Here is a 56,444-nt window from a genome sequence, read left to right as displayed (position 1 = left end):
GCACCACCATTCCACCAACTATGAGTGTGTATGCCCCAATGCGATCTGGGAGACGGCCAGCCAGCGGGGCGACAAAAATGATGGTTAGCGTCAGAGGCAGCAAGGCGACGCCTGACTCGAGCGCAGAAAGACCCACCACCGTTTGAAGGTAAAGAGCGAGAAAGAAGAACAGGCTGCACATGACCGCTGTGGAAAGCAAAGCGACAATATTTGCGCCAGTGAAGAAACGATTTCTGAACAGCGCCAAGTCCACTAACGGGTTGGATACTCTGCGTTCATGAAAGACAAATAGGCCGAAGCTCAAAGCACTCAATCCGAAAAGCGCGATCACGGCGGGCGCGGTCCAAGCCGACATATTGGCTTGACTCAGTGCGAGGAGGAGGCTGACCAAGCCCAATCCGGACAAGCTGGCTCCGAGCAGGTCTATCCTGTGAGCCGCTTTCTTTCGGGGAGATCGAGGGAGCACCGCTCGGGCTATCAACCATGCCACCGCACCGAGCGGTACGTTCAGGAGAAAGATCCAATTCCACCCGAGCGTATCGGTGATGTACGCACCAATCAGTGGCCCAAGGCCCAGCGCGCTTGCCGACACGCCAGCCCAGACTCCTAATGCCACGCCTCGTCGTCGGTCCGAAAACGCTGTCGCTATCAGAGAAAGTGATGAGGGACCCACCAGCGCCGCACCGAACCCTTGAATAGCTCGAGAAGCTACAAGAATGGCGACGTTTGATGCCAGACCGGCCACAAGCGAGCCGACGACGAAGATTGCAACGCCGAGGAGGAAAATTCTGGATGCCCCCCTGCGGTCAGCGAGATGTCCCCCTAGAAGCGTAAAGACAGCGATTGTTAGCGTGTAGGCGTTGACTACCCACTCAAGAGTTCCCAACCCAAATCCCAGCTGTCGCTGGATGGAGGGAAGAGCCACCGACACGGCCGTGTCGTCCAGAAGTAGCAGCATGGTTACCAGGCTGAGTCCGCCCACAACAGCCCAAGCAGACCAAGACTCGCGATTCAGGGACACTAATTCCGACGAGTCCGTCTTATGCTGCATCGACTTACGATTCACGTTTTTCATCCTCGGCTCAGACCGATTGCGAACGATGTACAGCTCCGCGCAGGGATTGGAACTTCGCGCTGCGCTTCAGGTGAAGGATGCTCTTGTCGGTGAAAGCCGCATTCGTCCCTGTGAGTCTTCGCTGCGTGAGTTCTTCCGCGCTCGGATAGCGCCTGGCGAGTAACGCACAAACCACACTACGAATCATGGGGTGTCCTCGACCTTGGTATCTGCTCAAAACACGGCGCCAGGTTCTTGCTGGAGTGACGGGAGCATGCGTCCAAGTTATACCCCCTATGGGTATCGGTCAAGGTAGCGCGAATTGTAGGAATCAGACTGAGGGTGGTTAATCGAGAACGTTCGGTCTAACCTCGTCAGCGAGGCGCGAGGCGGCGACTTGCTGTTTCGTCATCCCAGCGGAGGAACGTCATGGCTGTCATTGAACAGATGCTCGACACATACCCAAAAGACCTTGGCGGAATCGATCAGGTCAAACTCGTAGAGTGCATTTCAGCGTGCATTGAATGCGCCCAGGCTTGTACCGCCTGCGCCGATGCATGCTTGAGCGAGGAGATGGTGTCCGAGCTCACGAAATGCATCCGCACCAATCTCGACTGTGCGGACGTTTGCGCCACGACCGGGAACGTGCTTTCTCGTCGCACCGGTTACGACGCCACCCTCACTCAAGCCGTCCTCGAAGCGTGCCAGGTAGCATGCAAGGCATGTGGCGACGAGTGCGAGCAGCATGCTGAGATGCACGCACATTGCAAAGTTTGTGCGGAGTCGTGCCGCCGCTGCGAGCGAGCGTGCTCAGAATTGCTATCTTCGCTAATTTAACGCAGTTCACGTTTCTACCTTGTAATGGCAAGGCCGGGGCGCAAGGGGCTTTTAGCAATCGGTTGGTCGATGTGCCGGAGGCGCGCGCAGGACGGCGTCCTCATTGGATCGGTGTCGAGACCAACGGCGCTACCCCCAAGCCGGGGTCGGCGTAGGGCGCTGCCAAGGCGCGGTTCGGAATCAGCGCCCGCGAGCTTCGCGAAATGCAAACCCGGTGCACTGCGCCCCGGAGGGAACCAGCGGAAAATGCAGCACCAATGAGCTTGCCGCCGGATAGACCTCAGGGGCAGTCCTTTCCGGCATTTCTGCAATAGATGCAGTTCTTGTTGACGCATAAGCCGAGACCGGAATAGAATGCGCAGGTCAGAGTCTATTTCTGGCGCGCTGCGGTCAGTCTTCGACTGCGCTCGTCGAGCCGCGGAACGAGAGAACACCGAGATCGACAACGAATGACTCCTCGGGATTTTCACTTTGAACCCGGGGAGTGCCTGCGCTCTTAGGGCTGATTCCGGTCCAGTGCTCTGTTGTAACTAGCGAGTAACTACGTTAGAAGCCCTAATGCCAGCTCTCTCATCGCGACGAACGACGATTCTGGTCATCACGGCTGCGGTCCTGACTGTTGGTATCGGTGTCGGCACGACTTCGCTCCTCGCCACGCTCGACCCGGCTGGTCAACCTACAAGCGTTGCTGAAAAGCCCGGAGCTCCCATAGAAACTCCGCCGACCCGCATTGCTATAGCGGGGGACACGGGAACCGGCACTCCAGCCCAATTTGCAACAGCAGAACAGATGCGCTTGCAGAGTAAGCACGACCCCTACGACGGACTCCTTCTGCTCGGGGACCTCATCTACGACACTGGCGACGCTGCATTAGTCGAAGAGCGAATCACTACTCCGTTTGCGCCAATCACCAGTGCCGGAGCCCGGCTCCTCCCTGCCCTCGGCAACCATGACTACCAGGACGGGGAGCAGAAGCAGATCCTCGAAGCACTGAAGCGTGACAAGTCGTGGTACGCCGAAATGGTTGGATCGGTGAAAGTCATCGTCCTTGACTCGAATCAGGTCGAGAACAACGAACAGCGGCAATGGTTGCGTAAAGTCCTCAGTCAGCCGACCCCACCAGGAACGTGGACGATCGTCGCCATGCACCACCCCGCCTACTCCGCAGGAGCTCACGGGTCCGACCTGGCCGTTCGAAAGACATGGAGCCCACTCTTCGCCGAGTTCGAGGTTCCACTCGTCCTCGCTGGACATGACCACGACTACCAACGCTCCCTGCCGCAAGACGGTGTGACCTACATCGTCTCCGGTGGCGGCGCGACACTCCGCCCAACCGGAAAAGAGGACTTCACCGCGGTGAGCACCTCCACTTTGCACTATCTCGATCTACATGCCGACGACGAGAAGCTCGTCGGACGAGCAATCGACCCCGAAGGCGCCATTGTTGACACCTTCACGATCAACCGCTGAAAACCCTTGCGATGTTCTTCGACCGCAAGTAGTCTGCCGCCGCGAGGCATCGCCCTGCAGGGGGTCGATCTCCGCCTCCGGGATTCTTGTTTGCGGCTTGATCATCTGGGCTTCGGGGTGCTCAACTAGGTGACCATCACCCAGTCGTCCGCGGTGGGAGGTGCGCGACCGCGACCTGGCGCCCAAGTCCAGCGCCCGACGCCTTGCAGGTGGGGCGGATCACATCGCCTCGACCGTGTGCACCATCGTGTTCGCCTACGCGGGCGCAGCACTTCCCCTGCTCATCCTGTTCTCGCTGCAGGAATGTCCGTTCGTCGAGACGATCAGCAGCGGTGATTTATCTGACGGAGGAGATCGTGCGCGCCCTCGTCGGGTCAATCGGGCTAGTGCTGGCCATCCCAGTCACCACCGGGATCGCCGTGCTCGTCATGGAGGCAGTGGGAACCCGCGGTGGAGCCTCGCCCGCAAGGTCGGGCACCAGGGGCCTTTGGCAATCGGTTGGTCGAGCCGGAGGCGCGCGCAGGACGGCGTCTTCATCCGAGGATCCGTGTCGAGACGAACAGCACTACCCCCCCCGAACCGGGGTCCGCGCAGGGCGCTGCCAAGGCGCGGTTTTGGATCAGTGCCCGCGAGGCGTACCGCTCCCCAGGGAACTAGCGGAAGTGCCTGACCCACTGGCGAGTAGCGCTTGGTGGTAGCGGCCCCGGGCCGCTGGATGTCATTCCCGGTAGCCGTCCTGGGCGCGGGCGCTGTCGTCGCGGTGTCGGCACATGTCGATCTAGCCCAGGTTGATGGTTCGGGCGTTGTTGGCCATGATGTGATTCAGCATCGTCTATGTGGGATGAGCTCGCCGGTTGAGTAGCTCCTGGCAGGCCGCGTCCAACCGCTCCCGATTGTTCTTCCCGACCCCGTCCAGGATGTTCTGACAGGCCAGATGCCCCTGTGCCTCGATCACCGTGACGTAGGCGAACCGCTGCCTCGGCCACAGCCCGTCGATGTTGCAGTGCTGCGGCGGGACGTGCTCCGGCAGAGTCGAGTACTGGCCCTTCCGGCCGGTCATTCGTGGGTGTTCGCAAAGCATCTCGTGCCCATCGAAGACCGTCACCCGAAATCGCACTAACGCCGTGAACCTACTGGACTCACGGCACCGACTGCGGTCAATCGAACGATGGCGGCCCACTGGGGCGGGCGAGGACAGTGTTTGCATCGTTTGGGTGAGAGTAAGCAGAAATATACCCTTGGGGGGTATGCTGGTTGTATTCCCGCGGCGAGGCCTTGCGGACTGTAGAGAGGATTTCTCGTGACCGTGCTCGTTATAGCTGCTGCCGTCGTGCTGACTGGGCTGTTGGCCTGGTATTTTTTTGCGCCGAGGGCGTCGAAGCGCGCCGCTGTCGATGGCGGCGTGCAAACCCAGACCGTTGTTGTTAGAGGTGGGTACTCCCCGAGCGTTGTCGAGGTTGTTCAGGGCGTTCCGACGCGGCTGCTGTTCGATCGTCAGGAAACGGGCGACTGCTCATCCCGCGTGGTCTTCCCGGACTTTAAGGTCAATCAGGGCCTGCCGGCGTTCGCGACCACGGCGGTTGAGTTCGTGCCGGAGAAAGTTGGTGAGTTCGGGTTCGCGTGCGGCATGAACATGCTGCACGGGACCGTTAGGGTCGTAGCCGGAGCGGGTACAGACTCGACGTCGACGACCGCGCTGATGGAAGCCTCCTCTATGCCCAGCGCGTCGAGCTCCGCCCCAGCTGCCGCGGCGGCAGAGGAGGAGGATGAGGGCGACCAGGAGGCGGCCGAGCACGCCGGCGAGATTGGTGATCTGCGCCGCCGCGTGATCGTGGGCGTGGTGCTGACTGCGCCGGTCTTCGTCGCCGTGATGCTGCACGATGTTTTCGGTGCTATGTGGGTGCCGTCGCTGCTGCTCGCGCCGTGGTTCCAGTTCCTCCTCGTGACCCCGGTGATGCTGTACACGGGGTGGCCGATTCACCGAACCGGGTGGTTGGCGCTGGTTCACCGCGCTGCGGAGATGAACTCCCTCATCACCCTCGGCACGATCGCCGCCTACGGATTTAGCCTGTTTGCTACCTTCGCCCCAGGGCTGCTGCCCGAAGAGGCACGTGGCGTCTACTACGAGGCCGTCGGCGTCATCCTTACCCTCATCCTTCTAGGACGGCTTCTGGAGACGAGGGCCAAGGCTGGCACGGGTGCGGCGATCCGCACGCTGATTGGCCTGCAGCCGCGAACCGCCCGCGTGGTTCGCGGCGACTCGGAGCTGGAGATCCCGATCGGCGAGGTCGCCGCCGGAGACATCGTGGTGATCCGACCCGGTGAGAAGCTGCCCGTCGACGGGCAGGTCACCGAGGGCACCTCTTCGGTCGACGAGGCGATGATCACCGGTGAGCCGATCCCAGTGGTGAAAGCTATCGGTGACAACGTGATCGGTGCGACCATCAACCAGACCGGGTCCTTCCGCTACGTCGCCACCAAGGTTGGCGCTGACACGATGCTGGCGCAGATCATCCGGCTGGTGCGTGAGGCACAGGGATCTAAGGCGCCCATTCAACGGCTCGCCGACCAAGTCTCCAGCTACTTCGTGCCCGTTGTCATCGCCATCGCGATCTGGACCTTCGCCATCTGGTGGCTCGTAGGCCCGCCACCCGCGGGGGTGTTCGGCCTCGTCGCCGCTGTCGCCGTGCTCATCATCGCCTGCCCCTGCGCGTTGGGACTGGCAACCCCGCTATCGATCACCGTCGCCACCGGGAAGGCAGCCAGCAACGGGATCCTAATCCGCTCGGCTGAGGCGCTTGAGGTCGCTCACAAGATGAACACGGTGGTGCTCGATAAGACGGGGACGATCACCAACGGCACCCCCGTGCTCACCGATGTGCTTCCCGCCAGCGGGTTCGATGCGAACGAACTGCTTGCACTGATCGCGGCGGCTGAGCGCGACTCGGAGCACCCCCTGGCGGCCGCGATCGTTACCGGCGCGCAGGACCGCGGTCTTGATGTTCCACGAGCGAGCACCTTCGAATCGATCACCGGCCAGGGTGTGCGCGCTACGGTCAAGGGCGCGGTCGTGCTGGTGGGTAACAGCCGACTGCTGACCGCCGCTGGGATTGAGACGTCGGATCTTGAATCGGGGATGCATGGCCTCGCTTTGGACGGCAAGACACCCATGCTCGCGGCAGTAGATGGTCGCCCCGCCGGGGTGGTCGGTGTTGCCGACACGATCAAGGACGGCTCTATCGCTGCGATCGCCGATCTGGCCGCCCGCGGGATCGACGTGATCATGATGACCGGCGACAACCGGACCGCCGCTGCCGCCATCGCCCGCCAGGTCGGCATCACCCGGGTCGTGGCGGAGGTCATGCCAGAGCACAAAGCCACCGAGGTTAAACGGCTTCAGGCAGAAGGCCGCGTTGTGGGCATGGTCGGAGACGGCATCAACGACGCACCGGCGCTCGCGCAGGCCCATGTGGGTTCGGCGATCGGCACAGGCACTGACGTCGCGATCGAAGCGTCGGATATCACCTTGATCTCCGGCAACCTCAGCGGGCTCGTCATCGCAATCGACCTGTCGCGAGCCACTATGCGCAACATTCGCCAGAACCTTGGGTTCGCCTTCGGATACAACATCATCGGGATCCCCATCGCTGCCGGGGTTCTATACCCGAGTTTTGGACTGCTGTTGAGCCCGATGATCGCCGCCCTTGCGATGGCGCTGTCGTCGCTATCCGTTGTCACCAACTCGAGCCGGCTGCGCCGGTTCGCCCCCAAACCTGCAGCCATCCCGGCTGTGGTCTCGACCGCCGAACCGGTGGTCGAGGTCGGACATCAGGAAACCAGTGAGGAAAATCCCATGACACACACAACCGAGCACACCGACAGCGCCCTCGTCACCGACCCGGTCTGCGGCATGAAAATCGACCCGAAGTCCGCTGCGGCCACTCGCGAGCACGAAGGCGCCACATTCTCGTTCTGCTCCACTGGCTGCGCTGGCGCCTTCGATGCCGACCCCCACCGCTACGGCCACCCGCACGGCCACTAGGCCGTGTCTCCTAACGCCGTAACCCAGATTTAGATGGCACGGACTCCGCCGGGGTAGGAGAGGGCGAGCTCGCCGAAGCGATTCGCGATGCCCCGCCATTGCTTGGGAGCTTCGAAGCATCCTCGATCACGTTTCGGTGTTTGTATGCTTCTTTGTCAAGCCGTGGTGGTCGTCCACCGGTGGCAGTGAATCCTTTTGGTAGGCGATCTGGTCTGAGCGTTTCGGAATCACTGCCAGATTCCACGATCGCGCAGCAACTTCCGGTTCGCCCCCTGCGGTAGCGCTGCCGGCGGAGTACTGCTTTGCGGAAGAGCAACGCATGAGGCGCTGTCGTTCAGCGGGTTCAGGGCGGACTATCAAAAATCACTGGGACCGTTGCTGGACGGGCGTTGTACGGCCGCGAAGTCGAAGAGATCCTGGGTGCTCGGTTCGCGTCGTGGCCCGGGGTTCGGCTGGAGATCCAGGACGGGAGTTTGGCCGCGTTCTCCGCCCTGGACCGCAGGTGCCGAGACGTCCTCTATGCCATGCTCCGTGACGGCAACCTCTACCGAGCCGACCAACCAATCGCCGCTTGACAAAGACATAGGGCACCCCCTCAGCTGCGAGTGACCACAACCTTGAGCGCCTTGGTCTCAGCGGCCCGGCCGAACGTTTCGTAAGCGTCGAGCATTTGGTTGAAGGTGAAATGATGGGTAGCCAACTTTTCAGCCGGAATCTTCTTCTGCGCCACAAGTTTGAGCAGCATCGGAGTGGTGTTGGTATTGACCAGTCCCATGCTGACATTGATGTTCTGAATCCACAGCTCCTCCAAGTGCAGTTCCACCGGTTTGCCGTGTACGCCAACGTTGGCGACGTGCCCTCCGGGCCGCACGATCTCAGTGGCCATGCTGAACGTGATTGGGATCCCCACCGCCTCGATCGCCACATCTACTCCCGCTCCGTCGGTGAGCGCAAGCACCTGTTGCTTCCAGTCGGCGGCTCCGGAGAGCACCGTTTCGGTGCCTCCGAATTCGCGTGCCTGTTGGAGTCGGTTCTCGTCGAGGTCGATCGCGATCACCGTGGCGGCGCCATAGAGGCCGGCCGTCGCTATCGCGGACAAGCCGACCGGCCCAGCACCGATAACGGCGACGACGTCTCCTGGCTTGACCTGCCCGTACTGCACGCCAATCTCGAAGCCCGTAGGAAGGATGTCAGACAGCATGACGGCTTCAGCATCTGGCACGCCCTCCGGTAGCTTGTGCAGGCTGTTGTCCGCGTACGGCACGCGCACATACTCGGCCTGAGTTCCGTCGATAAGGTGTCCGAAGATCCAGCCGATTCCGGACTGTCCCTCGTCGCCCAGGCAGTGTGAATACAGGCTGACGGCGCAGTTCGTGCAGTGCCCGCACGACTTGATGCAGGAAATTATCACCCGGTCCCCGACAGCAAAGTTTGTAACCGAGGCACCCACTTCGGTGATAGTTCCGACGCCTTCATGGCCGAGAATCCGGCCGACCTGGACCGCGGGCACATCGCCCTTGAGGATGTGTAGGTCTGTGCCGCATATGGTGGTCGTGTCAACCTGCACGATGGCATCCGTCGGATTGAGGATTACGGGGTCGGGGGCATCCGTCCAGGACTTCAATCCGGGTCCGCCGTACACGAGTGCCTTCATGATGCGCCCAATTCTTCTTTGCCGTGCCTGCCGCGAACTTATCGCGCTGTAACCGCCACGCTATGACGGGTTCGCTGTCGCCAATAGGGGCCTCATGTTCGACTATGCGCGCAAGCCCAGCATGGATTCGCTAACACAGGTGGCCGATGCCGCTACTACATTGCACCGTCTGATGGAGGCGCCGCAGAACGAACGTGTGGGAACGCCAGTTGGCTTTGACGAGGTGAGACCCAAGACTCTCGCGACCGCGAACGTTGACCGGCTCATGCTCCGACTGCCTAACTTCACGAGGATGAATTAGACCACCGACGACTGCGCATGGCCAACGTCACCAACGACCAGGTGGGCAGATCTGTTGGCCATGAGTAGGCAGTTTCCGTGGCCACCAGCGGGCCACTCTGCTAGGCGCCCACAGTCAGGACGTATTGGGGATTGGCAGTTGTTACTGGCTAGCGGGTGAGTGATGTGAGCAGGCGCTCCAGCGGACCCTTGCCCAAAAAGCGGTGCCAAAGGGCAGCGAAGAGCAGCGATGCGACCGTCATTCCGATTAACAGCGGCCACCCCGGGTACTCGTTCACGCCGTCGGTACTTTCCCGCAGCGCCGCAAAAACTGTGAGAGAGACGATCTGGAGCGTGTAAACGGTGAGCGCCATCGCCCCTATAGAGCTGATAGGCGCGAATGCCGTGCGAAGGGCAGGACCGATGCCTGTGCGTTCCGGGGACGTACACCACAGCAACGCACCGATGATCGCGATCGCCACGCCGCCAGAACCCAGCACTTCAGCGGTCGAGCCGGAATGTGCTGCGGCAGTAATTCCAAGCAGAACCGGGGCGGCTCCGTAACCCAGCACCGAAAAGATGACGCCGGTGACCATCATCCATAGTTGAGTTCTCGCCCGTCCGAGCCCCGACCGAGCCGCGATGAGGCCAACCAATAAGAAAGGCAACCAGACCAAGGCCGGGTAGGAGCCGATAAGAAGGTAATACTGCAAGAAATAGGCCAAAGAATCAACGGGGAGACTGACGTCCTCCGTGGCTGCCGCCAGGGCCGGCGCAATCACCGCGAGACCGGCAGCGACCAGGCCGAGAGCCCACCGCGCAAGAAACAGTGCAGGGGTCAACAACAGGAACATGAATGCGTAGTACTCCAGGATGATTGCAATGCCGCTGTCCAGGGCGCCCAGAGCTATCCCTAGTAGGAACAAAATCATCGCACGCGCCACGATGCTCATGACCCTATGGGCTCGTCGCCCAGATTGTATCGGCCGTTCCAACCCGGTCATGATGCCCAATGAGATCCCTGCCAGGGTCGCGAAGAGAATTGAAGACCTGCCGTCGACGACCAGCTCTGCCTCGTTTGCACGCGGGATTGCATGCGCGACGAACATCCCCAGGATGGCCAAACCTCGAGCGACGTCTACACCGGTGATGCGCCCCGCCGGGCACGGCATCGATTGACTGGCGCCACCGTTGGCGTTGCTCGTGAGGCCGAGACCGGAACCCGGACGTGCATATGCCATAGTGAACCTTTTCTCGTTTTCATCTAACCCGATGGTGGTCGCGATATCTCGGGATGGGGCTGGTTAAGACAAGAGCCGTTCTGTCTCTGTTGTCGCGGGCGAGGTGTATGAAAGTCTCGGCTTAGTCGGCGGGCGCAGCCGATTCCGCCAGATAGGCGACAGAGCGACAAACAAGTCGATGCGCTCGGCGATAAGGATATGTCAATGTCGCACCCGGTACATCTTTACTTGGCGGCGGATCGCTTGCAGGGACGTGAACCCACCGCGCCCAGCGGCCAGAGAGTCCTGTTCGACCAGAAGGGCGATGGCAGGAACACCAGCCAAGGCCGGACCCTCGGGCTTTCCTGGGTGCAAACGAGTGTTCCGGGTATCAAGCTGGCTTGGCTCCCTACGGCGGGTCAGAGCTCTCGGACCTCGCCCATCGCAGATGTAGCGCCTCGCATTCCAAAGAAATCACGGAAGCACTCGACTCGGTTGAGGCTTCGCCGGACAACTACCGGGGGGAGTCCCATACAGCATTCCTGCAATAGATCCAGTCCAAGCTGACATAATCATTAGTATCGGCACGAGGTGTCATGGGTTGAACCCGCCAAGCGGGGCCAAGTGCCAGGACAAAGCTCATCAAGCCGTCATTCGCGTGGGCCGGTATCGCACAGCGACTGCCCCTGACCGAAACTCGTGGCGGTCCACGAGTTCGAGCTGGATGCGCTCATGCAGACCGGCCAGCAGCGTCGGCCCGTGTCCGGCAAGGACCGGCTGCACCAGGAACTCGTACTCGTCGATCAGTCCTAGATCTGCCAACGCCAGGGGGAGTGTCACGCCACCGACCCAGAGGCCCTCGCCTGACTCCTGCTTGAGATGCTGAACCGCTTGCGCCAGGTCGCCGCGCACCAGCTCGGAGTTCCAATCCACCTCGTTCAGCGTGCTCGACACGACGTACTTCTTCGCCCGGTTGATGGTCTCTGCGAACGGTTTCTGCCAGTCCTTCATCCAGTCGGGCCACGTGCCCGTGGCCGGCTTCTGCCACGCCGACGCCATCATCTCGTAGGTCACCCGGCCGAAGAGCAGGGCATCGGCTCGCTCCAGCTGAGCGGTCCAGAAGCGCATCGACTCCTCGTCCGGGGGGAGTCCTGCCTCGTGGTGGCAGCAGCCATCGAGCGTGACGTTGATCGAGTACCGGAGTGGTCTCATCTCGTTGCTCTCCTTCGATGAACACCCCGCGTTTGTCAAACCGGTCTCGATCGAGTGCCGGGGCTGTCTGATCGACCTACTAATCGCGCCCAGTGTATAGCGCCGTCAGTGATGCGAGACAGACCGCGGACCGAGCGCACAACCGATCGCCATCTCCGGCGATGACCCGTCCCATGCAGCGGCACATGGGGGGATGTTGCGAGGGGTCATGGACCACTCAATGAGGCCTCCAGAATCCATCATTTACCCATCTAATTCATCTCTATTTGACCCAAAACGATGGGCTACAATCGGAGGCAGCGAACCGCCCGGTTCCCTGTAAACACAAGGGAATCCGCCAGTTTTCGGAGATTTTCGGCCAAACCCGAGTTAAGGCTAGAACCTTCAGGGGGTCGCAGGTTCAAATCCTGTCAGCCCGTGCAGATGTCTCGGAAACTCAAGGGCATGCGGGACCTTAGGTACCGTGCCAGTCGGAATTTTGCCGGTCCGAAGTGGGTCAGTCGCCCGAGCGCCCCAGTCCTTCTGGCTCGCTGAGGGCAGTTCATGCCCCTAGAGCTGGTCCTGCAAGTCCCATCCGTACTCCGCGAAAGTGGATGCCTCTGCGTAGGTCATGTCGCTGGGGGCCGTGAGTGCGAGTATGCGGCCGCGAAGGTACGCGACTGCGTTGATAGTGTCAGGTTCCGCCGCCGCGCACGCTTCCGGAATGCTGATGAGTTCGCTGGACGGTCCGACGACGACTTGGACGACCATTTCGTCGCCGTCGCTGTTGACCGCGGGTAATTCGAGCAACTCGGAGTCGTGGCCGCCCGGAAACGCGACGACTAACTCCAAGAGCGCATCCGCGGTGCAGTTGGTAGTCAGAAACGATTCTCCGCAATACGAGATTCTCTTCATGGACTTACCGGTTCCCTTGCGTTGTCGACCCAAACCCGCCAAGAAGCGGCGGCAACCTGCCGCGGACGCTACAGATGGCGTGGGTTCGGCAGGAGGTGTTTCATCGGTCACAGCCGTTCTAAACGGATGCGGTTCCTCTCGGGGACCGACTGTCGATGCCACAAGGTAACACGGCGTGGTTGTCGGCCGCTGTCCGCTCAACGGGGGACACCCTCAGTGAAACTTGCACGAGCCTTGACCCGGATTATGTGGGATGGAGACTACGTTCTTCGGGTGGCGGGCGACCGACGATTGGTGCCCGACGGGTTCAAAAAGCGAGCGATTCTTCCTAGTCGACGGTATCTACCACCGATCGCGCCGCGACTGTTGGCCTGGGATTTCGGTATGACCAGATTGTTCAAACCGACATGGGATTGGCCGATCAACTCGTTCACCACGCCCACGCTCACGGACGGCAGCAGGACATGATCGAGCGCCTCCTTCGCGCATATTTCATCGAAGGCCGAAACCTTGGGGACGTCGAAACGCTCGCCGACCTAGCAAATGAGCTCCAACTCGACCGCAAAGACACCATCAACGCCCTCACGACCGAACGCCACGCGGCCGCGATCATGTCCGATCAATCCGATGCCGCTACCAAGAACACCACTTCGGTGCCGTTCTACGTCATTGACAACAGATATTCGCTCTCGGAGCCCAAAAACCATCCGCCTTCACAGATGCCCTCAACTTGGCAGAAAGCACACGAGCATGACTCTCACAAATCTGGGCGATCCCGACGCCGTTGCCTGCGTCGGCGACAGCTGCATCATCCCCTCTGTCCCGGCGTTGCAGGAATCGCAGGAAGAACAATCAACGAACTAGTCACCCCGCAGCTTTCCGGTCCTGCCCGTCTAGCAATGGACGCGCGAGCTCGCGGTCTCAACATCACACTCTTCGCTCACGCCGATCCGCCCGCGGAGCAGATCCAGCACGCGGCGGGAGTGAAATCCATGGTCGTGGAACTTCACAACAACGACTATGTCTTTGTGCTCGTCCCCCACAATCGACTCATCGACTGGATGGAGCTTCGCCACGTTCTACATGTCAACCGGCTGCACCTTGCCGATGCGGCCACCGCTCTGGAAGCCACAGGAATTCCCCGTGGAGCGATCAGCCCGCTTGGCAGCACCCACAGCTGGCCCGTCCTTATTGACGAGCTACTCATCGGAGCAGAGACGTTGCGGCTTGGTGGTGGCGAACTTGGCGCTGGCGTCCTCGTTGACGGGCCGGCATTCATTCACGCATTCGCCGCACGCATTGCGGAGCTCACTCGCAGACTGTAGACACCCGACTCGACGGCTCATTGTCGGCGGCGGCGTCAACGAACCACAACGATCGGGCCCGCCAATTGACGGCTGGGTGGCTCGCCCTCAGCCGGGTAACCTTATCGCGCCACTTCTCAGCCGAATCGTCCCAGGCGATAGATACGTTTGTGGAGGGACGCCCAATCCACCGCTCACTGGAGCCCATAGAACTCGACCGAAGCGTCGTTCGCAGTGCCGTCACCCTGTTGCACCAAGGAAAATGCTCAATCATAGGAGGCCAAAGGTGACCAAATCCCGCGACGTCGGAGTAATGCTTCCCCGCGACCTCCCCGCGACCTCCCCGCAAACGAGGTCATCGCTTTCGCCCGGCGCGCCGAAGAGCTCGGCTTCGACGAAGTGTGGGTCGTGGAGGATCTCGGCTTCCGCGGCGGAATCGCCCAGACAGCCGCCGTACTGGCGAGCACGACACGCCTCACCGTCGGCGTTGGCATCCTCCCCGCCGGCTCCCGAAATGTGGCATTCGCGGCGATGGAAATCGCCACTCTGGAGGAGCTGTTCCCCGGTCGGGTGGTCGTCGGGATCGGGCATGGCATGCCGGACTGGATGCGCTCCGCCGGCGCTTGGCCGAGCAGCCCGCTCACTCTGCTGCGCGAATACACCATCGCGCTGACGGCCCTGCTGCGCGGTGAGCCGGGCCCGGTCGCGGGCCGCTACGTCGATGTCGCGGGTGTCCGCCTCGACATGGTGCCCGGCACGCCGCCACCAGTCGTGTGGGGCGTGCGTGGTCCGAAATCGCTAGCCGCGGCCGGCCACGTCGCCGACGGGCTCATCCTCGCCGAGCCCTCGACCCCGGAGTACATCCGAGCGTCGGTCGAGACTGCCGCCTTCGACACCAGCCGTATCGGTCGCAGGCCGCCACGCCTCATCACCTACGACATCGCTGTCGTCGCCTCCACGGACGCCGCAGCGCGTGAACTGGTCCGACCGATGCTCGGAGTTATCAGCGAGCCCGATTGGTTCCCACACATCGCCCCGCTGCCGTTCGCGGCCGAGTTCGTGGCGCTTCGCGAACACACCGGCAGTGCTGAGGCCTTCGCCGCCGCGCTCCCCGCCGAATGGATTGACACGCTCACCCTCGCCGGCACTGCGGAACGAGTCAGGGGAGGCATCGCTGCCCGACACGCAGCCGGGGCAACGAGCGTCGTGCTCACACCCATCGGATCGGATCGGATCGGATGGCTGCACTCGAGGATCTCGCAGCCGTCCTGCAGACGCAATAGGTCGATCGCGCTCCCGGCTCGGCCGAAGACTCACCCGTGGCGGACCTCAAGCCAGCGGCGCCTTCGCCCTCCGTAGCAGGTGTTAGAGCGAGCGGGCCATCGCTGCATCCCGCGGCTGCGTGTGCCACTGCCGAGGAGATTGGCCGCCACCGCTCGCGGGCCGTGCCGTCCACGGGGGGGGGGGGCTGATGCGCCCATTGAGGCACACGAGCAGCAGCCCGACCGACAGAATCACCATCAGTGGCAAATCGAAGCGCACCAGTCGCTGCTTGACCGCCAAGGGGATAACAAGGGCTGAGAGCTCGAGGATGAGCAACACGTTGACGATATTGCTGCCAACCGCATCAGTACCGGGCGGAATGACTAAAGCACGCGAAACGGACGCGGGACGACACTAGCGCCCAGAACGAACCGCGCACGATGTGCAGGCGCCTCCTGGAACTCGTGAACACCGTCGGAGCTTCAGCTCCGAGTTTTCCGCTTGAGCCATCCCCAAACCGCTGTGGCTGCGAACAGAACTAGGCCGATCACTGCCAGCCAGAAAAGGCCTTCAATGACGAAGCCGAGAACCGAGATAATCAGCCAGACGACGAGCAGCGCAACGATGATTGATGTCATCTGAGTCACTCTAGCGGGCTAAGGAAAATCGTCCGGCTGCCCGTCGATGCATCGGCCACTCCATCTCAATGACGTCCTCGACCCTCAGGCTGCACGATGTCGGGTCGCGAGGGTTTGCCCGTGCTCGCGTACCTGCTGTTCGGCTCCGGCCTTGATCTGGTCAGCCATGAACGTCCCGCCACCCTCTTTCGTTATTGAGGCTTCGATGCTGAAATAGTCATCCACCCGTCGGAATCGCTACCGAGAACCAACCGCAGTAACGACATAGAGGGAGCATCATGAGCTACGAAACACCTCGACCCGAGGACGAGGTCGCCCCCGCAAAGGACACCGGTTCGGAGTCAACGTCTCCAACCAAGCCGGAGGATGTCAACCTGGAAGATGGCACGGACGAGAACGAGGAGCCGGTAGAAAACCCCGCAGGCTGAGGCGTGTGCGGGTGTCTAACGGAGTCGGGTGGCGAGGGTTCGCCCGTGCTCGCGTGCCTGTTGTTCGGCGCCGGCCCTGATGTGGTCGGCCATGTCGGCGAAGGCGTCTAGGGCGGGGTTGACGCCCACGAGGGTGAATTCGCGCGTGACAACTCGCAGATCGGTGCGCTATCACCTGACTCCCCGTGGCGTGGACCTCATCACGGCGCTGCGGCCGATCGCCGGACACGTTCAGCGCTGGGAGGGCGATAGCGGCGAGATCGGCTCATAGCTGACACCTTGCGCGCTCGCAAGACACCCTTGGGCACTCTCCGATGTGAATTGAAATGTCATATGCCCGCGGATACGTGACGTGCGTGGCCGATCGCACTTTATTGCGGGACTACATCGCAAGCCAGCGAAGCGGGAGGGATCATGAGCGACGAAGACGCCCTGCGACGGTCCAAGAGGCCACGGTCGATCTTGGCTGGGCCGTACGGGCACCCGTTCCACTCGATTTTGGTCACCATTCCGATCGGAACCTGGACCGCCGCCTTGATTTTCGACATCGTCGGCTTTTTCGTCGACGAGCCCGAAGCGTTCATCCGGGGCTCACTCTGGCTGGTCGGAATCGGTCTCGTCGGCGCGCTGTTGGCCGCGGTCGTCGGCCTCATGGATCTGGCTACAATTCAGCCCGGCACGCGCGCCCGGCGCGTCGCGCTGTTGCATCTGTCTTTCAATGCTGCAGCGATCGTCCTGTTCGCCGTCAGCTTCCTGATCCGGCTCTCCGCTGACCGCGACGACGTCAGTGTGTTCGGGTTCATCCTGAGCGTGGTGGCGTACCTCCTCGTCGGGGCTTCCGGTTTCTTGGGCGGGGAGATGGCCTACCGCTACGGGGTGCGCGTAGCCGACGAGACCACCCAGATCAATGCCTTCAGGTCCTGACCGGTCCCGGTGGGTGAGACGGTCGTGAACTCCTCGATCGCCCTGGGTGTGGGGCAGTGTCGTCTATGAGTGGCAACGCCGCGCTGGAGAACACGTCTGACCTCACGATGGTCCTGCCGCACGGGCCGCGCTGACGGCGGACGCGATTCCAGTGGTCCAGGCGGGGCCATGCCCGGGTAGGACGATAGTCGCGTTCGTCTCTTCCAGGGCACCGAGGGAGCGGAGCGCCTGCGCGCTGTCCGCTGTCGCGGCACCGGCCACGATATGCGGGCCGACCGCCCCGGTGTACGGGTCGAACGTGACCAGGGCGTCACCGGTCAACACTGCATCGCTGGCCTCGAGGTGCAGAGCGCTGTGACCGAAGGTGTGGCCGGGACTGAACACAACTCGCGGCTTGCCGGGGACGTCCAGCACGTCGCCTGGCTCGAACAGGTGCAGGCCACGCACGCCCCGAACGTTGAGGGCGCCCGCTCTAGCCATGGTCGCCAGCACTGGCACCACGCTGGGCCGTCTGATGGGGTAGAGCAGTCGTGAACGCTCGTGGGCATAACGATACGGATGCTCCGCGATGTACTCTTCCTTCCCGTGCGCCCACACGGGGACGCCCCAATCCTCGTGGACGCGCCTGGCAAAGCCGAGGTGGTCGAAGTGCGCATGAGTCAGAACCAGCGCCTTGACGTCCGAGGGTTGGCGGTTCAGTGCGAGGAGGGCGCGCTGCAGAATCGGCCACGTCGCGGGGAAGGCGGCGTCGACAATCGTTATTCCGTCGCTCCCCTCAATCAGGTAGCAGTTGACGTAGGCATGTTCCAGTCGGTGAATTCCCGGGGCGACCCGTCGCGTGAGACGAGCAGACGAACGACCGGATGGGCGCGTCACACCGACCGCCAGTCATTGGTGGTGAGGTGAGAGCCGGCCTGCGGCCCCATCTGGAGCATGCCGCCGTCGACTACAACGGAGGTCCCGGTGACGTAGCTGGCGGCGGGCGAGGCGAGGAAAGCGATCACGGCGGCGACCTCCTGAGCGTCGCCTGGTCGTGCGAGGGGGACGCCTGGTCGCTCGGTGTGGCGCGGATTCTCATCGGTCTGACCCGTCATCGGTGTCGCGATTTCGCCGGGTGCGACGGTGTTCACCGTGATGCCGTGCTGCGCGAGTTCGAGTGCGGCGGTCTTCACCAGCCCGCCCAAACCGTGCTTCGCCGCGTCGTATGCGCTCGACCCCACGCGGGGCTGATGCTCATGCACGCTCGATACGGCGATAATGCGACCCCCAGCGCCCGCGGCCACCATCCGCCGTGCGGCTCGCTGGATGCAGACGAAAGCGCCGCTCAAGTCAGTCAGGACGATCTCGTTCCACTCCGCGTAGCCGAGATCGAGTAGCAGCGTGGACCCGCCGGTGCCGGCGTTGTTGACGAAGACGTCCAGTCCGCCGAGTTCGTCTGCCAGCCCGTCGATCACATCGCCGCAGCCGGGGATATCGGTGGTGTCGAGATGGGCGAGGGCGGCATTCACCCCGTGGCCCTGAACCTCCTTCGCTGTGTCGAGGGCACCCTGCTCATCGGTGTGCCAGGTGATGCCGACATCCATTCCCGCAGCGGCCAGCGCCACTGCGGTCGCACGGCCGATGCCCGAATCGGAGGCCGAGACGATGGCGCGGCGCGGCTGGAAATCGGTGTTAACGGGGACAGAGGAGGTGTGAGAAGTGTCGCTCATGACGACCACGGTAATACGCCATCACCCGGCGACCCAGGGGTTGATTTCGCGTTGGCGCCGATCTATGGGCACCGCCGGCACGTCACCGCCGGCGGGTCTGCTCGCTCAGGCGCGTTCCACCGTTGACCTGGAGCAGGCCGGCCGGCTCGGTGGCGCCGAGCGACTTGAGGCGGGCGTGCTCTGCCAACGGCAGGGAGGCGATGTGGGCTTGGATGTGCGGGTTGATGCCCTCGTGGATGAGGGGCACGCGGGTGGCGTGGCCGACGAGGCGAAAAGCCGGTCGATCGGTGATTCGGGTGTGCATGGTGGTGTTCCCTTCGACGGTCAGGCGAAACCTGAGCTGCGGTTGTGTTCGAAGGGGGCCGCCGTCTCGCTTGACGTCGCTGACGCTGATGCCGTGCACTGACCGGAACGCTCGACCGAAAGCTTCGGTCGAACCGTAGTCGTAGCGCACCGCGATGCTCAGCAGATCATCGTTCCCGAGGATGTCTGCCGCTGCGACCGACATGCGGCGTCGCCGGATGTACTCCGACAGCGGCATCCCGGCCAACGACGAGAACATCCGTCGGAGGTGATACTCCGTCGTGCCGAGCTCGGATGCCAAAGCAGTGACATCGAGGTCGTCGTCCAGACGGTCCTCGGCCAGTTCGACCAGTGTGTTCAGCTCCGCGATCATGGCGCCCCCTTCGACCTCTACACTGCCGGGTCGTCACGATCGACACCCTACTATCCCGGTCCGATCGGATCGCAGGTGCAACATCCGCTGCCCGTCTCGTCAGCGACCCGACGCTCCAAGCCCTCCAGCAGCAACTCCAAGCCATACTCGAACTCGTCCGCGAACGCGTAACCGCCATCGCCGAATAGCTCGGCTTGGGACCGCGCAATGTGCGGATATAACTCCGCCGACGCGGCGACCTTGGCGGCGAACGCCTCCTCGGCGCCGTCCCTCGGTTCGAACGGCAGGCTCGTCTCGCTCAGCGCGAACCCGTACACGTAGGCGTCGATGGCAGAGAACGCGTGCGTCGCGAGCGCGGCGCTGAAGCCGTCGGTCATCAGCACGCCCAGTAGCCGGTCGTGGTGCTGCAGCAGCGCGGGGCCGGGGGTCGGGCGCGATTCCAGCATCCCCAGCGCCCACGGGTGAGCCGTGAGCACCGACCGTGCCGATCGTGCCCGGGCGGTCAGCGCCTCCCGCCAGGTATCGCCAACCTCGGGCAGCTCGATCTTCTTGAAGACCCAGTCGGCGAGGTCGTCGAGAAGGGCTTCCTTGTTCGGGACGTGATGGTAGAGCGACATCGCCTCAACTCCAATCACCGTCGCAACGCTGCGCATGCTCACGGCCGAGACACCCGCGCGATCGGCTACTGCGGCGGCCGCGAAAATGATTCCAGCAAACCCACCGTCCCGGAGCGCTCTGGAAGATCTGCGCAAGCCCGTGCAGGCCAAGCTTGCGGCAGCCTGGGCGAGCTTCATGTTCCTCGTCATCTACATCGATTATTTCCACCTCTACCAGCCTGGCGAAATCGACGAGATCCGGGCTGGCCTGATCTTCGAGTTCGACATCAGCCCCACATTGATGACTGTCTTCTTCGTGATCATCGCGATCCCGACCCTGATGGTGCTGCTCTCCCTGACGCTGTCCGCCCAAGTGAACCGCGCCACGAACCTGATCGTTGCTTCGCTGTACATCCCCATCTGCGTATTCAACAAGGTGGGCGTCTCCTGGGACTGGGCGCTCTACTACGGCCTCACCATCGGAGTCGAGGTGCTGATCCTGGCCTTCATCCTGCGCTCCGCCTGGACCTGGCCACGCCGCACCGCATCGCCGGAGGCCTTGGCGGTCAGCCTCGACAACCCGCCGGTCATTCGGGCATAACCAAGGAGGAAGAAATGAAATCGCCGAAGTTCGTAGCAGGCGTGCGCCTCATCCGCTCGTGAAGACCATGCATGCGAGTGCCGAGAGGATGGGGGAGCGGCAGCTCGCGAGGAGTGGATGGCTTGCAGTAACCGGCCTGTTGCTGCTCAGTGCGCTCCCCGTGCTCGGCGGTCTGCTTCGCCTGAGGGACGTGGGCGCCGACCCCGAAACCGGACTAGGCGTCCGGCCTTGAGTGAATCTGCATTCCTCTCGGCGTCAGACGAAGCGAACCCAGTTCGCCCCGTGTCCGGTCTCGACCCGCTGTGAGTGGGGAAGGTCGTCACCGTCGACGGTATAGACCGAAACCGTGGTGGACTGTTCGCCCGCCGCGACCAGGTGACGGCCGTCGGCACTGAGCGCGAAGCCGCGTGGCTGGGTCTCGGTCTCTGTGAAGCGTCGAGGTGGTGAGAGGGTGCCGTCGGCTGCGACGGCAAGGCCGGCGAGCGTGCTGGCGCTACGCTCGGATGCCCACAGGGTGCGCCCGCCCGCTCCGAGGTGCAGGTCGGCACCCCAGATCAGGTGTTCGGCGCTCGGGTCGGCCCCGAAACGGCCATGGTCGAGGCCCGCAGACGTGTCGAACGCAGCGGCAGAGCCCCGAAGCGTCAAGGTGCCACTTTCATGGTCACGGGTGAAGTGCAACACCTCACCGGAGAACTCGGTGAGAACGTAGACGGCGTTCTGTTCTTCATTGAGGACGAGGTGACGAGGCCCGCTTCCATCTGGAGCGGCAACAGTGGCCGGGGTGAGCGGCGCGAGCGAGAGGTCGTCGTTGATCGCGTACTGCGCCACCAGGTCGGCCCCGAGTGAGACGAAGTAGGCGAATCTGCCGTCTTCGCTGGGGAGCACCGAATGCAGATTCGGGAACGAGATACGCGACACCGGTTCGCCGACCCCGTCAGACCCAGCCGGCGCGGTGATGCCGTAGCCTCCGCCGTAGGAGACGCCGAGGAGGGCGGATCCGCCGCGGGTCAGCGCGACGTAGTTGAGACCCCCGCCCTGGAGATCGCGGCGCGAGATCTGCGTCAGCACACCACTGTCCCGGTCCAGCGCGAGGGTCACGATGCCGGCTGGTTCCCCCTTGACTGCGGCGTGCACAACACCATGCACGGGGTCGACGACAAAGTTCGAGCATCCCGTGAGCCCGTGGGCGGTGCCGAGGAGGTTGAGCGAGTCGCCGGAGAGGCGGAAGGACGTGATGGTTCCATCGCTGGAATTGGCGACGAGGACGAGGGGTTCGGTCATCTTGTTATCGTACGAGTCCGTGGGGCAGGTTCGCCGGACCAGACCCTGGGATCCACCAGCGGCAGCTCACTGATAGGGATCGACGATGTCGCGAAGGGCGAGGAGCGTGTTGCGTAGCTGCTCGTACCGACGCGCACCGAGATGGGCGCGCCATTCCTTCGCGACGTCAGTCACCGTACGGGCCGCGATACCAGCGACCTCCAAGCCGCGTTCGGCGATGTGCACCAGGCGGGCGCGGGCGTCCGTCGGGTCGCTGGTGCGGTGCACATAGCCGCATCGCTCCAAGGCCTCCACGAGGGCGGCGGCGGTTTGTTTTGTCACCCGCGCCTGGTCAGCCAGATCTGTGAGTCGAGTTCCCCGCGGCCCGATTCGCTGGAATACGCGCGCCTGAGCAAGGGTCATATCGGTGAACCCGGCCGCCCGGATGTCCTCGAAGACGCGAGCCTCCATGGCTCGATACGGAAGGTAGAGCAACAGCCCTGTATTCAGTGGGGATTCAGCCGAATCAGTCACATAAACCTCTAGACAATAGTCAGTAAAACTGATTGAATTTGGTCAGGATATCGTACCATCCGACGGAGTGATGATGGACGTTGACGCCGTGTGGAATCACATCCACACCGAACGCGAGCACCTGGCCCGACTGCTGGCTGACCTGCCTGCCCCTGACTGGGATCAGCCGACACTCTGCGCGGGCTGGGCGGTACGTCACGTCGCAGCCCACGTCATCTCCTCGGCTGAAGCCAGCCCCGGAGACGTCATCGCCATGATGTGGCGCGGCCACGGCAACTTCAACCGCGCCGTATACCGGGAGGGACTGCGGCTCGGTTCGCGCCCGCCCGAAGAAATCCTGGCCGCCTTCGAACGCAATCGCGGATCCCGCCACCACCCGCTCGGAACCACCCCCTGGGAACCGCTGCTGGATGCACTGGTGCACACGCAGGACATCGCTCTCCCGCTTGGACTCAGCCACACCATGCCGATCGAGGCCGCCCAGGCCGCTGCTGGCCGGGTCTGGTCGAGGCCGTTCCCCTTCTTCGCGCGGCGCCGACTACGACACTTCCACCTCATCGCCGATGACACCGACTGGATCGCGGGATCCGGTGCCGAGGTCAGAGGCCCGATGGCCGCCCTGCTGCTGCTCCTGACCGGCCGTGATGCGGCCCTACCCCGATTGCACGGCGAGGGTGTGGCACTTCTTCCCCGCCGGTGATGGCTCACGGCGGGGCTCACCTGGAAAGGAGCCAACTCATGACTACGCTCGCGCAGGTCCTAGCCGGCCTCATGGCCTTCGTTCTGATCGTCATGTGGGTGCTGGAGGCCTTCTTCTACAAGGCCCGCGCGCTGTACCCCATCTTCCGAATCGAACCGGGCGACGAGCCAGCGGTGCGAATGTGGGCGATCAATGTTGGGTACTACAACCTCTGCTATGCCATCGGACTCTTGATCGGGCTCTGGTTGGTGAACGCGGGCAGCATCGATGCCGGTCGCATCCTGGTGATTTTCTGCCTCGCCAGCCATGTCCTACTCGGCCTCGTTCTGGTCTCGACCAACCGCAAGCTGTGGCTCAGCTCTGTCGGTGAAAGCGGGCTGGCCCTGGCTGGGCTGGTCGCGCTCCTCGCCGCATGAGCGCGCTGATTTCTGAGGCTCACCGCGGCTGCCACAGATCACCGGGGGTGGCCGCGATTCCCCGCCACACTGTGGTGACCGCCGCCCGGCATCGCGCGAGGGTCTGGGGGTCGTCGGGGGAGTCGCCCCGCACGACGAGCTGGTAGTAGTAGATGCCCGAGAGGATGTCGAGCACCGCCTCGATGTCGGTGTCGGGCCGCAGCTCTCCTGCGTCGATTGCTCGCGCGAATACGGCGGCCAAGGGCAGGCGGCGGCGGGCCGCGTGCGAGTGCCAGTATGCCTTCTGCAGCTCGGGGTCGGCGAGTCCGAGTTGCAGGCGCCGCCGCATCCGCGATTCGGGGTAGTCGCCGACAAAATCTGTGGGCGCGCCTAGCCGAGCTTCATGGCGTCCTTCGCGGTGCTCAGCACCAGTCCGTCAAAGGTGAGGCGCCCCTGATCGAGGGACTCGGCGACTAGAGCGGTGAGGCTCGGCCAGCGGCGGTAGATCGCGGCCTTGCTGGCCCCGCTGCGCTCGACCACCGCCCGTGTGGTGACCTCAGTGTCCTCGTCGATCAGTGCGACAACGGCGCTGAGGATGCGCGGGGGGAGGTCCTCGTCGCGGGGGCGGCCCGGGCGGCGGTCCATCCCCGCGACGACAGGGGTGACGGAGTCGTTCACGCCAGCCCGGCCCGCTCCCGCAGGCGCGCCACCAGGCCATCGCCGAGCCCGGCCGCGCGCAGGGGAGCGAGCGGGTCGCCGTGACGCGTGCGCAGGGTGTGCAAAGTGACCTCCATCGCCCGATCGGCCCCGAAGTCGATCGTGGCGGCACGCGCCGCGACATCCGCGTCGTAACCGTACTTCTTCATGACCGCACCGAGGCTCACGCGCGTGCGCTCGCTGACCCTGGCCATGTTGGCATGGGTGCGCTCGTAGTCAGCCACAATGTCCTCGTCGCTGGCGCCGAGCGCAAGTAGAAGGGATGCCGCGAGCACGCCGGTGCGGTCGCGGCCGGCAGCGCAGTGGAAGGCGACAGCACCCGGCGAGTAGGCCATGATCGCGAGGGCGGAGACGAGCGACCCCGCGGCATTCTCGAACATGAGGGGGTAGAGCTCGCATGGGCGGGATCGTGCGCGGTGCGAACCGTGTGGTTTTTCGAGCAGCTGCCCTCTAATCACCCTCGGTGGACCATCCGACGCGGGGATCGGCGACCTGCACAGCCTCTTGCGCTGGGGACACAGCGGTCCTTACTCGGCGGGATACTGCGAGATGCGCAAAGTGCGGGCCAGGTGCACCGCATTCCGGGCGAGACCCGCGTTGGCAGAGGCCACGGCATCCGGAACCTGGTCCAGGTCCTTGAAATCCACGGTGTGCATGGCTTCACCAACCCAGTACGTGCCGCCCTGGGCGGGTATGGTGAAGCCGACGTCGTTGAGCGCTTGCATCGCGTCGGCGATGGATTTGTGTGCGCCGTCTTCATTGCCCACGACGGCGACGGTGGCCACTTTCCCGTACATGATCGGTCGGCCCTGCTCGTCGGTTTCGGATAGCTCCGCGTCGAGACGCTCCAAGACCTGCTGGGCAACGCTGGAGGGATGGCCCAGCCAGATCGGGATGGAGAGGAGGACAACGTCGGCGGCAAGAACGCTTGCACGGATGGCCGGCCATTCATCTCCGTTGCCCATGTCGGTGAGCACACCACGTTTGATGTTGTGGTCGACGACCCGAATAGAGGAGGTTCCGACGCCCAGCTCCGCGAACTCGTCCAGAATGTGCCTGGCCATGAGCTCGCTGCTGGACGGTTCGGGTGAGGGGGTCAGGGTGCAGACGAGGGCCAGAACGGTGAGGTCTGTCATTTTTTCCTTCCGGGGGCCGCGAGAAGTGCGCTGGCGGCCATTGCCAGTTGTCGGGCCGGGGTCCTACTCTTTTCGCAGTTTGTCTTGTGCGGCACCGGCGATCTTCTCGACCGTGTTCGGCAGCTCTGTCGTGCCGTAGAAACGAGCATCCGGGTGGGTGGGAGGTGGCATGGGGACCCCAGGTGCCGGTTCGGCCAGGTAGCTGAATTCGCCCTTGCCGTCGGGTGTGGCGCCGCTGGCCCAGCTGCCCTCGGCGGCGGCAGTTCCATCGGAGAAGTTGATGTATTGGTAGGCCACCGAGCGCTCTTCTTTGGCGAGGGGGAAGTTGCTAGGAACGGGCAGGTCTTCGGCGCCCTCGGCACGGAGCTCGGCGGCGGCGGCCAGCCACTGGTTCTGGTGCATGGTATCCCGAGCCAGGAGGAACGACAGAAGGTCCCGCACGCCGTGATCATCGGTCATGTGGTAGAGCCGGGCCACCTGAACCCGTCCCTGCATCTCGGCGTTCGCGTTGGCGGTGAAGTCGGCCAGGAGGTTGCCGCTGCCGGTGATGTAGCTCCCTTGCCACGGATTGCCGTTGCTGTCCACCGGCCGTGCCCCAGCGCCGGCCACGATGGCGGCTTGCACATCCGTACCGCCCACGATCGCGGCGACCGTGGGGTCGTCCTGCACGGCGTCGCTGCTGATGCCGAGCGGGGCCTTTTCCAGGAGCTGGGCGATCATCACGGCGAGCATCTCGACATGACCCATTTCCTCGGCACCGATGCCGAAAACGAGATCGCGGTATTTGCCGGGGATGTGCATATTCCAGGCTTGAAACTGGTACTGCTACCGGTTGGTTGAAAACCGTGCTGCAAGTCAGCTGAGACCGATGGTCGAAAGGGGATGCCCGTTTGCCCCGCCCTGTCGGCCGGGCCATAGGGCTCTTCGCACAACCGTTCACGGCTACCTTCACGCGTCGGACGACCTGGTGAAGACGAAAGCCCCGGTGAAGAGACCTTTACCGGGGCTTTCTACTCGCTTATGCCGGGATGCGGCGGGTCACTTCTTGCCCGGAGCCTTTCGCGTGACGATCACGTCGAAGGTGCCGGTGCGGGTGTTGCCCGCGGCATCCGTTGCCGTGCACGTCACGGTTGTCGTGCCGATCGTGAAGCGGCTGCCGCTCGGCGAGATGCACTCCAACGGGACGACGCCGTCGAGGGTGTCGATCGCTTCCGGCAGCGAGTAGCGCACCTTCACTCCGGCTGCTCCATTGGAGACGGCACGCACATCCGACAGGTCCGCGATCCGCGGGGCGAGCACGTCCGCCGGGCGGGCGGGCAGCTTCGACGGGTCGACGATGCCCCAGTAGGCCGGGGTGACCTGCAGGTCGTCATCGAACGGGAGCGGCTGCTCCCACGGGCGCGCCATCGGCCAGGTGCGCAGCCAGGTGCGGGCGTTGCTGATGCCCCAGAAGGTGACCGACTCGATCGAGGAGTCGTGCTTCCGCAGCATCGCGAACAGGTCCCGGTAGTAGTAGCCGACCTCAGCCGCCGCGTCTTCATCGTTCTCGAAGGCCGGGCTGTACGGGTCGACCGGGCCGCCGCTGACATCCGCGCCCTGATTCTCGGTCGACGCGTTCACGTCGAGTTCGGTGATGGCCTGGAGAAGATCCGGGTCGAGGCCCTCGACCGCCGTGATCGAGTCCTCGAGCCACTGCACCGGCCGGGCGACGTCGACGTGGGCCTGGTGGCCCACTCCGTCGATCGGCACGCCGCGGGCGATCAACGCACCGATCAACGAGACGTAGTCGGCCCGTTTCTCGGGCATCTCGGTGTTGTAGTCGTTGATGAACAGGGCCGCGTCCGGGAAGTACTCGTCCGCCAGCAGGAAGGCCTCATCGACGAAGCCCTCGCCCAGCACCTGGAACCAGCGGCTGTCGCGCATGTCGTGCGGGTTGGCGGTGTCACCGTCGGCGATGACCTCGTTCACCACGTCCCACGCCCACACCGGACTGTTGCCGTCCGGGTAGCGCGCGTCGAGGTGGGCGGCGATGCCGCCGATGTGCGCACGCATCCGGGCCTTGAGAATCGCCTGGTCGGCCTCGCTGTTCGTCAGCGGCCTTGCACCGTCGAGGAAGAACCAGGCCGGGGTCTGCGAGTGCCAGGCCAACACGTGTCCGTACACGTCGGTCCCGTTGGCGTCGGCGAAGTCGAGCAGCTGGTCGAGCTGCGTGAAGGTGAACTGCCCCTCGACGGGCTGCACGCTCTCTGGCTTGCCGGCGTTCTCGGGGGTGAATGCGTTGAAGTGCTTTTTCACCAGGTCGGCAGCGGTACCGACAGTCTCGCGCGCGTCGATGGCGACGCCCACGTGCTCGATACCATCGGCGACCAGCACGTCCTGCAGGGACGGGACATCCGTCTGGATGCCCTTCTCGACGATCGGCTCGATCACGAAGTCATCGAGCAGGAAGTCGACACCGACCGGGCCCTCGACGTACACCTGGACTCGGTCGGCGGCGGCCGCGAGCGTGTAGGTGCCGCTGAGGAGGGTCCAGCCGTCGGCGGTGACCTGCGCGCCCGCGCCGGCGACACCCTCGTATGCGCTGCCACCGCCGTTGTCACGCTGCACCGAGATGTTCAGACCCGCGGGCGATTGCCCCGGAGCGAGCTTGGCCCAGACCGAGACGCCCAGGGCCGTGGCCACGGGCATGTCGGCGGTCACGTCGATCGTGGCGCCGTGCCACGGCTGGGTGCGGGTGGTGACGAGCAGGCTGCCGGAGCCGGTACGGGCATCGGTGCTGGGTGTCACCAGCACGCCGTCGCCGCGAGCGGTCCAGCCGTCGGTGCCCTCCTCGAAGTCGGAGGAGAAGCCCGTCGGCGCCGGGGCACCGACCCCGCCCTGCGGCAGCGTGAAGGTCCAGCCCTCGGCCACCTTCTCGGCGACGACGGTGGTGACCGCCTTCACCGTGTTCGTGCGGTCACCGCCGCCGTCGTGCGCGAGGACGATCGCGCCCGGGGTGAAGGCCGCGCGCAGGTTCGCCGTCAGGGTGGCCTCGCTCAGGTCGTTGCCGTCCCAGTCGAAGATCACCGAGCCGAGCCCGAGTGGCTGCATGCCCAGCGCCGCGGCCACCGCGCCGGTCGCGCCCCAGCTGCCGTTCGGAGCGCGGAAGTACGGAACGGCGAGCGTCGGATCGCCGACGGCCTCGCGGATGATGCGGAGGTTGGCCTTGAGGTCGGTCTCGATCTGCGCCTGCGTCCAGGATCCCATGTCGGCGTAGGAGGTGCCGTGGTTGCAGAGGGTGTGGCCCTCGGCCACGATGCGCTTGAGCAGCTCGGTTCCCTCGGCCTGCTGCACGTTCTGGCCGATGATACAGAAGGTGGCGTGGATGCCCTGCGCCTTGAGAACGTCCAGGATCGCGGCGGTCTCGCCGGGGTTCGGTCCGTCGTCGAAGGTGAGCGCGACACGATTCCCGGTGCCGCGGGCTGTGCCGACCGGCGTGGCCGTCGCGGCGACGGCGCCACCGGGCACGAAGGAGGCGTCCGGGGTGGGCTGCCAGGTGTCGGGCTGCGCGGGGGCCGCAGTGCCGGTGATCTCGATGTCGTCGAGAAGGTAGTCGTAGGGTCCAGCGAGCGCGTCCGTGCCGATATAGGCGCGCAGGGTCGCGGGGTCCGAACCGGCGGGTGCTTGGAAGGTGCCGCTCATGGTGGTCCAGGCATCCGCTGTCACCGTTGTGTTCCCCACCCAGGTGTAGGCCGGTTCGACAACGAAGCGGGCCGAGGTGGTCGTGCCTGCGGCGGCCGAGAGCTTCACCTGCGCCGTGAACGTGTACGAGCCGCCGGGCTGCAGCAGGTTCGCCGGTGTCTTCACCCCGTCGTAGTCATTCGTGCGGCCCTGCACGAGCAGCGCCTTGTCGCCGTCGGCGTCGACCACCGAGAGCGTCGCCCCGCCGTTCTGGGTGAGCGGATCGTACGAGCCGTCCTCGAAGTCCTCCTGCAGGAAGACCGTCGCGTCGGCGGCTTCGGCCTGCGCGGCCGGCAGCACGAGGGCGCTGGCCAGAAGGCCGAACGCGGTCGCGCTCGCGACCAGTCCGTAGCGCCGGAGCGGACCGTGTTCTCCGCGGGGGAGTGGGTGCCGCGCAAAAGAAGCAGCGGCTGGGAAGCGGGGGCCGTGAGCCCAGAGCGGATTGTTCGTCATCGAATATCGCCTTTCGATCGTTTTGACGTCGGTGTCAGAACGGGTCTTCGGACCATAACCGCGCGTTCGGAACGCGGTCAAGGATTTTCGACGTTATTTGTTGCAATGGGCAACGAATCGATGTGGGGCCCGCCGGGGCTCACGGAAAAGCGATATCGAAGGGGGAGAACGGCCGACAACCGGCCGAAGAAGTCACGCGGGAGAGGCTACCGGGTCGTTGATGACGAGCGGGGCGTGTGAATACAGTTCCTGGCCGGTCGGGGGAGATCTCCAGGAGGGGTGTTCAAGCTGGTCGTGGGGGAGACGGTCATTCCGTTTGAAACCGAACGCGACTTCATCGAAGTCGCGGACGGTGCCGGGCACCTTGTGACTCGGTTCGTCTTTTTCGGGCTCTCGCCGGCCGCCAGCGCGAGGGGTGTCGCGCCGAACATGATGATGTCTCCTGACGAGCGGCGGGAGTACATCGACGTCTAACTTAACGAGGTCGCGCTCAGCGCTTCCTCATCGGCCGCAACGTTCTTCTGCACGGCGAACTGGGTGCGGTGCAATTCCTCGTACCGCCCACCCACAGCCAGCAGTTCCTCGTGCGTCCCGCGCTCCACGATCGAGCCGTCCTCAACCACGAGGATCAGGTCCGCGCTGCGGATGGTGGAAAGTCGGTGGGCGATGACCATGGCCGTTCGTCCCTCGAGTGCCTCGCTGAGCGCCGCCTGCACGGCGGCCTCCGACGTCGAGTCCAGCGCCGCGGTTGCCTCGTCGAGGATGACCACGCGCGGCTGGGCGAGCAGGAGCCTGGCGATGGTCATCCGCTGGCGCTCGCCGCCGGAGAGCCGGTAGCCGCGCTCTCCCACCATGGTGTCCAGCTGGTCCGGCAGGGACCGGATGAGCGGCTCGAGACGCGCACGGCGCACGGCGTCCCACACCTCGTCGTCGGACGCCTCCGGCCGCGCGAGGCGCAGATTGGAGAGGATGGTCTCGTGGAACAGGTGGCCGTCTTGGGTCACCATGCCCAGGCTGTGCCGCATGGAGGCGAACGTGACATCGCGCACATCCGCACCGGCGAGGCGCACGGCGCCGCTATCGACGTCATACAGGCGGGAGAGGAGCTGCGCAATGGTGGACTTGCCGGCACCGGAGGTACCGACGAGGGCAACGGTCTGGCCCGGTTCGATCCGGAAGGACACGCCGTGCAGCACCTCCTCGCCGCCGCGGGTGTCGAGCGTGGCCACCTCCTCGAGGGAGGCGAGGGACACCTTGTCGGCGGACGGGTAGGCGAAGCGGACGTTGTCGAACTCGACGGACACGGGGCCCGCAGGGACGGCGGCCGCGTCGGGCTTCTCCTTGATGAGCGGGTCGAGGTCCAGCACCTCGAAGACGCGCTCGAAGCTGACCACCGCGCTCATGATCTCCACCCGTGCGTTGGCGAGGCTGGTCAGCGGGGCGTACAGGCGAGTGAGGAGCAGCGCCAGGGTGACCACGTCACCGGTATTCAGCTGGCCGGCGAGTGCGAGGGCACCGCCGAGCCCGTACACGAGCGCGAGGGCGAGAGCGGAGACGAGCATCAGGGCGGTGAAGAAGACGAACTGCAGCATCGCGGTGCGCACGCCGATGTCGCGGACGCGGGCGGCGCGCACGCGGAACTCCTCGGCCTCCTCGTCGGGCCGGCCGAACAGCTTGACGAGCGTGGCGCCGGGCGCCGAGAAGCGTTCGGTCATCTGCGTGCTCATGGCGGAATTGTGATCGGCAGCCTCGCGGCGCAGGGCGGCGAGGCGGCTGCCCATGCGGCGCGCGGGGATCAGAAAGATGGGGAGCATGATCACGGCGAGAACCGTCACGAGCCAGGACGTGCTGAGCATGACGATCAGGGTGAGGATCAGCGCCACGAGGTTCGTGACCACGCCGGACAGCGTGCCGCTGAAGGCCTGCTGGGCGCCGATGACGTCGTTGTTGAGGCGGCTCACGAGGGCGCCCGTGCGCGTGCGGGTGAAGAATGCGATCGGCATCTTCTGCACGTGGTTGAAGACGGCCGTGCGGAGGTCCAGGATCACGCCTTCGCCGATCCGCGCCGAGTACCAGCGCGTCACGAGGGACACGGCGGCGTCGGCCACGGCCACGAGGGCGATGACGACGGCGAGCCAAACGACCGTGCTGACCGCGCCCTGGGCGACGATGACGTCGACCACCTGGCCGGCGAGTACCGGCGTCGCGACCGCGAGGAAGGCTCCCACGGTGGAGAGGGTGATGAAGATCAGCAGCTTGGACCGGTAGGGCACCGCGAACGTCAGGATCCGCCGCACGGACTCACGGGAGAAGCCGTGCTTGCCGTCCCTGGCGGTAGAAATCTTGTAGAGCGAGCTCCAGGCCGCGCCTTCCATGCTCATGAGGTTCCTTCCGTGGGCAACAGTCCAGTTTAGATGGCGAGTTGCCGAGCTAGGGTTCTCACCAGTGGCGGCGAGCTGGGGGTGTTCGAGGAAACGGCAAGCTGGTTGGATGTGGCTGGTGCTCCGCTCCCACCTGTGATCCGCCACGACCGCCGCCCGGTCTTTCTGGTTAGCCTGGCGGCCCAGGAGCGCTTGAGTCTTGCCCCGAAAGTGGCACAGACGGGCGCGTCTTGCCCTGTCATATTCGGGTAATGCCCGAATCACAGTCTTTGCATCCACGTTTGCTCACCCCCTCCGCCTCGCAGAAGCCCCGACGCGCTTGGTTCAGGAAGAAGCGCTACCTCATCGGAGGTCCACTGGCGTTCCTCGTTCTAATCGGCTTCATCGGATCGTTGGGATCCAACACAGAACCAGCCGGCATGACTGTGATGGCTGCTGTCGAGGAGACCCAGTCTCCGGAAGATCTCGCCGCGGCTGAGGCGGAGGCCGCAGCCACAGCGCAGCAGGACGCAGCTGACGCTGCGGCAAAAGCAGAGCAGGAGGCGGCTGATGCTACGGCAAAGGCGGAGAAGGATGCGGCTGATGCGGCGGTGAAAGCGGCCGAGGAGGCCGCAGCGGCCGATGCTGCAGCAGCCGCGGCGGCAGCCGAGCTGGCCGCTCGCGGAACAGTGTCACAGCAGAACGCCCTCCGGACAGCCGAAGACTACCTTGCTTACAGCGCGTTCTCCTATAGCGGCCTGATCGGGCAGCTCGAGTTCGAAGGATTCACTACCGAGGATGCAACCTGGGGCACCGACAAGGTCGGTGCTGACTGGAACGAACAGGCGGCAAAGACAGCCAGAGACTACCTTGCCTACAGTTCCTTCTCGCATTCCGGCCTGGTAGACCAGCTTGTTTTTGAAGGCTTCACGCCTGAGCAAGCTGCATATGGTGTCGGACAGACCGGGCTCTGATATAGGCAGCTATGTTGATGTTCCGTCGGGAACCCAGGTGAGAAGCTGGGTCGTCGAGCAGGGCTGCATGCAGGTCAGTTGGATCGGCTCTTCGATACCCCTAGGTCCTCCCGCTGGCGTATGCCGGTATATTTGTGCATCTCGCGGCCCGGCAGGGTGCCGATGACGCGAGCCAGTGAATCAGTCGGGGATGTCCGTCTAGAAGCTCCGCCCGCGAGGATGCGGAGACCCCGCCCGTCGGCTACTTGCAAGAGACCGCACCTCGGGGTGAAAAACTGGTTGGCGGATCTGCTTAGGGCTATCCCGCCACCCCACGATCGATCGACATGACCGCCAGGCCGAGGGTGTTCGGCCCGCCAATCGACGTCGGCGTCGGCGGTCAGATGATGCCGCGGCAGGTATGGTCAGTCGTAAGAACCTGGAAGGGCTTGCTCATTTCGACCAGGTAGCGACCCTGCGACTACCCGAGGGCCAGCCGGGAGAGGTGAACACTCTTCTTCTGCTGGCCTCAGAAAGGCAACATCCATGCGCGATCACGTCTATATCTGCGGGCCGGTGTCGTGGAACCATCTCGTCTACCTGGATCACCTGCCGGAGCCGCGGTCCCATACGCGATTCGCTCTGGACGACTACGAAACCGTAGGAGGTACCTCCGCGGGAAAGGCGCTGCACCTGGTGGGGCTCGGCCGTGCTGTTGCCTGCCACACGGTGCTGGGAAACGATGCCGTGTCCGACCGGTTGCGCTCAGTGCTCGAGACGGCGGGCGTGGTGGTGGGCGGGCCCACGCTCGCGGGTGCCAGCGAGCGGCACCTGAACCTGATGACGGAAGCGGGGGAGCGGGTCTCGATCTACCTGTCGGTGCCGGACTTCGTTGCACCAGACGTCGCTGAATTCGAAACGTTCAGTTCAGGCGCCGTGGCCTTGGTGATGGACCTGTCGGAGAGGGCACGCGCGCTTCTGCCCGCAGCCGTCGGTAACGGCCTCCCGGTATGGACGGATATTCACGACTACGACGGCGTATCCGACTTTCACGAGCCGTTCATCCGTGCCGCCGACTACATCTTCATGAACGCCGACGGCATGAGCGAGCCCTTGACGTTCATGCGGGCCCAAGTGGCAGCGGGTGCCACGGCCGTGATCTGCACTCTCGGCGCGGACGGGGCCATGGCCGTCGACGCCGACGGGCTGCACCGGGTGAACGCGGTGTCCACACCGGTCACCGACACCAACGGAGCCGGTGACGCTTTTTTCGCCGGCTATCTGAATGCCACCGTGATGGGCGCCGACACGGATGCGGCTCTCTCGTCCGCAGCCAAGCAGGCCACCGTCGCCCTCGGCACCAAGCACCTGCATCCCGCCCTGGACGCCCTGATTCGCTAGCCACGCCATCATGATGGGCAGCTTCCCTAGTGGGGAGGGTGGCCGAGTGGGATGATCTGGGCATCCTGTGATGAGGGGGCCAACATGGCCGGCCTGAGTGCTCTTCGACCCGGCCGCCGCTCCTGGGCATCCGCGCCCCGGCTCCTGGCGGTTCTACTTCTCCTCGCTCTCGGAGCGTTGTTCGCTGCACCTGCCCGAGCAGTCGACTACGGACATGACATTTCGTGGCCACAGTGTCCTGGCGGTCTTCCGATGCCGCCGGAGGATACGGAGTTCGTGATCGTGGGGCTGACGAACGGACTCGCGTTCACCGAAAACCCCTGCTTGGACACGCAGTTCCAGTGGGTACTCGACCGCGGGGTTCGAGCCCAGGCCTATGCCATGGCCACGTTCCCCACCACCGCGCAATACGACACCTACGGCGACGACGGCCCCTGGCCTGCAAGCACCAGGCCGGACCGGCTGCGCAACGTCGGCTACGCCGAGGGTCGCGCGGCTCTCTCCTCTCTTAACGCGGTGGGATGGCACCCGGAGAGGATCTGGGTCGACGTGGAGCCCCGCCCGCGACAGCCCTGGCCGAGCTCGACCACGGCCCAACGGCAGGAGAACCGGTACGTCATCTCCGGGCTGCTGGCCGCCCTGGCAGACGCCGGGTTCCCGCACGGGATCTACTCCTATGCGAGCGGCTGGGATGCCATCACCGGATCGTGGTAGCTTCCCGACGTGCCCCTCTGGTCACCGGCCGGGCGTCTCGACTACCCGAGTGAGGCATCCGACCTCTGTGTGAATCGCTGCTTCTCCGGTGGCACCGTGCACATCGCTCAATGGACTGACGGCACCTTCGACTACAACATGACGTGCATCGGGGTCTACCAGGCCCACGTCGCAACGATCGGCTGGCAGCCGAGCGTATCTGACGGCGCCACCGCGGGAACGACCGGCCGGTCGTTGCCGATGGAGGCGTTACGCCTATCGGTGGCAGGAGACCGCCTGTCGGGCGACATCCTCTGGCGGGGGCAGGTGCAGTCGATCGGTTGGCAGCCGTGGACCACGTCGACGTCCCCGATCGGAACAACCGGGAGTGGTCTGCGCCTGGAGGCGTTCGAGCTGCGGTTGACGGGAGACCTGGCCTCGCAATACAGCATCCGGTACCGAGCGCACGTGCAGAACGTGGGCTGGCAGCCGTACAAAACCGACGGAGCCACGGCTGGCACCGTCGGGCAGGGTCGGTGGGTGGAAGCCGTCACGATCGAGTTGGTTCCCAAGGTCGCAGCGGTGTCCACGGCCGTGTACGCCGCCCATGTTCAGAACTTGGGCTGGATGGCGAACGTCTCGGATGGGACCGTCGCCGGCACCACGGGTCGCGCCCTTCGGGTGGAGTCATTGCGCCTCACCGTCGCCAGCACCGCTTATGCCGGTGACTTCGAGTGGCGGGGGCTGGTGCAGTCGATCGGTTGGCAGCCGTGGACATCCTCCGTCGAGCCCATCGGCATAGCCGGACGGGGGCTGCGTCTGGAAGCGTTTGAAATCAGGCTGACCGGTGAGATGGCGAATCATTACAGGGTCTACTACCGCGCGCAAGTGCAGGATCTGGGCTGGCAGTCTTGGGCCGTCGACGGCGGAACGGCGGGCACTTCGGGTATGGCCAAACGGATTGAGGCCGTGCAGATCCTCCTCGCGCCGAGAACCGGCGGCTAGGGCTCGCGGCGTACTGAGGATTCCTTGCGCTTCGCATGATGTATGCGCATACACTCGTCAGAACGTGCTGAGAACGCCTCAGATCGGCCCGGATATTCGGTGGTCGGTCAGCCGGCGTCCGACGCGGTCAAAGACGACACGAAGGAACACTCTGTGAAACGAACACCGAAGTTTGCACTGATGTGCACCGCGCTGGTCGCGGGAACACTCATCATCGCGCCGAGCGCCGCCACCGCCGCCCCCGGCACATCGAAGGGGCCCGCGAAGGGTGATCCCACCGGAGATGGTGCGGTCCTTGAGGGCTATGCCGTCGACACCTGGGCCTCCCTCGAGGCCATGACCGACACGAAGACCGGGCTGCCCGCCGACAAGCTTCAGGGCGACCTGTCCGAGCCGAGCGACAACACCAGCCCGACCAACATCGGCGGCTACCTGTGGTCGGTCGTCTCGGCGCGGGACCTCGGCATCATCAGCAAGCAGGATGCCTTCAAGCGGATGAAATCCACTCTCAAGACCCTTGACCGGATCGAGCGGCACGAGCCCAGCGGCATGTTCTACAACTGGTACTCGCCGCGCGACGGGCACAAGCTCACAACCTGGCCGGGTAGTAACGACCCGGTCGACCCGTTCCTGAGCTCGGTCGACAACGGTTGGCTCGCCGCATCCTTCCGCATCGTCGCCGAGGCCGAACCCCGCCTCGCCAAGTCGGCCGATGCTCTCTATGCCAGCATGGATTTCGGCTACTTCTACAACGCCGAGGGCGGGGCGAACGCCGTCAACGGTGCCGGGCTCAATCGGGGCGGGTTCTGGGTGACACCCCCTCCCGGCTGCAGCGTTCCCGGTAACTACGGCGACGACGGCTCTGAGCTCTACTACACCTGCCACCACTACGACACGAGCGTGAGCGAAGCGCGCGTCGTGAACTACCTCGGCATCGCCAACGGACAAATTCCCGCTGAGGCCTACTACGGAACCCTGCGCACCATGCCCGATCAGGGTTGCGACTTCGACTGGCAGGAACAGAAGCCCACCGGCGAAACGCGGGAGTACCTCGGCGTGCCCGTCTACGAGGGCGTCTACGAGTACCGCGACATGAAGCTCGTACCAGCCTGGGGCGGCAGCATGTTCGAGGCGCTGATGCCCGACCTGCTCGTGCCCGAAGCTGACTGGGGGCCGCAATCCTGGGCCGTGAACCACCCGGCGAGCGTGCGCGCGCAGATCGAGCACGGTCTCGACGAGGCCGGCTACGGCTACTGGGGTTTCTCCCCGGCGAGCGATCCATTCGGTGAGTACGCGGAGTACGGGGTCGAGGGAGTGGGCATGAGCACCGACGGCTACGCCTCCGACCGGGAGCGCACCAACGTTGATGCGGGCTACGAGGGCTGCCGCGAGGCCAGCGACCCGAACCCCGAGTTCGGCGATGGCGTCGTCACGCCCCACGCATCGTTCCTCGCCCTTCCGTACGACAAGCCGGCCGTGCTGAGCAACCTCGCGGGGATCAAGAACGACCTGGGCGCCTATGGCCCCGGCGGTTTCTACGACGCCGTCGCGACGGAGAGTGGCACCATGGCCGACCGGTATCTCTCCCTCGACCAGTCGATGATCATGGCCGCGATCGCCAACGACCTGCTTGACGACCGGGTCAAGGACTACTTCGTCGACGACGCCCTCGAGGCGGCCGTGCGTCCGCTCGTCGAAGCGCAGATCTTCGGGTCCAGGCTGGAGTAACCGGGCCGCCCCGCCCTACCTTGCCTGGGCGGGGCGGGACGGTGTCCCGACGAAATCAGGTCCGAATTCCGATCAGGCTTCGGAGTGGACCGACGCCGCGCAAGCGATCAGACGGCCATGGCGGCCATGGCGGTGATCATGCAGCCGGAGCACACCAGCGGGAACACTGCATCCGGTGAGCGCCGCAGTATCGGCGGCAGGCTCAGCACGACAGTGCAGAATGCCCACACCACCAGGACCAGCCAGATCATCATGCCGTCGGCCAGGACCAGGTGTGAGCTGCCAGAGTGCGCCCAGGCGAGCGGGGCTGCTGAGGTGGCCTGCGCCCAGGTGGGCTGCGCCGCCGCCGAGTGCCCCGGCATCAGCAGGACCGCCGCTGACATGAAGGCGATGTCGACCACGGTCACCGCCACGGCCGTCTTCTGCGCGTGCCCCAGCGGCCGTTGGCGTCTGATCCGCACCGCGAGAACGCCGGCCAGCACCAGGAGCAGAACGGCAACCGTCAGCGAGGCCGCGGCGAGGTGGGAGAAGTCGGGGATGACCAAGGCGCTCGTAGTGAGGAACCCCAGTGGCTCCCGAGGGCCGCGAGCATCCCTCCGACGACGAGCGTCACCGCAATAATCGTCGTGAGTACGCTGTGCGCTGCCATGCACGACATCCTTCGCTCACGGAGATGTTGACATCGCGGATGCCTCGAGGCAAGCTGGCGATACTTGAGAGACCCTCAAGTAATGGCGTTGCTCACTGAAGAGCCGCCGAGGAGGCCACTGTGCAGATTCCCGCTCCCTTCGACTACGCCAGAGCGACCTCCGTCGCTGATGCTCTCGCTCTCCTCGAACGTCACGGCCCCGAGTCGCGGATCGTTGCCGGCGGGCACAGCCTGCTGCCGATGATGAAGCTCAGGCTGGCCCGGCCAGAGTGGCTGATCGACATCAACGACCTATTCGAACTCGATTTCATCCTGCGCGACGGCAATCAGTTGCGGGTAGGCGCGATGACCCGCCACACGACGCTTCTGGAGTCCGCGGAGATTGCCGGGCTGTTCCCCATCTTCGCCGATGCCGAGCGCGTCATCGCGGATCCCGTGGTGCGCAACCGGGGAACGATCGGAGGGTCGCTCTGTCAGGGTGACCCGGCCGAGGACCTCACCACCGTCTGCGACGTTCTGCGCGGGGAGGCAGTGATCCGTGGGCCCGGCGGCGAAAGAACCCTCGCAATGAGCGAGTTCCACAAGGGGCCGTATGAAACCGCGGTCGGGCAGAACGAGCTGCTGTGTGAAATCCGTTTCCCGATCCGGCCGCGCTCAGGAAGCGCCTACGAGAAGGTCGAGCGTCGGGTCGGCGACTGGGCGATCGTAGCGGCCGGAGCGGCCGTCTCGCTCGCGGACGACGGCACCATCGACGACGTCGCCATCGGTCTCACGGCGGTCGGAGTGTCGGGAACCATTGCCGAGTCCGAAGCAGTGCTGCGAGGCGAAAAACCTCGCGAAGATCTGTTCGTCGAGGCCGGCCGCCTCGCTGCCCTCGCCAGCAATCCGATCGCCGACCAGCGGGGGCCGATCGAGTACAAGCGTCACTTGTCTGACGAACTGACCCGCCGGGTGTTGCGCAGCGCGTGCGCCCGCGCGGCCGTATCCCCGTCACCGACAACCCAGGAAGGCTAAGCCGATGCAGATCAGCATGACCGTGAACGGCTCGGACGTCACGAGCGAGATCGAGCCTCGGGTGTTGCTCGTTCACTACATTCGCGACGTGCTCCGCTTGACCGGCACCCATTGGGGCTGTGACACCAGCAACTGTGGCACCTGCGTTGTGCTGATGGACGGGCAACCCGTCAAGTCGTGCACCGTGCTCGCGGCCATGGCCGACGGGCGCGCGATCACCACCGTCGAGGGACTGGCAACCGGAGGCACCCTCGATCCGGTGCAGCAGGGGTTCATGCAGGAGCACGGCCTGCAATGCGGGTTTTGCACGCCAGGCATGATGCTCACCTCCCGCGCCCTCCTCGACGTCAACCCGCATCCGACTGACACCGAGATCCGTGAGGCCATCTCCGGTCAGATGTGTCGGTGCACCGGCTACGCCACCATCGTCCGCTCGGTGCAGTGGGCCGCCGACCACCCACAGGGAATCCACGAAGCGGACGAGACGGTCGAGATGGCCACGACGGACGAAATGGACCAGATACACGCACGTATCGCTGACGCTACCGGAGAAGAGGTAGGCGCATGACCATCACAGTTGACCATCCCGCCAACCCGGCGGCCGGTGATGCCGACCGCCCGATGGGGTACGGCCGCATCCAGCGCAAGGAAGACCCACGGTTCGTCCGCGGAAAGGGCCACTATGTCGATGACATCGTGCTGCCGGGAATGCTGCACGGCGCCATTCTTCGATCGCCGGTCGCCCACGCCCGACTGGTCTCCATCGACACCGCCGCCGCCCTGGCCCATCCCGGTGTCGTCGCCGTGATCACAGGGCAAGACCTGCTCGGGCTCAATCTCGCCTGGGCGCCGACGCTCTCCGCCGATGTGCAGGCTGTGCTCGTGACGGACAAGGTGCGTTTTCAGGGCCAGGAGGTGGCTTTCGTGGTGGCAGAGGACCGCTACGCCGCCCGCGACGCGCTGGAACTCATCGAGGTCGAGTACGACGTGTTGCCCGCTGTCGTCGACGCGAGGCGGGCCCTGGATCCGGATGCTCCCGTCGTGCGAGACGAAATCGAGGGCCGCACCGACAATCACATCTTCGACTGGGAAGCGGGAGACGCGGTCGAGACCGACGCGATCTTCGCCTCGGCAGATGTCATCGTGTCTCAGGAGCTCGTCTATCCGCGTTCGCACCCGGCGCCGATGGAGACCTGCGGCGCGGTCGCGGACTTCGAACCCATCGACGGCACGCTGACCCTCTACGAGACGTCGCAGGCCCCGCACGCCCATCGCACGCTGTTCGCCATCGTCGCCGGCATCCCCGAGCACAAGATCCGCATCGTTTCACCGGATATCGGGGGAGGCTTCGGCAACAAGGTCGGCATCTATCCGGGGTACGTTCTGGCCGTCGTCGGCTCCATCGTCACGGGTAAGCCGGTGAAGTGGGTCGAGGACCGGTCAGAGAACCTGATGTCCACGTCGTTCGCCCGCGACTACATCATGCAGGGCGAGATCGCGGCCACGAAAGAGGGCAAGATCCTCGCGGTGAGAACGAACGTGCTCGCCGACCACGGCGCTTTCAACGCCACTGCCCAGCCCACGAAGTATCCAGCCGGCTTCTTCCACATCTTCACCGGCAGCTACGACCTGCAAGCCGCACACTGCACGGTGACGGGCGTGTACACCAACAAGGCGCCGGGAGGCGTCGCCTACGCCTGCTCGTTCCGGGTCACGGAAGCGGTCTACCTCGTCGAACGGCTGGTCGACACGCTCGCCCACCAGCTCGAGATGGACCCCGCAGAGCTGCGGCTGAAGAACTTCATCAAGCCGGAACAGTTCCCGTACCTGAACAAGACCGGGTGGGAGTACGACTCCGGCGACTATGAGCGGGCGATGCGTCTGTCGATGGAGATTGCCGGATACGACGAGCTGCGGCGGGAGCAGAAGGAGAAGCGCGAGCGCGGTGAACTGATGGGCATCGGCATCTCGTTCTTCACCGAAACCGTCGGAGCCGGCCCGCGTAAACACATGGATATCGTCGGCCTCGGCATGGCGGACGGCGCCGAACTTCGCATCCACCCCACCGGCAAGGCCGTGGTGCGCATCTCCGTTCAGAGCCAGGGGCAGGGGCACGAGACGACGTTCGCCCAGATCGTCGCCGAGGAGATCGGCATCCCCCCTGAGGACATCGACGTCGTTCACGGTGACACCGACCAGACTCCGTTCGGGTTGGGCACCTACGGGAGCCGGTCGACCCCGGTGAGCGGCGGCGCCGTCGCCCTCGTCGCCCGCAAGGTGCGGGAGAAGGCGAAGTTCATCGCCGCGGCCATGCTCGAGACGCGCCCGGAAGACCTGGAGTGGGAGAAGGGCCGCTGGTTCGTCAAGGGTGACCCGAGCGTCGGGAAGACCATCGCCGAGATCGCGATGGGAGCACACGGAACGGTGACGCTGCCCGAGGGGATCGACGGCAATCTGGACGCCGAGGTGACCTACGACCCGCCGAACCTGACCTTCCCGTTCGGCGCCTACATTTGCGTGGTCGATGTCGACCCGGGTACCGGCCACGTAACAGTGCGGCGGTTCATCGCGGTCGACGACTGCGGCACCCGGATCAACCCGATGATCATCGAGGGCCAGGTGCACGGTGGCCTGACCGACGGCGTGGGCATGGCATTGATGCAGATCATCGAGTTCGACGAGGCGGGGAACAATCTCGGCGGCTCGTTCATGGACTACCTCATCCCCACGGCCATGGAGGTGCCGAACTGGGAAACCGGTTTCACCGTGACCCCCTCGCCGCACCATCCGATCGGGGCCAAGGGAATCGGCGAGTCGGCCACGGTCGGCTCACCGCCGGCCATCGTGAACGCGATCGTGGATGCCCTGTCGCCCCTGGGCGTCACCCACATAGACATGCCCTGCACACCGGCCAGAGTCTGGGAGGCCATGCAAGGCCGAGCGCGGCCGCCGGTCTGACATGGCTGCACCGAGAGAAGCGCTCACCGAGAGGGCCCAGGAACTCGTCGAACGCCGTGAGCCCTTCGTGCGAGCCACCGTGGTGAGGGCGCAGCATCCGACGAGCGCGCACGCCGGCGACGCCGCCCTGGTTGATGCGAACGGGGAGATCGACGGGTTTGTCGGCGGCAATTGCGTCGAAGCCTCGGTGCGGGCGTATGCACTGCAGGCGCTCTCCACCGAGGAGCCGGTTCTGCTCCGCGTCGTGCCGGGCGAGCCCTCCCACGTGCACGAGGAGGGTGCGGTGGAGGTCTCGAACCCCTGCCTCAGCGGTGGCTCGATCGAGATATTCCTGGAACCCCGGCTACCGGCGCCCCGGGTACTCGTCGTCGGGGAGACCCCCATCGCGCAGGCGCTGGCGACATTGGGGCTTGGCCTGGGGCTCGACCTTGAACTCACCACGGGCACTGCCGCGCAACCTCGGGCGGACGACGCCGCCTTCATCGTCGCCTCGCACGGCAAGGACGAGGAGCCGGCTCTCGTGGCGGCGCTGACGGCCGGGGTTCCCTACGTCGCGCTCGTGGCGAGCGAGGTCAGAGGGGCCGCGGTTCTGGCTTCTCTCGACGTCGACGAGGAGCAGCGCGCGCGGGTGTTCAGCCCGGCCGGATTGGAGTTGGGCGCCCGCACCCCGAGCGAGATCGCACTGTCGATCCTGGCTCAGCTGGTCTCTGAACGGGCCAGGAACCGACCGGCGAAGCCTGTGCCGACGGTTCGCACCGCGATCGATCCGGTCTGCGGGATGACCGTCGCGGTACTGGAATCGACCATCCACGTCGAACGGGACGGAGTCACGACGTACTTCTGTTCAGAAGGATGCCGCACGAGCTTCCTCGCCCATCCGGAGCACTATGCCGCCGCGTCCTGAACTGAGGGTCGCCGGACTCGTCCTGGCCGCCGGGGCATCCCGCCGATTCGGCAGCCCGAAACAGCTTCTTCCCTATGGCGGCGGAGTCCTCCTCGACGCCGCCCTGGAGACCGCCAGGACCAGCGGTTTCGACCAGATCGTGCTCACGCTCGGCGGTGCCTCCGCCGAGGTACGGCAGACCGTCGACACCCACGACCTGGATGTGGTCGAGAATCTCGACTATGACGACGGATGCTCGTCATCGATCGCCACGGCCATCCCGGCGCTGCACCCGCAGACCGATGTGCTCGTGCTCCTGCTCGGCGACCAGCCCGGGGTGCGCCCGGAGAGCGTGCGACGCCTGCTGCACGGGCGAGGGACGTCTCGCATCGCGGTGTGCCGCTACGAGAACGGAATCGGGCATCCGTTCGCGTTCGACCGCTCCGTGCTGCCGACGTTGGCCGCGCTGCACGGTGACAAGGCGGTGTGGAAACTCCTCGAGCACCGAGCAGCCGAGCTCGTCGAGGTGCCTGTCGACGGGGCGATCCCGCTGGACGTCAATACCCCGGCGGACTACGAGCGGGTGCTCGCGCTGCGGGGCGGATCGATGCTGCGGGCCGGATCCGCGTGGGCCGAGTCGCCGCGGAGTGCGCGATGAGCGGCCCGGCGCGCGTGGGCGCTGAGGACGACGTAAGCCGGCTCGTGCCCGACATCGCCTCTCTCCAGGAGACTCTGGCGGCCGGCGACTATCTGGCCGACGTCGGGCTGGCGACGGCGTTGTTCCTGGCCGTACGGTTGCCGCAGCCGATCCTGCTCGAGGGTGAACCCGGGGTGGGCAAGACCGAGGCGGCGAAGGCGCTGGCCCTGGCACTCGACACGCCACTGTTCCGGCTGCAGTGCTACGAAGGAATCGACGCGGGCGAGGCGCTCTACGAATGGAACTACCCCCGCCAGATGCTGGGCATCCGGTTGGCCGAGGTGCGGGATACTCACCTGGAAGAGACCGACCTGTTCGGGCCCGAGTATCTGCTGCGCCGGCCGTTGCTCCAGGCGATCGAGCATCACGGTCCGCGCCCGGCCGTGCTGCTGCTGGACGAGATCGATCGGGCCGACGCCGAATTCGAGGCCTTCACATTCGAGCTGTTGGCCGAGGCCGCCGTGACGATTCCCGAGCTGGGGACCGTTCGGGCGGCGCATCCGCCGATCGTGATCCTCACCAGCAATCGCACCCGGGACCTGCACGACGCTCTGACGCGTCGTTGTCTGTACCACTGGATCGATTACCCCGGGCCTGCGCGCATCGCCGAGATCGTGCGCCGGCGGGTGCCGAGCAGTGCCGAACCGATCGCGCTCGAGGCCGCGTCGGCCATCACGAAGCTGCGCTCGCTGGACCTGGTCAACCCTCCGGGGATCGCCGAGGCCATTGACTGGGTGTCGGCGCTCACGGTGCTCGGCGTCGACCGACTCGACGCGCGCACCGTCGACCGCACCTGGGGGTCTGTTGTGAAGAACCGCGACGACCTCGACGTGGCAGTGGCGCGCGGGGCCGACTGGCTGGTGGGGGCCGCGCATGGGTGAGCCAGCGGGCACAGGGGCAATGGGCACAGTGCCAGGAGCGCCACGATTCGATATTCGGCAGGGCGTGGAGGCGGCCGCGCTCGCCGTTGGGTTCGCCACGGCGCTGCGCCGGGCGGGCCTGGCCACGTCCCCAGACCGTGCGGCGCGGCTCGCGGAGGCGCTTCGGTTCGTTCCGCCCGACTCTCGGGAGCGGCTGTATTGGGTGTGCCGGGTAGTGTGTGTTTCTGGCAGAGAGCAGTTGCCGCTGTTCGAGGCGGTCTTCTCCGCCGTCTTTGACGGGCTGATCGACCCGGCCGAGTATCGAGGTGACCGCAACGCACCGCCCATGGCCGGATCCGAATCCCACTCCGCACCGCCCAATGCGGAGCTGCGGACCCGCCCGGCGGCGCCAGACACGCGCCCGTTCGGCGAAGTCGAGAATTCTCCGAAACCGTACCCTCCCGAACCGCTGCATGGCCGGGGCGACTCCGACGATCGCCCCGCACCCGAGCGGGACGCAATCCTGATGATGGCCTCGACCGACGAGCAGCTGCACGACATGTCGTTCGCGGAACTCGGCCCGGACGAGATCGCCCAGATGCGGTTCCTCGTTCGGCAGATCGTGTTGTGCACCCCGCTACGTCGCAGCCGTCGTACGAGTCGGTCGCCGAACAACCGCGACCGGTTGGACATCCGGCGCACTGCTCGTGCTGCGCAGCGCACCGGCGGCGACGCCGCGCGGCTGGTCTATGCGCGTCGACGCCCGCGCCCGAGACGGCTGGTGCTGCTGTGCGATGTGTCCGGGTCGATGGAGCCCTTCACCCGGGTGTTTCTGTCTCTTCTGCAGGGGGCGGTGAGTGGGGCCGAGGCTGAGGCGTTCGTGTTTTCCACCCGACTGACCCGGCTCACCCGCCAGTTGGCGGTGCGCGACCCGGACCAGGCGCTCGCGCGGGCCGCAGCCAGTGCCTCCGACTGGGCGGGCGGAACCCGGCTCGCGGAGAGCATCCGTGGTTTCGTGGATGATTTCGGGCGCCGTGGCCTCGCCAGGGGCGCGGTCGTCGTGGTGTTCTCTGATGGCTGGGCGCAGGACGATCCGGCGCTGGTGGATGCCCAGATGGCGCGCCTGAGGCGGTTGGCCTACCGGATCGTCTGGGTCAATCCGCGCAAGGTGGCCCGGGGGTATCAGCCGCTGGTGGGCGGAATGGCCGCAGCGCTGCCCTACTGCGACGCCTTCGTCAGCGGGCACAGTTACGCGGCCATGGCCGAAGTGGCGGCGGCGATCCAGGCTGACCACACCAGCGCCCGGTTCAACCAGAGGACACGATGATGCTCAACCAGAGGAGAACACAATGCAACTAGAAAGCACGTTTTCCGTCGTCGCACCGATCAACGATGTGTGGGAAACCCTGATGGACTTCGAGCGGGTCGCAGGCTGCGTTCCGGGGGCGCAGGTGCTGAACAAGCTGTCCGAGGATGCCTACCAGGTCGGTTTGAAAGTGATGCTCGGACCGGTGAGCATGCAATACCGGGGGCAGTTGATCGTGCGTGAACGCGACGCCACGGCGCACCGGGCGGTGTTCGAGGGGAAGGCGCAGGAGGCCAGAGGGCAGGGAACGGCGCAGGGGACGGCGACCCTGGTGCTGGTCGAGTCGGCCGGCACGACGACCGGCACCGTCAGCGCCGACGTGGACCTCTCGGGCAAGGTCGCGGCCATGGGGAAGAGCGTCATCGGTGGTGTCACCGACCAGATGATGGGCCTCTTCGCCGAGAACCTGCAGAACCTGGTGGGGGAGTCGCGGGAGGACCGCGCCGAAGGGACGTCAGAGGGCACGCCGGCGGCGCCTTCCACGGTGCGGTCACCGTCGGCGCAGCCGTCACGCGCTGCCGCCGTGAAAACAGAATCTGCCGAAACGGGTCTGAACGCGGTCGCGCTGGTGACGGGGATGATCATGGACTGGCTCACCCCCGCCAAACTGCTGGGCTTCTTCGCCGGGGTGGCGTACGTGGCTTACCGGGTCGGCCGGCGTGCGGAGAGCCGCACGGTTTCGCGATGAGGCACTGGGGGTGGGATCGAGATGCGTGACGTGCTCGGAGCGCTGACCCGAAGCTGGCAGAAGGGCGACACCGCGGGGTTGGCCACGGTGGTGCGCACCTTTGAATCGGCGCCGCGGTCCGCCGGCGCGTCGATGCTGGTGACCGTCGACGGGAGCGTGGTCGGGTCGGTGTCCGGGGGTTGTGTCGAGGGGGCGGTCTACGACCTCGCCACAGAGGTGATCGCCTCCGGGGTGCCGGTGCTCGTGCGCTACGGAATCAGCGACGACGACGCGTTCTCGGTGGGGCTGACCTGCGGTGGCATCCTGGACGTCTTCGTCGAACCGGTCTCCCCGCACACGTTCGGAGAGCTCGACGCCGTGCGGCAGGACATCGAAGACTCGCAGCCGGTTGCGGTCGCGACGGTGATCGAGCATCCGGATGCCGGCTGGCTCGGCCGCCATCTCGTGGTGAGGCCGCACGGCTTCGCAGGCAATCTGGGATCCGAGCAGGCCAATCGCGCTATCAGCGATGACGCCCAGGGGTTGCTCGCGGTTGGCCGCAACACGACCCTGACCTATGGCCCCGACGGCGAGCGTCAGGGTGAGGGAATGCGGGTCTTCTTTTCCAGCTTCGCGCCGCGGCCGCGAATGCTCGTCTTCGGGGCCATCGACTTCGCCGCCGCGCTGAGCAGACTGGGGAGCTTTCTCGGATACCGGGTCACCGTCTGCGACGCTCGGGAGGTCTTTGCGACGAAGGCGCGGTTTCCGCACGCTGACGAGGTGATCGTCGCCTGGCCGCACCACTATCTCACCGAACAGTTCGCCGCCGGCCTGCTGGATGCCCGCACGGTTATCTGCGTGCTCACCCATGACCCGAAATTCGATGTGCCGTTGCTACAGGTGGCACTGCGCGGCCCGCAGATCGCCTACATCGGCGCGATGGGCTCCCGGCGCACGCACCACGACCGGCTGAGGCGGCTGCGCGAGGTGGGGATCAGCGACTCCGAACTCGCTCAGCTGCACAGTCCGATCGGCCTGGATCTCGGCTCGAGAACCCCGGAGGAGACGGCGGTTTCGATTGCGGCGGAGATCCTGGCCCTGCAGTGGGGTGGCAGCCGGGCACCGCTCGGTGAGCTCGCCGACCGAATCCATCACGACGAGCAACACGAGCTGCACACCGCAGGGCCGTGACGGATACACCCCCCCCCGATTCGTTTGCCTTCAGGGGGTGGGCTGGTTGTCTAGCCAGCGTTCAGAAGGCCGGTCATAACCTTGATCTCCGCGGTCTGGCTCGTGATGATGTTCTCGGCCAGCGTGATCGTGTCGGGATACTGACCGTTTTCGACCTCGTCGGCGGCCATGTCAATGGCGCCCTCATGGTGCTCGATCATTTGCTCCAGGAAGATGCGCCCGGCATCAGCGTCGGAGGCTGACTCCAGCTCGGACATGTCGCCGTCCGACATCATGCCATTCCCGTGATCCATGTCATCCAGCATGTCGTTCGGCGCCCCGACGCCCCAGGCGTCCAGCCAGCCTTCCATCTGAACTATCTCGGGTTGCTGAGCGTCTTTGATCTTCTGCGCGAGTTCGGTGATCCGGGGATTGATGCCGCTCCTGCCGATGATCATGTCCGCCATCTCCACCGCTTGCTGGTGATGGGGGATCATCATCATGGAGAACATCACATCGGCGTTGTTGTGTGCGTCGGACGCGGACGTTGCCTCTGGGCTGGCGGATGAGTTTTGTCCCACGCCGTTGCCGGGCATGTCTGCGGGCGTAGTGGTGCAGCCGGCGAGCAGGGCCGTTGCGATGGCAGCTGTCGTGGCGAGCGCGATGGTGCGAGTAGTCATTGTTCTTCTCATTCGATCAGGTCAGTGGTGCGGTCCGAGTGGTGTGCGAGGCGGGTTGGCGATGCACTTCAGACGCGGCTGATCGACAAGAGGATGAGGGTATCGTCCTCGCCGCCGACGGCGACCGCATGAGATGGGTGGGCGGCTTGAGTCCTGCCGTATGCAGGGGAGTGCATAGCGTGGTCCACGGTGATGGTGTGCATCGCGAGTAGCCCACCGATTATCGCGATGGCGAGGACGAACGTGGCCACACACGCACGCCAAGCAGGCCACCGCGGGCCTTCCGGCAGAGTCTCCTGGGGTGTCAAGACCGTCACCTCCCTACTGAGCACACTACGTGAGAAAACCGGATACCCCCTGGGCGTATTGGCCCTGACCGAAACTGGGAGTCTGCGGCGCCGGGTCTTTGGTCACTACGGCCACCTAGCGGATGCGCCCACGCTAGGAGCATGCTTCCATCAAAAACTGCGGCGAGCTTCGCTGCGCTGATTCTTCTCCTGTCCCTTACCGCCTGCGCCGCCGACGGCGGGGCGGACAACGCCTCGGCCGGCACCGGCGCATCCGCCGGTCTCGGCGCTGACGCGAACGCGATATTGGCGAAATACGACCTTGGGGCCCCGGCCTCCGCGACGGATCTGATCGACCAGCTGCAGGCACAGCCACTCTCTGAGCGCCCGGACGGCCTGATGGCCTCCGTGCGCGTCGACGAACTCTTGCTGGCCGGCGCGGGCGAGGAGGTCAGCCTGGCGCTACCTGAGGACGAGTTTCACCTGTCCATTGCGCCGTACCTGACCGACACCCACGAGTGCTTCTACCACTCGCTCACCACCTGCGTCGGCGAGCTCGGTAACGAGGATTTCCATGTGACTATCAGCGATGACGCGAGCGAGAAGGTGCTCTTCGACGGCGACATCACCACCTTCGAGAACGGGTTCTTCGACGTGGCACTGCCAACTGGACTGGACATCACCGTTCTCGTCGACGATGGTGAGCGCTCCGTCGAGTTGCCGCTGGGTACTCGCGCTGAGGACCCGACCTGTGTGACGACGGCTCAACTCAGCTAGGCCGGAATCGGTTTCTGAACCGTCCCGGTGATTCTTGGTTTATTGGGCCCGTTCGCCATACTTGCGAGATGGATTCTGTGAACGAGTGGTTGTTGACCTGGGGTGACAACCTCTGGACCTGGATTGTGTTGCCTGTTGTGGTGGGTCTGGGGATCTACTTCACCGTGCGCTCTGGGGTGGTGCAGTTCCGTTTGATTCCGGACATGTTCCGCACGCTGACCGACAAGACGCCGCAGACCGACTCGGGTGAACCGCAGTCGATCTCGGCGTTCCAGGCGTTCACGATCTCGGCTGCATCGCGCGTGGGAGTGGGCAACATCGCCGGTGTCGGCACGGCCATCGCGGTCGGCGGACCCGGGGCGGTGTTCTGGATGTGGATGATGGCGTTCGTCGGCGGAGCATCCAGCTTCATCGAGTCCTCCCTGGCGCAGCTCTTCAAGGTGCGGGACGCCGACGGCTTTCGCGGCGGGCCCGCCTATTACATGGAACGCGGACTCAAGGCTCGCTGGCTGGGCGTGTGGTTCGCGGTCATCCTGATCGTCTGCTTCCCGTTCGCGTTCAGCTCGTTGCAGGCCAACACCATCTCGGCGACACTGACGTCGAGCATCGGCGGCGATGTGCCCTGGCTGCCGTGGGCGATCGGCGTGGGTGTCGCGGTCCTGACCGGCCTCGTCGTCTTCGGCGGGGTGCGGCGGATCGCCCACGTCACCCAGGTGCTCGTGCCCATCATGGCGCTGGCGTACCTGCTGCTTGGCCTGGTTGTCGTGGCGCTGCACCTCGACCGGGTCGGCCCGGTCTTCGCCGAGATCTTCACCTCTGCCTGGGGCTTCAACGAGGTTGTCGGTGCCGCGTTCGGGTACATCATCCTCACCGGCGTCAAGCGCGGCATGTTCTCCAACGAGGCCGGCCTGGGGTCTGCCCCGAACGCGGCGGCCAGTGCCGCGGTCACCCACCCGGTGAAGCAGGGACTCGTGCAGACCCTCGGCGTCTACTTCGACACCTTCCTGGTCTGCTCCATCACGGCCTTCATCATCCTCGTGTCGGTGCCAGACCTGGCCGGTGCCGAACGAGGGATCGGCCTGACCCAGGGCGCGCTAGTGAGCACTCTCGGGGCGTGGTCGAACATCGCGCTGAGCGTGATCATCTTCCTGCTGGCCTTCTCGTCGATCCTCGGCAATTACTACTACGGCCAGTCGAACATCCAGTTCATCACCAAGCGGCGCGGGGTGCTCACCGCGTACCGGGTTCTCGTCGTCGGCGCGGTGCTCGTGGGATCTGTCGCCGGCGCCGACCTGATCTGGAACTTCGCGGACGGCGTGATGGGGCTGATGGCCCTGACCAACCTCATCGCCATCGGCCTGCTCTCCGGCATCGCCTTCCGGCTGCTCAAGGACTACACCCGCCAGCGACGCGAGGGCCGCGATCCGGTCTTCACCCGTGCACTGATGCCCGACGTCACCGGCATCGAGTGCTGGGCGGACGAGGCCAGCGTCACCGGTCCGATCTACGTGCACCCGACCGGCGGTCACACCGCCAAGGGCCGCGACGGCCTTCGCGCACCGCGCTAAGGCACGCGCTGGGCGGTGAACTGCATGCGGCGATCAGACGGTCTGCAGGACGTACCCGACCAGGCCGAACGCGATTGCGCCAACGACTATCCAGACCCCGCGCATGCGGGTGCGGAGGCGTCGACCCTCACGAGCCACGCCGCGCTGCATCGCGGCGCGCGGTGGGGCCTCGCCGGCCGCGAGGGGCTGGGGCTGAGCAGGCTCGGGCTTCTTCTCGTCTCGCCACCGCTCCCACCGCGCGATCTTCATGTTGAGGGCCGCCACCGTGTCGAGCAGCCACACCCACATGCTCGGTGAGAGGGTGACGACCGCCGCCCTCGTGTAGAGAAACAGGGTGTTGTCGACGATTTCGATATCGAACAGCGCGCCGTGGTCGACGAATCGGGCCATGACATCGGGGGAGAAGAGGTACAGCGCGTCACGTTCGTATCCTGCCGGGCAGTTCAACTCGAAGTACCGATCAAAGTCACCCTCCAGCGAAAGCCGCTGCGCTGCGGTGAACGAAACCGGCAGGCTGGACCCGAGGACCGAGTTGTTCCCGACGGCATCGAGCACGATGTGCGGCAGGGCGCTGTCCAGTGTGATTGCGACATAACCCCAGTGCTGGGTCACCGCGTGCTTCCCTGACTTGACGAGGTACTGGTGGTGCCCGAATTCCACGAGGGGCGCGGTCGTGCGCAGCACATCCGTGGCGAGGCGGTCTGCACCGAGGGAGAAGATCATCCCGGGAAGCTCCGGGTCGGCTACCTGATCCTGGTAGGTCATGCTGTTCGCCGCGGCGAAACCCTGCAGCCGGTATCGACGCTCTCGGCCGGCACGGAGCGCGCTGCGCAGTCGCCACCACAACCCGATGCCGCCCGCAACCAGCAGCGCGACTACCGTGATGGCGATGGGGACCCCGGCCGGCGCGCGAGTGATGTCCTGGAGCGCCACACCGAGCAGGACGACGACGACCAGAGTGATGCCGGAGATCAGGACCCAGGCGAACGTGTCTCCGGCGGTTGACGGATGACCCTTCTTGAGCCGGTTGGCGTGCTCACGCACCAGGTGCGGGCGCACCGGCGCGGTCAACGCATCCGCATTGAGGGCGGTCGCGGATCGATCGAGGGGAGTGCTCACCAACCCACGCTAGCGGGCTCAGCGCACGCGCTGGGCGGTGAACTGCATGCGCGGGTGAGCATAGAAGTTCTGGGCCTGCACGAGCTGCAGCTCTCTCTCACCGGACTGATACGTCAGCTCGATGAGGTCGAACACGCTGGACGCGGTGCGTTCCAGCGCCATCGCGGCGTCACCGGTGGCGCGGTAGTGCGCCGAGAACAGCGCCGCGGTGACATCGCCCGACCCGTTCGCCTTGAACGGCAGGTGGGGAGTCTGCACGATCCACGCGCCGGCCGCATCCACGGCGAGCATTTCGATGGTGCCGGCCTCACGGTCGGGCCGCTCCACGCTGGTCACGAGCACGGTGCTCGGCCCCATGGCGCGGGCGAGATCGACGGAGGCGAGGGTTGAGTCCAACGTGGCCGGCTCGGTTTCGGTGAGGAAGCCCAACTCGAACTGGTTCGGGGTGATGATGTCGGCCACCGGGACCACACGATCCCGCAGCAGGTGGGGGATCTCCGGCGCCACGAAGCAGCCGGACTTGGCGTTGCCCATCACCGGGTCACACGCGTAGATGGCCGAGGGGTTCGCCGCCTTCACCCGCTGCACCGCATCCACGATGACATCGCCGATGCCGGTGCCGCCCTGGTAACCGGAGAGCACCACGTCGATCTGGGGGAGCATCCCACGCTCCTCGATGCCGAGAATCACATCGTGCACATCCTCGGGAGCGATGAGGGATCCGCGCCACGCACCGTACCCGGTGTGGTTGGAGAAGTTCACCGTGTTCACCGGCAGCACCTCGATCCCGATGCGCTGGAGGGGGAACACGGCCGCCGAGTTGCCAACATGGCCGTGAGCGACGGCCGACTGAATCGAGAGAATCTTCACGGGATCAATCTTCCTCTCTTCGAACAGCCGGGGCCTGTCACGGAGCGACTCGCTCCAATTGGGTTTGGATCTCGGTGCCCGTAAAGCCCAGGGCCCGATAGAGGCGGATGGCCGAATCGTCGGGGTCGGCGACGATGACGAGGGTCGTCGCCGCCAGGTGGTCGATGGCATACCGGCCGGCGGCGTGGACGAGCGCCCCGGCGAACCCGCGCCGGCGGAATTCCGGGTGGGTGTCGACCGATTGGTAGCGGGCGGTTCCGGTTCCGTCGCTGAAGATTCCGAGCCCGGACACCATGTGTCCGTCGAGGAACGCGCCGAACCAGGACCCGTGCTGCGCTCGCTGGAGTGCGCGCATCGCGTCGACTCTTTGCCTGGTGAACTCGGCGTATCCGGGGATGTCAGCGGCGTTGGATCGTCTGAGCGCAACGGCCTGAGCCCAGTCACTGTCGTCAGCCACGTCGAGCCGGCGGAAAGTGACACCTGGCGTGGGACGGGACGGTCGAATCGGCGCGTGCTCCGACCGAGTCAGGACGATGGACCTGTCGACCTCGAGCTGAGCCTCGGCGAGGTCCGTCGGTTCGCCGGCCGCGCCATCCGTGCCGTCGACGCCGATCGAGAGATGCGGTGCGCCCGGAAACGAGCGGCCGAACTGTTCGGCCCAGCTTGCGGCGGTACCTGTGGCTGGTGGGCGGTCGAGCAGCACGAAGTTTCCCCAATGGAAGTCGGGGTTAGTCGGGGTCGTGACGACCAGAAAATCCGCCTGCCTTGTGATCGTGCTGCCTTGCAGCGCCAGGAGCATCAGGTCGGTGCGGAAACCCAGGGATTTGGTGCGGAGCATGTGGTGCTTTCTTACTGTTATGGAGCGCGGAGGACCTGGCGCGGTAGCTCGAATGCCGCGGACTCGTGAACGCAGCCCCGATCGCGGCGTGTTTGGTCGCGCTGCTCCGCCGAGATCAGCGGTCACTGACGAGCCAATGGCGCAGGGAAAAGCCATTTCCTGGTTTGCGGCGCCCAGGCCGAAGTGGGGGTACTGCACACTCCTCGTGCACGGATCGGCGCTCAGCCCTGTCCCGCCCGTGACGCCTGGAACACCAGATCGCGGCATGAATGCCCGGGGCCGATGTCGATCCTTAGGTCAGCCGACTTTGGGCCGGCCGCCCAAACGGCCTCTACCGACGGCTAGTGGTGTGGTCTTCGGCTGTCCCGTATAGTCACTTGGTCACGGCTCGGGTGGGCATGCTCGTCTTCGCGATCGCCTTGTAGCCAGTCTTCGAGCCGGTGACCTTCACGGTGACCTTCTTCCCGGCGTCAGCCGCGACAAGCTTGTACGCCGACTTCGTTGCCCCGCTGATGGACTTCCCATCCCGCAGCCATTGATAGGTGAGATTTACGGTGGATGGCGCCCACGTGCCCGGCTTCGCCGACAGCGTCGAACCCACCTTTCCGGTGCCGGAGATCGTGGGGGAGGGCGTCTTTGTCAGCGCGAGCAGCGGCACCGACATGGCAGCGCTCGTCTTCGTCACCGATGTGTAGCCGGCTTTTGATCCGGTGAGCAAAACCGTGAGCTTCTTGCCGGCGTCGGTCGTCACGAGCTTGTACGTGGACCCCGTGGCTCCGCTGATGGCCTTCCCATCTCGGAGCCATTGGTACCTGAACGTCATCGGCGTGGGCTTCCAAGTGCCGGTTTTCGCCGTCACGGTAGAGCCGACCGCCACTGTGCCGGAGAAGGTCGGCTGGGCCGCCGTCAGTGTGCCCATCGCTACAGATTTCGGCACACTGCTCAGGGTTACTGTGGTGTACCCGGCGAGCGTTCCTGTTACCTTCACCGCGAGCTTCTTTCCCACATCCGCGGCGGTGAGTGTGAATGTCGACGCGGTGGCCTTGCTGATCGCCGTGCCGTCACGCAACCATTGATAGGTCAGCTTGGTACCGGCCGTCCACGTTCCGGGCTTCGCGGTGACCGTCTGCCCAACCACGACGCTGCCCGACATCGTAGGCGTGCCCCTGGTCAGCGTCGCGACGGCAACGGCCTTGGTCGGTGTCGACGTCGTGGATGCGCCGGTGTATCCGGCGAGCGTCCCCGTTACCTTCACTGCGAGTTTCTTTCCGGCATCCGCGGCTGTGAGCGTGTATGTCGACGCGTTGGCCTTGCTGATCGCCGTGCCGTCACGCAACCATTGATAGGTCAATTTGGTACCCGCCATCCACGTTCCGGGCTTCGCGGTGAGCGTCTGAGCGACCACGGCCTGGCCCGAGACTGTTGGCTTCGGTGGCGAGCCCAGAGATCCCGCCGCGACCGTGTACGCGACAGATGACGCCGCGGCTTCCTTCGAACCGTCCTGCTTCGCGGTGACGCGCACGGAGAGCTTGGTGCTCACATCCGCAGCCACCGGTGTGTAGGTCCCGACCGTTGCGCCGCTGATCGCGGTGCCATTGCGGAACCATTGGTAGGTGAAGGAGGGGGCACCGACAGACCACGATCCGGGAGCAGCGGACAGCTTCACACCAACCGTCGGAGTGGCGGAGCCGATCTTGGGCAAAACCGTATTGCGAATAGGTGGTTTGCCGTTGGCGACGGACACGGTCCCACCCGCGTAGTTGGCCTGCCAGGAACCCGCCATGGTCGTGGTAACCGCGGCGAACTTGCCGGTCACGGGGCTAAGGAACTGCACGTTGTCGCCGTCCACGGGGGCGTAGCCCTCGGCACCCACCAGCTCGAGGGTCCCGGCGAGTGCAAGCGGGTTCTCGGAAGAGAGGCTGAGCGTTCCGGCGAGCACTGGGCCGGCGTCCGAACGCCCCACGGTAATGCGGAGGGTCGATCCGGTGCCGAGTTCGAGGGTGTGAACTTGTGTGGGGGAGTCGGCGTCGGTATCCGGCTTGATGGTGAACGTGCCGTTGTTGGTGAGGGTGTCGCCGAAGACTGCGGAGGTTGTCTCGATGGTTCCGCGGTTGGTCACCGGGACGCCGATGTGCGGGGTGTTGCCCTCGGCTGCGGTCATGATGAGGCGTCCGCTGCTCTCGTT

52 protein-coding genes and 5 pseudogenes (1 of these 57 cut by a window edge) are annotated in these 56,444 nt (G+C 65.0%); 30 read left to right on the top strand and 27 right to left on the bottom strand.

Features of this window, described 5'->3' with window-relative positions:
- Nucleotides 1-1,051: the 5' portion of an MFS transporter gene (locus K2F54_RS10925; protein WP_255577015.1), read on the bottom strand. 446 nt of this gene lie to the left of the window's left edge; the window shows 1,051 of its 1,497 coding nt (coding positions 1-1,051); its start codon is at nt 1,049-1,051; its stop codon lies off the left edge, out of view.
- A 432-nt stretch (nt 1,052-1,483) separates the two neighbouring features.
- Between K2F54_RS10925 and K2F54_RS10920 the strand changes: the two genes are divergently transcribed.
- From K2F54_RS10920 to K2F54_RS10910, 3 genes and pseudogenes are all read left to right on the top strand, one after another.
- Nucleotides 1,484-1,891 (top strand): four-helix bundle copper-binding protein, encoded by a 408-nt coding sequence (locus tag K2F54_RS10920; protein ID WP_220605895.1) that lies wholly within the window; start codon nt 1,484-1,486, stop codon nt 1,889-1,891.
- A gap of 558 nt (nt 1,892-2,449) precedes the next feature.
- Nucleotides 2,450-3,361, top strand: a complete 912-nt coding sequence (locus K2F54_RS10915; RefSeq protein ID WP_220605894.1) for a metallophosphoesterase family protein — start codon at nt 2,450-2,452, stop codon at nt 3,359-3,361.
- 64 nt (nt 3,362-3,425) lie between these two features.
- A pseudogene (locus tag K2F54_RS10910) lies at nt 3,426-4,059 on the top strand (YibE/F family protein); the annotation flags it as partial.
- A 134-nt stretch (nt 4,060-4,193) separates the two neighbouring features.
- Here the strand turns inward: K2F54_RS10910 and K2F54_RS10905 are convergent.
- Nucleotides 4,194-4,466 (bottom strand): hypothetical protein, encoded by a 273-nt coding sequence (locus tag K2F54_RS10905; RefSeq protein WP_220605893.1) that lies wholly within the window; start codon nt 4,464-4,466, stop codon nt 4,194-4,196.
- A gap of 195 nt (nt 4,467-4,661) precedes the next feature.
- On the opposite strand from K2F54_RS10905, the gene K2F54_RS10900 reads away from it, so the two are divergent.
- The gene (locus tag K2F54_RS10900) at nt 4,662-7,403 is read left to right on the top strand and encodes a heavy metal translocating P-type ATPase (RefSeq protein WP_220605892.1); all 2,742 of its coding nucleotides are present in this window, start codon (nt 4,662-4,664) and stop codon (nt 7,401-7,403) included.
- A 595-nt stretch (nt 7,404-7,998) separates the two neighbouring features.
- Here K2F54_RS10900 and K2F54_RS10895 read toward each other — a convergent pair.
- The 4 genes from K2F54_RS10895 to K2F54_RS10880 form a co-directional block, all read right to left on the bottom strand.
- Nucleotides 7,999-9,057: a zinc-dependent alcohol dehydrogenase family protein gene (locus K2F54_RS10895; protein WP_220605891.1), complete on the bottom strand. Its 1,059-nt coding sequence runs from the start codon at nt 9,055-9,057 to the stop codon at nt 7,999-8,001.
- A 449-nt stretch (nt 9,058-9,506) separates the two neighbouring features.
- A complete protein-coding gene (locus tag K2F54_RS10890; protein WP_220605890.1) occupies nt 9,507-10,577 on the bottom strand; it encodes a DUF418 domain-containing protein in 1,071 nt (356 codons plus the stop codon).
- Nucleotides 10,578-11,198: 621 nt separating this feature from the next.
- The gene (locus K2F54_RS10885) at nt 11,199-11,768 is read right to left on the bottom strand and encodes a dihydrofolate reductase family protein (RefSeq protein ID WP_220605889.1); all 570 of its coding nucleotides are present in this window, start codon (nt 11,766-11,768) and stop codon (nt 11,199-11,201) included.
- A gap of 549 nt (nt 11,769-12,317) precedes the next feature.
- The gene (locus K2F54_RS10880) at nt 12,318-12,662 is read right to left on the bottom strand and encodes a hypothetical protein (RefSeq protein WP_220605888.1); all 345 of its coding nucleotides are present in this window, start codon (nt 12,660-12,662) and stop codon (nt 12,318-12,320) included.
- Between the two features lie 368 nt (nt 12,663-13,030).
- On the opposite strand from K2F54_RS10880, the pseudogene K2F54_RS19195 reads away from it, so the two are divergent.
- The 3 genes and pseudogenes from K2F54_RS19195 to K2F54_RS10870 all read left to right on the top strand — a co-directional run.
- Nucleotides 13,031-13,330, top strand: a pseudogene (locus K2F54_RS19195) (DsbA family oxidoreductase); the annotation flags it as partial.
- 51 nt (nt 13,331-13,381) lie between these two features.
- Nucleotides 13,382-13,987: an aminoacyl-tRNA deacylase gene (locus K2F54_RS19190; protein WP_308287617.1), complete on the top strand. Its 606-nt coding sequence runs from the start codon at nt 13,382-13,384 to the stop codon at nt 13,985-13,987.
- A gap of 273 nt (nt 13,988-14,260) precedes the next feature.
- Nucleotides 14,261-15,325: an LLM class flavin-dependent oxidoreductase gene (locus K2F54_RS10870; RefSeq protein WP_220605907.1), complete on the top strand. Its 1,065-nt coding sequence runs from the start codon at nt 14,261-14,263 to the stop codon at nt 15,323-15,325.
- 6 nt (nt 15,326-15,331) lie between these two features.
- Here K2F54_RS10870 and K2F54_RS19700 read toward each other — a convergent pair whose 3' ends face one another.
- Together K2F54_RS19700 and K2F54_RS10865 are read right to left on the bottom strand one after the other, a co-directional pair.
- Entirely contained in the window at nt 15,332-15,610 is a 279-nt protein-coding gene (locus tag K2F54_RS19700; protein WP_374107288.1) for a hypothetical protein, read from the bottom strand.
- A gap of 101 nt (nt 15,611-15,711) precedes the next feature.
- Entirely contained in the window at nt 15,712-15,867 is a 156-nt protein-coding gene (locus K2F54_RS10865) for an LPXTG cell wall anchor domain-containing protein (protein ID WP_220605886.1), read from the bottom strand.
- 278 nt (nt 15,868-16,145) lie between these two features.
- Here K2F54_RS10865 and K2F54_RS10860 point away from each other — a divergent pair, with 278 nt between their 5' ends.
- From K2F54_RS10860 to K2F54_RS10855, 3 genes are all read left to right on the top strand, one after another.
- The gene (locus tag K2F54_RS10860; RefSeq protein WP_220605885.1) at nt 16,146-16,295 is read left to right on the top strand and encodes a hypothetical protein; all 150 of its coding nucleotides are present in this window, start codon (nt 16,146-16,148) and stop codon (nt 16,293-16,295) included.
- 145 nt (nt 16,296-16,440) lie between these two features.
- Nucleotides 16,441-16,566 (top strand): hypothetical protein, encoded by a 126-nt coding sequence (locus K2F54_RS19185; RefSeq protein ID WP_255576990.1) that lies wholly within the window; start codon nt 16,441-16,443, stop codon nt 16,564-16,566.
- A gap of 143 nt (nt 16,567-16,709) precedes the next feature.
- Nucleotides 16,710-17,219 carry a DUF2231 domain-containing protein gene (locus K2F54_RS10855; protein WP_220605884.1) on the top strand — a complete coding sequence of 170 codons (510 nt, stop codon included), beginning with the start codon at nt 16,710-16,712 and terminating at the stop codon, nt 17,217-17,219.
- Nucleotides 17,220-17,321: 102 nt separating this feature from the next.
- Here K2F54_RS10855 and K2F54_RS10850 read toward each other — a convergent pair whose 3' ends face one another.
- From K2F54_RS10850 to K2F54_RS10835, 4 genes and pseudogenes are all read right to left on the bottom strand, one after another.
- A complete protein-coding gene (locus K2F54_RS10850; RefSeq protein WP_220605883.1) occupies nt 17,322-18,095 on the bottom strand; it encodes an MBL fold metallo-hydrolase in 774 nt (257 codons plus the stop codon).
- Nucleotides 18,092-18,928 carry an SDR family oxidoreductase gene (locus K2F54_RS10845; RefSeq protein ID WP_220605882.1) on the bottom strand — a complete coding sequence of 279 codons (837 nt, stop codon included), beginning with the start codon at nt 18,926-18,928 and terminating at the stop codon, nt 18,092-18,094. Before K2F54_RS10845 ends, K2F54_RS10850 begins: the two co-directional genes overlap by 4 nt.
- A 121-nt stretch (nt 18,929-19,049) precedes the next feature.
- Nucleotides 19,050-19,604, bottom strand: a pseudogene (locus K2F54_RS10840) (helix-turn-helix transcriptional regulator); the annotation flags it as partial.
- A gap of 50 nt (nt 19,605-19,654) precedes the next feature.
- On the bottom strand, nt 19,655-20,257 hold the full coding sequence (locus K2F54_RS10835; RefSeq protein ID WP_255577010.1) for a TetR/AcrR family transcriptional regulator C-terminal domain-containing protein: 603 nt from the start codon (nt 20,255-20,257) through the stop codon (nt 19,655-19,657).
- A 49-nt stretch (nt 20,258-20,306) separates the two neighbouring features.
- Between K2F54_RS10835 and K2F54_RS10830 the strand changes: the two genes are divergently transcribed.
- Nucleotides 20,307-20,801 (top strand): DUF6326 family protein, encoded by a 495-nt coding sequence (locus K2F54_RS10830; protein WP_220605879.1) that lies wholly within the window; start codon nt 20,307-20,309, stop codon nt 20,799-20,801.
- A gap of 255 nt (nt 20,802-21,056) precedes the next feature.
- On the opposite strand, the gene K2F54_RS10825 is transcribed toward K2F54_RS10830, so the two are convergent.
- Nucleotides 21,057-22,082 (bottom strand): lactonase family protein, encoded by a 1,026-nt coding sequence (locus K2F54_RS10825; RefSeq protein ID WP_220605878.1) that lies wholly within the window; start codon nt 22,080-22,082, stop codon nt 21,057-21,059.
- A 66-nt stretch (nt 22,083-22,148) separates the two neighbouring features.
- Nucleotides 22,149-22,532, bottom strand: coding sequence for a MarR family winged helix-turn-helix transcriptional regulator (locus tag K2F54_RS10820; protein WP_220605877.1), 384 nt, complete (start codon nt 22,530-22,532; stop codon nt 22,149-22,151).
- A gap of 136 nt (nt 22,533-22,668) precedes the next feature.
- Between K2F54_RS10820 and K2F54_RS10815 the strand changes: the two genes are divergently transcribed.
- Both K2F54_RS10815 and K2F54_RS10810 read left to right on the top strand, forming a co-directional pair.
- Complete coding sequence (locus tag K2F54_RS10815; RefSeq protein ID WP_220605876.1) at nt 22,669-23,295, top strand: maleylpyruvate isomerase family mycothiol-dependent enzyme; 627 nt, start codon at nt 22,669-22,671, stop codon at nt 23,293-23,295.
- A gap of 38 nt (nt 23,296-23,333) precedes the next feature.
- Nucleotides 23,334-23,711, top strand: a complete 378-nt coding sequence (locus K2F54_RS10810; protein ID WP_220605875.1) for a DUF1304 family protein — start codon at nt 23,334-23,336, stop codon at nt 23,709-23,711.
- 19 nt (nt 23,712-23,730) lie between these two features.
- On the opposite strand, the gene K2F54_RS10805 is transcribed toward K2F54_RS10810, so the two are convergent.
- The 6 genes and pseudogenes from K2F54_RS10805 to K2F54_RS10780 form a co-directional block, all read right to left on the bottom strand.
- Nucleotides 23,731-24,039 (bottom strand): TetR-like C-terminal domain-containing protein, encoded by a 309-nt coding sequence (locus K2F54_RS10805; RefSeq protein WP_220605874.1) that lies wholly within the window; start codon nt 24,037-24,039, stop codon nt 23,731-23,733.
- A gap of 41 nt (nt 24,040-24,080) precedes the next feature.
- Nucleotides 24,081-24,368 carry a TetR/AcrR family transcriptional regulator gene (locus tag K2F54_RS10800; RefSeq protein WP_220605873.1) on the bottom strand — a complete coding sequence of 96 codons (288 nt, stop codon included), beginning with the start codon at nt 24,366-24,368 and terminating at the stop codon, nt 24,081-24,083.
- Nucleotides 24,365-24,787, bottom strand: coding sequence for a tyrosine-protein phosphatase (locus K2F54_RS10795; protein ID WP_374107286.1), 423 nt, complete (start codon nt 24,785-24,787; stop codon nt 24,365-24,367). Before K2F54_RS10795 ends, K2F54_RS10800 begins: the two co-directional genes overlap by 4 nt.
- A gap of 147 nt (nt 24,788-24,934) precedes the next feature.
- Nucleotides 24,935-25,543: a flavodoxin family protein gene (locus K2F54_RS10790; protein ID WP_220605872.1), complete on the bottom strand. Its 609-nt coding sequence runs from the start codon at nt 25,541-25,543 to the stop codon at nt 24,935-24,937.
- A gap of 63 nt (nt 25,544-25,606) precedes the next feature.
- Nucleotides 25,607-26,368, bottom strand: a pseudogene (locus K2F54_RS10785) (manganese catalase family protein); the annotation flags it as partial.
- 213 nt (nt 26,369-26,581) lie between these two features.
- Entirely contained in the window at nt 26,582-29,716 is a 3,135-nt protein-coding gene (locus K2F54_RS10780; protein ID WP_220605870.1) for an endo-1,4-beta-xylanase, read from the bottom strand.
- Between the two features lie 279 nt (nt 29,717-29,995).
- Between K2F54_RS10780 and K2F54_RS10775 the strand changes: the two genes are divergently transcribed.
- Entirely contained in the window at nt 29,996-30,190 is a 195-nt protein-coding gene (locus tag K2F54_RS10775) for a hypothetical protein (RefSeq protein ID WP_220605869.1), read from the top strand.
- On the opposite strand, the gene K2F54_RS10770 is transcribed toward K2F54_RS10775, so the two are convergent.
- On the bottom strand, nt 30,187-32,097 hold the full coding sequence (locus K2F54_RS10770; RefSeq protein ID WP_220605868.1) for an ABC transporter ATP-binding protein: 1,911 nt from the start codon (nt 32,095-32,097) through the stop codon (nt 30,187-30,189). The genes K2F54_RS10775 and K2F54_RS10770 overlap by 4 nt on opposite strands.
- A 251-nt stretch (nt 32,098-32,348) precedes the next feature.
- On the opposite strand from K2F54_RS10770, the gene K2F54_RS10765 reads away from it, so the two are divergent.
- From K2F54_RS10765 to K2F54_RS10750, 5 genes are all read left to right on the top strand, one after another.
- Complete coding sequence (locus K2F54_RS10765; protein ID WP_220605867.1) at nt 32,349-33,050, top strand: Ltp family lipoprotein; 702 nt, start codon at nt 32,349-32,351, stop codon at nt 33,048-33,050.
- Nucleotides 33,051-33,575: 525 nt separating this feature from the next.
- A complete protein-coding gene (locus K2F54_RS10760) occupies nt 33,576-34,430 on the top strand; it encodes a carbohydrate kinase family protein (RefSeq protein WP_220605866.1) in 855 nt (284 codons plus the stop codon).
- A 252-nt stretch (nt 34,431-34,682) separates the two neighbouring features.
- The gene (locus tag K2F54_RS19180) at nt 34,683-35,144 is read left to right on the top strand and encodes a glycoside hydrolase family 25 domain-containing protein (RefSeq protein ID WP_255576987.1); all 462 of its coding nucleotides are present in this window, start codon (nt 34,683-34,685) and stop codon (nt 35,142-35,144) included.
- Between the two features lie 9 nt (nt 35,145-35,153).
- Entirely contained in the window at nt 35,154-36,128 is a 975-nt protein-coding gene (locus K2F54_RS19175; RefSeq protein ID WP_308287615.1) for an Ig domain-containing protein, read from the top strand.
- Nucleotides 36,129-36,281: 153 nt separating this feature from the next.
- Complete coding sequence (locus K2F54_RS10750) at nt 36,282-37,856, top strand: glucoamylase family protein (RefSeq protein WP_308287614.1); 1,575 nt, start codon at nt 36,282-36,284, stop codon at nt 37,854-37,856.
- A 107-nt stretch (nt 37,857-37,963) separates the two neighbouring features.
- Here the strand turns inward: K2F54_RS10750 and K2F54_RS10745 are convergent, their stop codons facing one another.
- A complete protein-coding gene (locus tag K2F54_RS10745) occupies nt 37,964-38,401 on the bottom strand; it encodes a hypothetical protein (RefSeq protein WP_220605865.1) in 438 nt (145 codons plus the stop codon).
- Nucleotides 38,402-38,625: 224 nt separating this feature from the next.
- Here K2F54_RS10745 and K2F54_RS19565 point away from each other — a divergent pair, with 224 nt between their 5' ends.
- The 9 genes from K2F54_RS19565 to K2F54_RS10700 all read left to right on the top strand — a co-directional run bounded on the left by K2F54_RS19565 (nt 38,626) and on the right by K2F54_RS10700 (nt 48,141).
- A complete protein-coding gene (locus K2F54_RS19565; RefSeq protein ID WP_220605864.1) occupies nt 38,626-39,519 on the top strand; it encodes an FAD binding domain-containing protein in 894 nt (297 codons plus the stop codon).
- A gap of 4 nt (nt 39,520-39,523) precedes the next feature.
- Complete coding sequence (locus K2F54_RS10735) at nt 39,524-40,087, top strand: (2Fe-2S)-binding protein (RefSeq protein ID WP_220605863.1); 564 nt, start codon at nt 39,524-39,526, stop codon at nt 40,085-40,087.
- Nucleotides 40,084-42,477: an aerobic carbon-monoxide dehydrogenase large subunit gene (locus K2F54_RS10730; RefSeq protein ID WP_220605862.1), complete on the top strand. Its 2,394-nt coding sequence runs from the start codon at nt 40,084-40,086 to the stop codon at nt 42,475-42,477. The genes K2F54_RS10735 and K2F54_RS10730 overlap by 4 nt, the downstream gene beginning before the upstream one ends.
- A gap of 1 nt (nt 42,478) precedes the next feature.
- Nucleotides 42,479-43,381, top strand: a complete 903-nt coding sequence (locus K2F54_RS10725; RefSeq protein WP_220605861.1) for an XdhC family protein — start codon at nt 42,479-42,481, stop codon at nt 43,379-43,381.
- Nucleotides 43,365-44,018: a nucleotidyltransferase family protein gene (locus K2F54_RS10720; protein WP_220605860.1), complete on the top strand. Its 654-nt coding sequence runs from the start codon at nt 43,365-43,367 to the stop codon at nt 44,016-44,018. The genes K2F54_RS10725 and K2F54_RS10720 overlap by 17 nt, the downstream gene beginning before the upstream one ends.
- Nucleotides 44,015-44,938 (top strand): AAA family ATPase, encoded by a 924-nt coding sequence (locus K2F54_RS10715; RefSeq protein ID WP_220605859.1) that lies wholly within the window; start codon nt 44,015-44,017, stop codon nt 44,936-44,938. Before K2F54_RS10720 ends, K2F54_RS10715 begins: the two co-directional genes overlap by 4 nt.
- Nucleotides 44,939-45,002: 64 nt before the next feature.
- Nucleotides 45,003-46,244 (top strand): vWA domain-containing protein, encoded by a 1,242-nt coding sequence (locus K2F54_RS10710; RefSeq protein ID WP_308287613.1) that lies wholly within the window; start codon nt 45,003-45,005, stop codon nt 46,242-46,244.
- Nucleotides 46,245-46,266: 22 nt separating this feature from the next.
- Nucleotides 46,267-46,971 (top strand): SRPBCC family protein, encoded by a 705-nt coding sequence (locus K2F54_RS10705; protein WP_220605857.1) that lies wholly within the window; start codon nt 46,267-46,269, stop codon nt 46,969-46,971.
- A gap of 21 nt (nt 46,972-46,992) precedes the next feature.
- A complete protein-coding gene (locus tag K2F54_RS10700; RefSeq protein WP_220605856.1) occupies nt 46,993-48,141 on the top strand; it encodes an XdhC family protein in 1,149 nt (382 codons plus the stop codon).
- A gap of 50 nt (nt 48,142-48,191) precedes the next feature.
- Here the strand turns inward: K2F54_RS10700 and K2F54_RS10695 are convergent, their stop codons facing one another.
- Complete coding sequence (locus K2F54_RS10695; RefSeq protein WP_220605855.1) at nt 48,192-48,800, bottom strand: DUF305 domain-containing protein; 609 nt, start codon at nt 48,798-48,800, stop codon at nt 48,192-48,194.
- A 449-nt stretch (nt 48,801-49,249) separates the two neighbouring features.
- Between K2F54_RS10695 and K2F54_RS10690 the strand changes: the two genes are divergently transcribed.
- Both K2F54_RS10690 and K2F54_RS10685 read left to right on the top strand, forming a co-directional pair.
- Nucleotides 49,250-49,864, top strand: a complete 615-nt coding sequence (locus K2F54_RS10690) for a CueP family metal-binding protein (RefSeq protein WP_220605854.1) — start codon at nt 49,250-49,252, stop codon at nt 49,862-49,864.
- A 68-nt stretch (nt 49,865-49,932) separates the two neighbouring features.
- Nucleotides 49,933-51,432, top strand: coding sequence for an alanine/glycine:cation symporter family protein (locus tag K2F54_RS10685; protein WP_220605853.1), 1,500 nt, complete (start codon nt 49,933-49,935; stop codon nt 51,430-51,432).
- 33 nt (nt 51,433-51,465) lie between these two features.
- Here the strand turns inward: K2F54_RS10685 and K2F54_RS10680 are convergent, their stop codons facing one another.
- The 4 genes and pseudogenes from K2F54_RS10680 to K2F54_RS10665 all read right to left on the bottom strand — a co-directional run.
- A complete protein-coding gene (locus K2F54_RS10680) occupies nt 51,466-52,551 on the bottom strand; it encodes a hypothetical protein (protein ID WP_220605852.1) in 1,086 nt (361 codons plus the stop codon).
- 18 nt (nt 52,552-52,569) lie between these two features.
- Nucleotides 52,570-53,421 carry a pyridoxal kinase PdxY gene (pdxY, locus tag K2F54_RS10675; protein WP_220605851.1) on the bottom strand — a complete coding sequence of 284 codons (852 nt, stop codon included), beginning with the start codon at nt 53,419-53,421 and terminating at the stop codon, nt 52,570-52,572.
- Between the two features lie 37 nt (nt 53,422-53,458).
- Nucleotides 53,459-54,259 carry a GNAT family N-acetyltransferase gene (locus tag K2F54_RS10670; RefSeq protein WP_220605850.1) on the bottom strand — a complete coding sequence of 267 codons (801 nt, stop codon included), beginning with the start codon at nt 54,257-54,259 and terminating at the stop codon, nt 53,459-53,461.
- A gap of 373 nt (nt 54,260-54,632) precedes the next feature.
- A pseudogene (locus tag K2F54_RS10665) lies at nt 54,633-56,444 on the bottom strand (hypothetical protein); the annotation flags it as partial.

This window comes from Cryobacterium inferilacus, assembly GCF_019599185.1.
Taxonomy (GTDB): Bacteria; Actinomycetota; Actinomycetes; order Actinomycetales; family Microbacteriaceae; genus Cryobacterium; species Cryobacterium inferilacus.
The sequence above is the reverse complement of the archived record's forward strand: the minus strand, read 5'-3'. Positions and strand labels throughout refer to the sequence as shown.

What these genes read in the sequence shown, in the direction of transcription:
- K2F54_RS10865 (WP_220605886.1), bottom strand. Translation starts at nt 15,867, where the DNA reads ATGACATCAATCATCGTTGCGCTGCTCGTCGTCTGGCTGATTATCTCG.
- K2F54_RS10730 (WP_220605862.1), top strand. Translation starts at nt 40,084, where the DNA reads ATGACCATCACAGTTGACCATCCCGCCAACCCGGCGGCCGGTGATGCC.
- K2F54_RS10690 (WP_220605854.1), top strand. Translation starts at nt 49,250, where the DNA reads ATGCTTCCATCAAAAACTGCGGCGAGCTTCGCTGCGCTGATTCTTCTC.
- K2F54_RS19180 (WP_255576987.1), top strand. Translation starts at nt 34,683, where the DNA reads ATGCCGCCGGAGGATACGGAGTTCGTGATCGTGGGGCTGACGAACGGA.
- K2F54_RS10765 (WP_220605867.1), top strand. Translation starts at nt 32,349, where the DNA reads ATGCCCGAATCACAGTCTTTGCATCCACGTTTGCTCACCCCCTCCGCC.
- K2F54_RS10895 (WP_220605891.1), bottom strand. Translation starts at nt 9,057, where the DNA reads ATGAAGGCACTCGTGTACGGCGGACCCGGATTGAAGTCCTGGACGGAT.
- K2F54_RS10795 (WP_374107286.1), bottom strand. Translation starts at nt 24,787, where the DNA reads ATGTTCGAGAATGCCGCGGGGTCGCTCGTCTCCGCCCTCGCGATCATG.
- K2F54_RS10695 (WP_220605855.1), bottom strand. Translation starts at nt 48,800, where the DNA reads ATGACTACTCGCACCATCGCGCTCGCCACGACAGCTGCCATCGCAACG.
- K2F54_RS10920 (WP_220605895.1), top strand. Translation starts at nt 1,484, where the DNA reads ATGGCTGTCATTGAACAGATGCTCGACACATACCCAAAAGACCTTGGC.
- K2F54_RS10855 (WP_220605884.1), top strand. Translation starts at nt 16,710, where the DNA reads ATGAGCGACGAAGACGCCCTGCGACGGTCCAAGAGGCCACGGTCGATC.
- K2F54_RS10780 (WP_220605870.1), bottom strand. Translation starts at nt 29,716, where the DNA reads ATGACGAACAATCCGCTCTGGGCTCACGGCCCCCGCTTCCCAGCCGCT.
- K2F54_RS10685 (WP_220605853.1), top strand. Translation starts at nt 49,933, where the DNA reads ATGGATTCTGTGAACGAGTGGTTGTTGACCTGGGGTGACAACCTCTGG.
- K2F54_RS10835 (WP_255577010.1), bottom strand. Translation starts at nt 20,257, where the DNA reads ATGCGCAGCGTTGCGACGGTGATTGGAGTTGAGGCGATGTCGCTCTAC.
- K2F54_RS10670 (WP_220605850.1), bottom strand. Translation starts at nt 54,259, where the DNA reads ATGCTCCGCACCAAATCCCTGGGTTTCCGCACCGACCTGATGCTCCTG.
- K2F54_RS10735 (WP_220605863.1), top strand. Translation starts at nt 39,524, where the DNA reads ATGCAGATCAGCATGACCGTGAACGGCTCGGACGTCACGAGCGAGATC.
- K2F54_RS10845 (WP_220605882.1), bottom strand. Translation starts at nt 18,928, where the DNA reads ATGAGCGACACTTCTCACACCTCCTCTGTCCCCGTTAACACCGATTTC.
- K2F54_RS10790 (WP_220605872.1), bottom strand. Translation starts at nt 25,543, where the DNA reads ATGACAGACCTCACCGTTCTGGCCCTCGTCTGCACCCTGACCCCCTCA.
- K2F54_RS10700 (WP_220605856.1), top strand. Translation starts at nt 46,993, where the DNA reads ATGCGTGACGTGCTCGGAGCGCTGACCCGAAGCTGGCAGAAGGGCGAC.
- K2F54_RS19190 (WP_308287617.1), top strand. Translation starts at nt 13,382, where the DNA reads ATGCCCTCAACTTGGCAGAAAGCACACGAGCATGACTCTCACAAATCT.
- K2F54_RS10885 (WP_220605889.1), bottom strand. Translation starts at nt 11,768, where the DNA reads ATGAGACCACTCCGGTACTCGATCAACGTCACGCTCGATGGCTGCTGC.
- K2F54_RS10830 (WP_220605879.1), top strand. Translation starts at nt 20,307, where the DNA reads ATGATTCCAGCAAACCCACCGTCCCGGAGCGCTCTGGAAGATCTGCGC.
- K2F54_RS10815 (WP_220605876.1), top strand. Translation starts at nt 22,669, where the DNA reads ATGGACGTTGACGCCGTGTGGAATCACATCCACACCGAACGCGAGCAC.
- K2F54_RS10715 (WP_220605859.1), top strand. Translation starts at nt 44,015, where the DNA reads ATGAGCGGCCCGGCGCGCGTGGGCGCTGAGGACGACGTAAGCCGGCTC.
- K2F54_RS10705 (WP_220605857.1), top strand. Translation starts at nt 46,267, where the DNA reads ATGCAACTAGAAAGCACGTTTTCCGTCGTCGCACCGATCAACGATGTG.
- K2F54_RS10820 (WP_220605877.1), bottom strand. Translation starts at nt 22,532, where the DNA reads ATGGAGGCTCGCGTCTTCGAGGACATCCGGGCGGCCGGGTTCACCGAT.
- K2F54_RS10810 (WP_220605875.1), top strand. Translation starts at nt 23,334, where the DNA reads ATGACTACGCTCGCGCAGGTCCTAGCCGGCCTCATGGCCTTCGTTCTG.
- K2F54_RS10860 (WP_220605885.1), top strand. Translation starts at nt 16,146, where the DNA reads ATGAGCTACGAAACACCTCGACCCGAGGACGAGGTCGCCCCCGCAAAG.
- K2F54_RS10725 (WP_220605861.1), top strand. Translation starts at nt 42,479, where the DNA reads ATGGCTGCACCGAGAGAAGCGCTCACCGAGAGGGCCCAGGAACTCGTC.
- K2F54_RS10915 (WP_220605894.1), top strand. Translation starts at nt 2,450, where the DNA reads ATGCCAGCTCTCTCATCGCGACGAACGACGATTCTGGTCATCACGGCT.
- K2F54_RS10770 (WP_220605868.1), bottom strand. Translation starts at nt 32,097, where the DNA reads ATGAGCATGGAAGGCGCGGCCTGGAGCTCGCTCTACAAGATTTCTACC.
- K2F54_RS10720 (WP_220605860.1), top strand. Translation starts at nt 43,365, where the DNA reads ATGCCGCCGCGTCCTGAACTGAGGGTCGCCGGACTCGTCCTGGCCGCC.
- K2F54_RS10760 (WP_220605866.1), top strand. Translation starts at nt 33,576, where the DNA reads ATGCGCGATCACGTCTATATCTGCGGGCCGGTGTCGTGGAACCATCTC.
- K2F54_RS10880 (WP_220605888.1), bottom strand. Translation starts at nt 12,662, where the DNA reads ATGAAGAGAATCTCGTATTGCGGAGAATCGTTTCTGACTACCAACTGC.
- K2F54_RS10825 (WP_220605878.1), bottom strand. Translation starts at nt 22,082, where the DNA reads ATGACCGAACCCCTCGTCCTCGTCGCCAATTCCAGCGATGGAACCATC.
- K2F54_RS10805 (WP_220605874.1), bottom strand. Translation starts at nt 24,039, where the DNA reads ATGCGGCGGCGCCTGCAACTCGGACTCGCCGACCCCGAGCTGCAGAAG.
- K2F54_RS10890 (WP_220605890.1), bottom strand. Translation starts at nt 10,577, where the DNA reads ATGGCATATGCACGTCCGGGTTCCGGTCTCGGCCTCACGAGCAACGCC.